The sequence below is a fragment of the Pedobacter sp. AC212 genome (genome assembly GCF_979258625.1).
Map to the genome: position 1 here is coordinate 4,844,404 of NZ_OZ409870.1, position 57,671 is coordinate 4,902,074.

Below are 57,671 nucleotides of genomic sequence, written 5' to 3' on the forward strand. Positions count from 1 at the left end.
GAGTTTCAGTGTTACTACTTGGTTGCACCTGCGTTGAACTGTGTGAAGTGGTTTGTTGAGCGTTATCCATTTCTGACTTTGCATAATCCCTTATGATCATGCTCCAACGTCTAAAATACAAAATAAATTATAGCTACTCTTATGACTGCGTATTTTCATATATTTCAATAAAAATTTAGCGAAATCGCCACTTAAACTACTCTTTCAAATGCATTGAAAAATTATTATATGCGTATAATTTTAGAACCATTAAAATACTAAAATAAATAGCAAATATTGTTACCTTTGTAATCCTTTTCAAATTGCGTTACAAAACATTATCTCTAATAAATATGTTAGTAACTTATTTGAGATATTTACATATCAGGTTTTAAAGAACTTATCTTTAAATAATAAACTCGGCCATCATGAATAAAATTCCAGCGTTTGATTATGTAGTACACCAACTGCAAAATTGGTATCTTGAAAATGGTGGAAACATGGAAAATAATGATTTATCTAAGTTAAAGATAACGAAATTGCTTTTTTTTACATGTGCCGCATCAGCTTCTTCAGATCAAGCTGGGTTACTTTCTCATTTCGACAATTTCTATGCACTACCTTATGGGCATGTTGAAAGTGACATTCAGGACAAAATGGATATGTCAGTATTTTTCAACATTTCAAAAACTCAACTGACATATAAGACAGCAGGAAGGATGTACGAGGCCGAAAATCTAAGCTTAGAGATAAAAGAAATAATTGACCATGCAATCGAAAAGTTGAAAAATATAAATTACAATTTAATTAAGCTGACAGCTTTTGAATTGGTCGACCTAAGCCACATGTGGCAGTCATGGAAGAGTGTATTCTCGCTTGCTCAACAAAACGGAAGGTATTCCATGAAAATTCCAGTAGAAATGATAATGGCCGAGCCGAAAATTTTTAAGTTATAGTTTAAATGCATCATCTAAATAATGCCCTCTCAAAACTAAATTCTGTCTTTCATTCGACTTGGACAACTGCATTATCATCAGTTTTAAGCTCGGATAACATTAATGACGTTAACAACAAACTTGCTGCACAGGTTGCAATTCTTGGCATTATAAACAGAATTTCGAATGAATTTTATAAGGAGTTAAATCTTTCTATAGTATCTGGTGAATACGTTAATGATTTAACAATTTCAGATACCAAAATATCTGAAATTGAAAGTTTTATTTCTCTACAGGCAGTTTTTGACGTTCCTCGATTTCCAAATATGCTCCAATATTATCAAGATATATTTGCAGAGGGGTTTTTACAACCTATTAGGTTAAATTTATTACAATATAGAGCTTTACTAAAGGTTGTAGGAAGACATATAGCACATCAACCAGGTTCAAGCATGCTATTTCATGAAATAGCTGACCCACCACCAACAAGTAGAAGATTTACAACTACAGCAACTAAACTGTCTGAATTGTTCAATTTCAATGTTAAAGTAGCTGAAATTGACCACACACTAAGTTTTGAAAAAAATACTTTTAAACAACTTTTACTCCTCCAACACAAGTTAAAGAATTTTGCTATTGCTAGTGACGAACTTGAATTGATTTCGGACAAATGTGATTTTTTATTATATAAGTTATCCTTTAGACTAGAGCAATCAAATAAGAAATTTCACTACGTAATAGATTTCAACTACTCTACCTTAACTTTAAAAGAAGTTAATCGTTTTTCTAAATATACAGACATCATAAAAGGCCACTATGGAAAAAATGCAACTGTTATAGCATTTAATCAGCGATCGGCAAATGCTCAAGGTAAGTTAGATACAACTCCAACAACGCTTAACCTAGATGAATATCACTCTTTGATAAAAAAAATCAAGGATGTAGATAAGAATGTAGAATCATTAAATAAATTAAACACAAATTATAGTCTAGCCTACAACCAGCGCATTCTTGGAGCATTGAGCGATTTTGATCGTCGTGCATATGACATTGACATGTGCTATATTGAAAATAATCTATTCTCATTAGAACTAGAAAGAAAGCTGATAACTTTAGATAATTGGGAATCAAAGCTTCAAACGTACACAACGAGGGCTGAATCTTTAAATAACAGCAACTTCTTCCCTTTTTACAAAATTATTGCTGAATTTTTAGTTCCTGAAATTGAAAAACAATTTAAGATCAATAATGAGGAAAGCCTTAAAGTAATTAATAAATTGCTTGATAAGTATGATAAATACTTAACTTCTTTGATTATTAATGCAACAATTTGTGAAGAAACAGATTACATAGCATTCCAAACAGATTATGCAACATCCTTAACTCCAATTAGGCTTAGTAGTGGTTTTACTTACAATTGTTTTGTCTCCTCATCATTTGTTCTCCCAATAGAATACACAAAATTTAAGGATGAAATTGACATATATAAAACTAAATTAACAAAATTTAGAGCTATGTATGATATACAGGATCTGTTACAAACGGATCACAAAACGATTCAGGAAGTCAAGGAGGAAATTGAAAAGACAGATAAGCGACATATAGAGATATTATCTATCTTTTCGGCATTAGTATTGTTTGTATCTAATGAAGTTCAAATTTTCAGCAAGTTAACAAAATTAAGTGACGCAATAATTTACTCACTTTCCTTCGCTTATGGGCTTGGCTTATTTGTTTTGTTAATTTGGTTTATTACTCGATCAGAGGGCGTTAGAAAAACTCGAATTACTAATACTCACAAACTAATTTTTGGCGTTTTCGCGTTAGGTTTTATACTTCAGGTAACATTTTTAAGATATCCCCATTTATTCAAATCAGAAAGAGATAATAAAATTGATAACTTAAGCTTTAAAATTGATTCAGCAAAAAAGGAACTATCTCTCGACACAGCAATTCAAAAATTAGTTAAAAAGGATACTTTACGAACCAAAGTTGCTCAGAAAAAATAGTGATTGTTTAACGATCCATATTCCTTTTTTGGTGATCAAACATTCCATTGCAACCATAATTGACTGTCATTATCTTCAATACAAAAAAATAATATTTCTGCTGGAGATGTCGGAAAAAGTGTTTTTTATCCTTAGTAATTTCGGGAATATTGACGACAAGGGGATTTCAGCAAAAATGGCTACCCGTTCCGCTTTTAAGCTATCACCTCATTTCGCTTTAAAGTGACAACTTTATTTCAGGGCAAACTGGGCGTTCTAATCTTTCGATCAGCTTTTTTCGTGACTGGCTTTCGGGAACATTCTTATAATTTCTGCATTAATATATACTCCTAGGAGCATATCTTCGATTCGGGATGGACTAATATGGGCCTTTCGCTATTTTGGAGGATTATGGCGTTTTTTCTGCATTCTGGCACCTATGAATGGATCTTGATTTTTAGAACCGTCTGAATTTAGTATTTCCGGTGGTAGGATGGATTAAACAAAAAAGTCCTGAGGAAAACGGTTTGGATTAGAATTGTATATTTGTCCAGAGGGAATGGAACTTAGATGTACATCATCCGGTAATCAAATTGGCAGTCAGTTTAAAGCGAACCAGAAGCGTCACTACAGGTTCTTCCCCAGTCATATCAAAATTCCTAAAAAATAACGCTCATGAAATACGATATTCACTCAATAATGTCCTACGAGATTTTTCTGCTTGGACAATACCAAATTGTTACCAAAGGCCTTTTTTACGTGAATGGTAGTTATTTCATTTACTGCCCTGATATTACGGAGACCACCCTAGCCATTGATGGCTCCAAAATCCATGAATGGTTTAGGTTACACAAAATCATGGGCACTTTAATCTTTTTAGTCAGCGAAATACCTGAATCTTCCGTGCAAATCGATGATCAAATCAAACAACTTACATCTCCAGGAACGGGATATCTCCTTACAAGGGCAGATGTTGGGTATGAGCTCAAATTGCTAATACCAAAAATTTATCCGGACTATGAAATCTTGGACAGCATGCCAATCACAGTTTCTTTCCTTGAAGAAGTTTCGGAAGATGGATTTAGCAATCTTCGAAAAATCTTTCAAGCGGCAAAATTCCAAGTTGAAATAAACTTTGTTAATAGCAAAATGCCCCATGTGAGCAAGCCTGAAAAAGAATCGATCTTCAGAAACATCCAAACATATAGAGATTTAAAAAACAAACTTTCACCAGTTTTAAATAAAGCATGGGAGGAAGAAGAGGATACATGGTTAGATAAAAGGCAAAAAATAATTAATGCTAGTCCAAAAGAGTTCGGTCCGTATCGTCCTGTCTCACTTCAAAAGAGATTATTCAGGTGTTTGATCGACTGCAGTTCAGGTTTTTCCGAAAATATTAGAAATTACTTGACAATGTATGACCAGATTTGTCTTGTTGCACCACATTCAGAATACATGAATCAGACATTGGTTGCATTGGGTCTTTCAAAAAAGGAATTGCTCGAGTTGCATAAATTGGGAAAGTTACAGCTCCTTTTTCCAAAATCTATAGATTATTATGACCAAAATTTTGTCCTAGAGTTATTAGAAACCAAAAAGGAAAATGTTCATCTTTCCAGAACGGTAACAACAATGACAATAATGGAAATGAAAAAACGAAATCCATTATTATTCCCCCCCTTGTCTATACAAGAAAAGCAGGTGTTGCTTGGAGCAATCGATAAATCAGTTCCGGTCTTGACAAAGAACAAACGTTTTGCAGATGCCATCCGAAAAACAATATCGGAAACAGGAAACATGTGGATACGCCTTCCTAATGCGATGAACCAGCAGGATTCCATTGTATTAAGTAGTTATGGGACCATCAATCTTATGGGACCCATATTTGAGTTAAACGAAAATCGGGATTTGAAATTGGAATTCATGACGGCTATACCTGCCGTAGAAATGGCTGCAAGTACTGGATCAGTTCTAGTGCCGACGACAGTCCATGGATATGATACGACAAATGTAAGTTCTCTGATTGCAGACCTCTATTCTGGGACACCAAGGGCAGATTGGGTCTTGCATAATAAGAATTTCACAAATTTCACGGCAGAAAATATTTTGGCTGTCAGCGCCAATCTTCCAGTAATTGAACTTGCTACGACTTTCGATTCCGTAGAAATACAAAGATTCAGAGATCTGGTTTTAAATATATCTAAACACCAAAAAACCCATGAAGATGTTTCAGAAACAGTAGAAGCTTATAACCATTTCGTTAGACAGTATGAAAAGAATAAAAATAATCTTTCCGCATGGAACATTAAAGGTTTTGTCATTGGCCTGATAGGAAAGGCCATGCCGGGTGTCCCGATGGCATCGTGGTTAATCAATCACGCCCTCAAACATATTATCAAAATTAGCGGTAACGCCCCAGAGCTAATCAAAATTGTAGAAACGATAGAAGCAGAACTGCAAGGGGGAATACCAGATGCAGTATTACTGGATATTCCGCTCTATAGTTTACCACCATTCCGCTGGATATATTACCAGCTATTCCGCTGCATAGCTTACCGGCATTCGGAAGGAAATATTACCAGGTATTCCATTTCAAAACTTACCAGGTATTCCGGAGCAAAGTTTACCATTTGTAACGGTTCAAGGCTCTTAACCGCCTGACATTCCGACACAAAGGTTACCACTTATTCCACGGCAAAGTTTACCATTAAGAGTGATTTACTACCGTTTCTTATAGTTTTGATCAGGATCAAATTATATAGAGATGGCAAATAAACTACTCAGTATGCAAAAAGTAAGACAGATACTCCTGTTTCTTAAACGTGGTTACTCTGAGCGTGAGATCGCCAGGCAAACAGGGGTTTCCCGACCGACCATTCATCTCTATTCGAAATTGCTTAAGGCTACCGGCACCGATTACGATGTGCTCTTTAATATGGGAGACCATGATTTAAATACCCTTGTCCATTCCCAAAAGGAACAAAAGGATGAGCCCATCGATCTAAGAAAGTTTCATTTTCAGCAACAGGCTGGTTATTTCCTTCTTGAACTTAAGCGTGTTGGTGTTACCAGGTTCTTGTTATGGCAGGAGTACCTAAAGTTATATCCATCAGGGTTTCAGTATTCAAGGTTCTGCGAACTTCTGGATATTGAGCTTTCCTCAAGAAAGCCCAGTATGCGTATGGAGCACAAGCCAGGTCACCTTCTGGAGATTGATTTTGCAGGCTCAAGACTTGATTATGTTGATCGCGATAGCGGTGAGGTAATAGAATGTCCTGTTCTGGTTGGAGTACTCCCATTCAGTAGCTACTGCTTTGTTATGGCGCTTCCGGATGCATCCCTGGTTAATGTTATCGGTGGTCTCAACAAGATGTTGGATTATTTCCAGGGAGCTCCGCTGAACATTATCTCTGATAATATGAAACAATGGGTGATAAGGACATGTAAATATGAACCTACTTTTCCTGAGCTACTGGAGCAATGGGCATTGCATAATAAAGTAGGCCTCTTGGCCACCCGTCCGGGTCGGCCAAAGGATAAACCATCGGTTGAGAATCAGGTGCTCATTTCCTATAGAAGGGTCTTTGCGCTTTTACGCAATGAAAGCTTCTATAGTCTGGACGAACTAAACAGGGCTATTCTTAAAAAGGTAGACGAGCACCACCAGTTAAACTTCCAGAAAAAGAGCTATAGTCGGATAAATCTCTTTGAGACTGAGGAAAAGCCACTATTGCAGCCCCTGGCCGCTCATCCATTCGAGCTGTCCCACCACACAAAAGCAAAGGTTCAGAAGAACTATCATGTAGTGGTCGGTGAAGACTGGCATTTCTACAGCGTACCATTTGCTTATCTGGGCAAAAGCGTAACCATCATTTATGATTCAGACCATGTGGAAATCTATTATCAACTTGAACGAGTTGCGATACACAAGCGAAGCTTTAAAAAGCATGGCTATACCACAGATCTGGAGCATATGCCGGAAAATCACAGAAAGATTGCTGAAAGGCGTGGTTGGGATCCTGATTATTATTTACTGAAAGCCGAGCAAAACGGCCAGGCCACCCATCAGTTCTTCAGTAAGCTGATGGAAAGTAAGATCTCCATTCATCAGGCTTATGGGCCATGCCTTGGAATACTTAGGCTGATAAGTTCCTTTGGAGCGGTGCGGGTTGAGAATGCCTGCAAGAGAGCCTTAAAAGGATATAAATATAATTATGGGGTACTAAACAATATCCTATCCAACAATATGGATCTCCAGGAGGATACTGCTCCGGAAGGTTCACCAATCCCCGACCATGGCAATCACAGGGGAGCGGCAGCATATGAGACGCTAAACTAGAAATCAATTCCATATAAAATGAATAAACAATCAACACTGGATCAGCTTAATTCACTTAGGCTACCCGGCATGGCAAAACGTTATCAGGCCATGTTAAACCTACCTAGTCATCAACAGGAAGATGCATATTCACTGGTAGCAATGCTCTGTCAGGCTGAAATTGAACATCGCAACTTTCATCGAACCGAGAGGTTGTTGAAAAACAGCAGGCTTCGTTACAATGCGCTGCTTGAGGAAGTGATCTGCAAACCGGAACGTGGACTGACCAGAGAGATGCTTGGCCAGTTATCTGATGATAGTCTGGTCAATAGATCTCAGAATATCCTTATTCATGGGCTAACCGGTTGCGGGAAAAGTTACCTTGCCTGTGCTCTGGGAAGGAATGCCTGCTTGATGGGACACAAAGTACTATATCTTGCCATGAATAAATTCCTGGAGGCTATCGGGCAGGCAAAACTTGACGGAACCTACCTAAAGTGGATCAAAAATATAGCTGCACATGCAGTTGTTATTCTAGATGACTTTGGACTCAAGCCGCTTTCCCATGATGCAAAACTTGGACTGCTTGATATTCTTGAAGACAGGTATGGAAATGGTTCAATCATCATAACCTCCCAGCTTCCGCTGGATAAATATTATGAGTTCATTAACGAACCGAGCCTTGCAGATGCAATACTTGACAGACTGACAGCATCGGCACATAAAGTTGAACTCATGGGCGAATCTTTGAGAAAGAAAAAATAAACCTTATTATTGTTAAACAAAAAAGCAACTCTTATAATAAACCAGCTATCGCTGGTAACCTTTGTGTCGGAAAACCTGGTAAGGTTTCAACGCGGAAATACTGGTAAACTTTTCTCGGAATATCCAGTATTACTAAGCAAGATGAGGGATAAAGTCAAAAAAAAGATGTAATCCACATATATGAAAGTTTCTTTTCACTTTGACTATTTAATCGAAACTAACTAAATTTATAAAACAATATAGTTCTTATGAAACTTTGGTTCTTTCTCAGGCTTTGCATTAATATTGCCAAAGCATTTAGCACGATATCACCATAAATAACGAAATAGAGAGACTAAATACCATGTATTATTAATAACATCTTCACCACTTTTTCAAAATTTCCTACCGCTTCACAGTGCTCAAATAAGGTCGAGCTTCCGCAGATTGACTCTACCCAATAAGCATAAACCGGAAAATCCTTTAATAATAGAAATGAGAATTAATCAAAGGTGAGTTTTTGGCATCAAAGCAGAATTAACAAAACTCAAAAAACTAATTCACAACTAATTACACCACTAGGTTCAACACTCTTTCGCCTCAATCCAACACATCATTTAAAATTCCTCCTTTGCAACAGGGATAGTAGCGGATACCTGCCCAGCGCCTAAAGCCCGAAGGCGTATGAGCGGATAGCCCGGCTGTTGCCCAAACAACAAAGCACGCCGAACCCTATAGACGTAAAAAGCCACTTATTCATACCAGTGGCCTTATTTCCCAAAACAGTCTCTTGTTTATTTATCGTTATTTTTTTTCTCTGTAACTTCAGCCCTTATCTCTTGAGCCAAAACCTTAAGGTCCTGCATTGCCTTACGTACTCGCGTACCAGCCGCTGCATTTCCACCATCATAAAATTTCGTTACATCGGCTTCTACTGAAGCAATAACTTCCTGCACCTGTTTGAATTTGTCCATAACTGTTTTTTTTAAAGGGCCCGATGACCACGGTATTGTTTTTTATCTAGGAAACCGTATTCCAGCCCTAAAACTAAACATTTCAACCAAAATTCGAAAAGAACTTTAAAAATTCCGAATCCAGGCACCATTGCCTGCCCTTTTTACATCTGCTTACAAAGGATAAACCGTGGCATCCGCCAACAAAATACCCTATCCGGTGAAGTTCCTGATTTGAAAGCAATAGATGATTTACTGTTTCGGTTTATAATATCGCATTCCGTGCTTTTGTTAAAAAAGTAGTTCATTTTGGGAGCCGTGCATTATAATTCCGACACCGTTAAAATCAATCTAAAAATAAATTTAGATAAATCTAAATTTATTTTTAGTCTTTTCTATTTTTAATATTAGATTTACAAAAAATCAGATAACATGCAGAAAAGATTACCCATTGTCCTGCTTTCACTTATGAGCCTAGTTGCTATAATGGTGTCCTGTGAGAAGATAATCCCTTCTTCTCCAAAAGAGGATGAAATTCTTGATGGCCCGGTGGAAGGACTCAGCTATGACCAGCTCAGACGTTTCGCTTTGGGAGATGCGGCCTTTAACAATGAGATATTTACTCCTGCGAATGGCCTTGGTCCTGGCTTTGTTGCAACCAGCTGCGGAAGCTGCCATGCTGGAGACGGCAAAGGCCATCCCTTTACTACGCTGGTCCGTTTCGGGCAGACCGATGAGACAGGCAATAAATTTTTGGACCAGGGAGGCCCACAACTGCAGAACAGGGCTATTCCCGGGTACAAACCTGAGCAAATCCCAGCAGGCGCCAGCTTTTCAAAATTTACACCGCCTGCCAATACCGGCCTTGGCTTTCTCGAACTGGTAGCTGATGCAGATATACTAGCTATGGCTGACCCCCAGGATCTGGATAATGACGGCATTTCTGGTGTCCCAAATTACGCAGTGCTTCCGTCATATGTTCAGGCCTTTAACAACGCTATTGCACTGAAGGGAAAATATATCCATCGTTTTGGAAAAAAGGCGGCAGCATATAACCTGCTCCACCAGACTGTTAATGCCTACAACCAGGATATCGGGATAACTTCAAGCTTTGATCCTGTGGATGCCTATACGCGGATGGTGATTGATCCTGAAATTTCCACACTTACAGTGAATAACGTGGTGTTTTATCTACAGACGCTAAAAGCGCCCATACAGCGCGATGCCGGAAATGCCGAAGTTGAAACCGGCAGGAAACTGTTCGAAAAGATCAACTGTTCAGGCTGTCACAAGCCTACCCTAAAAACAGTTTTTTCCCCAGTGGTTGCTCTATCCAACAAAGAATTCCATCCCTATACCGACCTGCTGCTTCACGATATGGGACCTGGGCTGGACGATGGTTATACGGAAGGATCGGCTAAGACCTTCGAATGGAGGACCCCGCCCCTATGGGGACTGGGACTTTCGATGAATTCACAGGGTGGATCTTATCATCTGCTGCATGACGGAAGGGCAAAAAGCATCGAAGAGGCGGTAACCCTTCATGGAGGAGAGGCATCTGCAAGCCGCAACAGGTTCAACCAGCTGTCTGGGGCAGAAAGAAATGCCATGCTGAGATTTTTAGAATCACTATAGAAATGAAAAGAAAAGATTTTATAAAAGGCTGTGGAATGGCCTGCCTTGGAGGCCTTGGGATCACCACGTTGATCAGTGGATGCAGCAGCCTGGTGCCGGCGACGGGCGAGATTGCAGGGGATAACCTGGTCGTAGAAATGAAGGACTTTGAACTCAGACAGGGAAAAAATGTCCAGTTCAAAAGATACATTGTAGTCAGCAATGACCTGCTCCGATATCCCATCTGTATCTACCGGCATGATGAACTGAATTATTCTGCACTATGGATGCAGTGCACCCACCAGGGAACCGAGCTCCAGGCTTTCGGAGACAGGCTTCAATGTCCGGCCCATGGAAGTGAATTTGACAATAAGGGCAGAATGACAAATGGTCCGGCAGAAGCAAACTTAAGAACTTTCCCCATTACCATAGAAAAAACCAGGATCAAAATTTCACTGAAGGCAGTATGAAAAAACTCTTTACGCTTATCATATCTATTGGTATCGGTCAGATGGCTTTTGCCCAGATCGACCCGAAACTTTTAAGGGCCAAACCCAGTGATACAGCAAAAAACTCACTCAACATGGATGCAGTTTATGAACGGCCTTTTATTGCCGTGGGAAAACTTCCGGTATCAGTGGGCGGGTATATGGAAGCCAACTGGCAGTATCAGGGTACAGACGGGATCTCTGAAGGACAGCAGTTCCAGTTCAGAAGGATGACGCTATTTGTAGCCTCAACCATTTCCAAGCGCATCAAGTTCCTTTCCGAGATCGAATTTGAACCTGCTGAAAAAGAAATAGCGGTTGAATTTGCTGCGCTGGATCTGGAACTGCACCCCTTGCTTAATTTAAGGGGTGGAATGATATTAAATCCCATTGGTGCATTCAACCAGAACCATGACGGTCCTAAATGGGAATTCACCGACCGTCCGATCGCCATGACACAGATGCTGCCTGCAACCTGGAGCAGTGCAGGATTCGGGATTTATGGCAAGAACTATAGCGGTGACTGGATGCTGGGCTACGAGTTATATGCCACAAGCAGCTTTGACGATTCCATTATTGCAAACCCTGAAAACAGAACCTCTCTGGCTGCCTCAAAAAGGAATCCGGAAAGGTTTGAAGAAATTGCAAGCGGGCAGCCGCTTCTAACGGGAAAGGTTGCGGTACGCAGGAACAATATAGGCGAACTCGGCGTATCCTATATGGGAGGTGTTTACAATAAATGGCAGTCGGACGGAATTGTTATCGATGACAAACGCAGGTTAAATGTTTTCGCCATAGACTTTAACACTACACTTCCCAAACTTAAGACCTTCATCACCGCTGAGTGGGCATGGATCAGGGTAGATGTTCCCGACACCTATTCCCAGCAGTTCGGGAGCCGTCAGATGGGCGGATATATAGATATTGTTCAACCTGTGATCAAAAAAACGATTCTGGGCTGGCAGCATTCTGTTGTAAGTTTAGCCTGCAGGGTAGAGTATGTGGACTGGAATGTAGGGAAGTTCAGGGAGACCGGCGGGAATATTGGTGATGAGCTTTTCAGCGTAATGCCCGGCATCAGTTTCAGGCCAAGGCAACAAACCGTGCTGAGGTTTTCCTACCGAAAACAGTGGCAGAAGGATATCCTTGGAAACCCGCCTGCCAGAACCGGAGCGGTGCAGTTCGGGGTGTCAACCTATTTTTAATGATACCTGCCAGGATAAAAGCGACAAGAAGCCTAAGAGTATATCCCATTCATTGTCCAAATCCATTTAGGGTGTTTGGCCTGATTTATTTTTTATGCGTTCCCGCACCAAATGGATATTATTTTGCTTTCCCTGCGAGAGCATAGACTTGCAATAAGGCGTAAAAAAACGGTGGGCTGATAGAAATGCAAGTGTTTCTTTATCCCAATGGCTTAGGTCCACATCTGCCCTTTTCTGCATTTCGCGCGCAACCTTTGCATCGGTGATGAGAAATTCCTCATTGCCCAGGTTATAGGTATCCGCATCACAGATAATTTCTTCAAGGATATTGCTAGGGCTATGTGGAATGGAGGTGGAGAGTATGCAGCGGCCGATGGCGGAAATGATATCCGGTGCAATCCCTTTATCTGAAAGAAACTCTTCCATCAGCCGCACGCTTCGATGCTCATGGCCGGCAGGAGGCCCAGTTAGCTGCCCGGTGTCATGAAACCATGCGGCAGAGAAAAGTATGAATTCCTGAAGGTCATCCAGGCGAAAATTGGAAGCGATTTCCTGGGTCCTTTTGACCACAAGTCTGGTATGATCCAGATCGTGGTATGCCAGGTCAGCCTGCCAGTGCTCCTCAAAAAGATAGCTTACATAAGCTTGAACATCTCCAATAAGCATACTGAAGATGTTTCTGCGCCTGCGCTTAAAAAAGTATTTACCTGTTAGCAGGATCACAGACCCCGCTAGCACACAGATCAATAATAACTGATAATAATTCATAATATTCTTATTTTTTTAATCCCCCTGTCCTAAAGAGATAATAGGCACTCTGATAATAAGAAATGGCTTCCCTTCCAAGTGTTTCAGAAGATTTCGCCGAGGTCTGTGTATTGGTTTTGAAATCATAATGATAGCTCTGCGGAGGCTTCCTTGGACTGAGTACCACAAGGGTGTCGCTACGGAGATAACCGAGCTTTTGATAGGTTCCTAGCAAGATCCTTGGGCGGTACCCGGCTGATCTAACATCCATACCGAAGTTATTGCTCTCAAAGTCCCATTTCAACAGGCCGAACAAGGTTGGATAGAGATCTATCTGTGAGCAAAGGCTGGGAATTATTGAAGGGGGCTGTCCATTGAGGTTGTATATCATCGCCGGGATATGGTAACGGGAGATATCAATCTCGTTCTTTCCTGCGCTTTCCGCGCAGTGATCGGCAACGAATATAAACACGGTATTGCTGAACCATGGCTTTTTCCGGACCTGTCTTAAAAATTCCCCAATGGCATAATCGGTATATTTTACTGCGCCCTCTCTTCCCGTGCCTGGTGGGATATCTATCTTTCCTTTGGGATAGGTAAAGGGCCGATGGTTGGAAGTGGTCATGACAAAATCGTAGAAAGGTTTCTTTAACGAGTGCCTTTTATCCGCATCACGGATTACCGCAGCGAAAAGATCCCCGTCCGAAACGCCCCAGGCATTTTCAAAGCTCACTTCGCTATCGCTCAGGATGGTCCGCTTTCCCAGATAGGCATCACCCATTGTAAGCTTCCTCCCCCTATCTGTTATGTCATAGCCATTGCTTCCGAAGAACTGGTTCATATTGTCAAAGTAACCGTCCCCGCCATAAAAAAAGCCTGTGGAATACCCACGTTTGGAAAAAATACTGCCTATTGTGCTCAGGTTTGCATTATTGCTCCTCCTTACAATACTATTCCCCGGTGTTGGCGGAACGGCGAGGGAAAGCGCCTCCATCCCTCGCACGGTACGGGTGCCTGTTGCATACATGCGCTCAAATAGGATGCTCTCTTTGGCCAGCGAATCCAGAACAGGTGTCAGTTTTTGTGTATTGCCAAAAGTGCCCATATAATCAGCGCTGAAACTCTCCATGACCACCATGATGACATTGGGTTCCGTCTGGCCATTACCGGCCAGAACCGATCTACGTACCGAAGGACCTTTGAAAATAAACCTGCTAGAGGAAGAGGAGAGTTCTTTTCTTACCAAATTGAAGGCAAGCTGATTTGTGAGCATCGGATAAAACTGATCGTAGCTAAGTTCATTCGCCTTGAAGGCCGCTACGAAAGAATATATCCCTGCTTTGGAAATTTCTGCCGCATAACGGTTACCGCTTTTATCCCCCCAGGAGTTATCTATCTCGATCGTATAGAATATTGCTGTCAGAATGATCAGGGCTGTATTTACCGATCGACGGGCAAAAGGTGTAGCAGACTCGAAGCTCTTCCTGAACGCCCCCTTCATAAGATAGTTCCATAAAAAGGAGATTATGACAACAGCTGAAATCAAAAGCGGCAGCGGATAGGACTCGTTGATGTTGTGCACAACCTCATAAGTATAGACCAGATAATCTACTGCTATAAAGTTAAAACGGCTCTCAAATTCCCGCCAAAAAGTAAATTCTGCGAAAAAAGAAAATACCGAAATCAAGACCATCAGAAAAAGAAGGATATGGGTAAACACCTTGTTAAATCCAGTCCTGTTCCATTTTTGGGGAAGGATGAGCAGATAAAAGGCATAAATTACACTGAAATATGTGGCCACCCCAAGATCGAAGACGAATCCTTTAGCAAAGGCGGTGAGGATTTCTCCAAATCCCAGCCCCGCCTTTCCGAGCGAAATCGCAGTAAAACTGATCCTCAGCATGGTCGAGACACAGATGAAGAAAAAGATAAAGAAATATAGTACACTATATCGGCTTTTCATAAAAATCTGCTTCATGGTTTATTTTTTAGATCCGGGGGTGTTGATAACAGAATCGTTGTTTTTTTCGTTGGTATCCTTGTCCCAATGTGAATTATAGAAATGTTTGGCTTTAAAATAAATGGCGAGTGCCAGCAGCAGCGCCAGTATCCAATAAAATACCATCAGGAAAACCGATTTCTTTGGCCCCTTGGCCTTTTTCTTTTTTGGAGCTGTTCCCCCACCCCTGGCAGCAGCAGGCCTGGGCCTGTTGTTTCTTTTGATCTGCATTTTATTCAATGTTTTAAGATCGGTCAGGAGCCTTGTGGATACCTTTCCGCGGTTTGGATTATATTTTGTGTGATCAGGGGATAGTCTTTGCACTGCCATTATCCCTCCAGGCTGATAAACCATTGCTGGGCCCTGTTGATGGCGACCTCAACAATATTGAGCTCGCTTACCTCTTTGGTAATTCTAAGTTCGTTGGCGATCTCGATCGCTTTTTCCCTTACCCTTGGGTCAAGGTCCTTCATCTCAAGTGGAAAATTTTCTGGTGTCCAGTCCATAGGTTTTTAGTTTTAAATTAAATTATTTTTGGATCATGCCCGAGAGCACATTGATTGTCAGGGCAACTATTACTGTATTAAAGGCAAATGAAAGAACACCGTGCATCCATGCAAGCCTTCGGATCCGTTTGGAGGAGATTTCTACGTCAGATACTTGAAAAGTCATTCCAACCACGAAAGCGAAATAGACAAAATCCATATAATCGGGATCTTCTCCTCCCGGAAAGATCAGTCCTCCGGGTTTTTCTATTTTTCCTTTCTTCTCATGCTCGATGTCACAGTAATAGAAATGTGCATATCGCATGGTAAAGACCGTATGAACCAGCCACCATGAGCTAACCACGCAGAGCAACGGAATAACGATAGTCATAAAAAGGCCCTGATCGGTCTTTTCCGAATTTTCACGCAAAAGGATAATAATGGAAAAAAGACTGGCGAATGCAGCAGCTATGGCAAAAAGAAAAATGAGCGTCCTGCTTGAATCCTGCGCATGGGCATCGTGTTTTATCTGACTGGGATGCGAGGAGCTAATGGTTGTCCATGCAAGCGCTATGCTGGTTGTTGCATAGCTTAGCCATACAACCATCAACCTGACAGAGGCTTCCAGTTCCGTAGCATAGCAAATACCAAGGACGGCAAGAGCAACACCCAGGGAGAGGTAAAGTTTATGGTGCGCATCGAACTGACTGATTTTAGCGATAATATTCATCGGTTTAGATTAAATAATGAGCCCCAGAACCATAAACAGAAGAAATCCTAAGAAAAAAGCCGCGGTAAAAAATGGAGAATCCTTTTCTTCATGGGCTTCGACAAGAAGTTCCTCGGTAACTAAAAACAGTAAGGCTGCGCTACCAAATGAGAGCACAAGTTCCAGTACTTTTTCTCCTGTAAAATGCAGTATAAAAAAACCTCCCCCTGTTCCCAATAGAAGAACCAGGCCAAATAGCGAGAGCACCCTGATCAGCCTCCTTTTGGAATTTCCAAGCTTGGTCAGCCTGGTACCTACTGCAAGTCCCAGCGAAAGGCATTCCATCGCAAGTGCCAGTGCAAGCAGGGTTCCTTCTTTTGATCCCGCTGCAAATCCTATCCCTAAAAGAAGACCGTCCAAAAGGAGGTCAATGCCTACCGCGATAAGCATTCCCCAAGGCAACAGCTTGCTGTCGTTTGTTCCGCCCATTTTGAGCTCAAGCCTGGCGGTATACCATTTGATCAGAAGCATGGCCGAAATACCCAAGGTAAAACCTATAATTATCGAGGTTGTATCATGGATCCTAATCATATCTGGCAAAAGCTCGACTGCCACGACTGAAAAAACTACCCCTGCAGCAAAGTGGAGGATCGTACTCTGCACAGCAGCCGTCGGCTTTTTCCAGGTTACGATCATGCCACCGACTATAAGTAAGACGACCGGAAACGCTGCAAACAGCAGTATGTTTAATGAAATAAGTTGTTTAGCCTGCATAATTCTTTCTTAAATAAAATCTATAGGCACCAAAGGAAAGGCACCCCAGATTGAGGTCGAGGCATGTGCCGATAAGAATCTCCATGTGGGTCAGGAACAGATATTTCAGAACTGAGCCAAGTGTCGAGTAAGGCAGATAGATGATGAAGAATAGAAGTACTCCGGTAAAGAGCACACTAAAAACAATTGCATGAACGGCAGGAAATATGAGATGCTCCACAGCGTCCATATCAGCGATATCGGCACCAATGTTCAGGACGATTGCCAGCACGCTGAATATGATCAACAGGTACAATACCCATTTTGGATAGTGTTTCCTAAGCATTGTGGTCAGCCTGATACGGTCGCAATCCTGGACTGCAGCCTGCAAGGGGAACGTGATGATCAATGTCCAGAGTGCTGCCAGACCATATTTTGCACCGCCCTGTGAATAGGTGGAAATACCTGATGGGTCATCGTCACTCGCACCGGTAACGATGCCCGGCCCCAGGGCTTTCAGGAATTTTTTAACCTTTTTGAACATGCCTTATTTTTTCCTCTTTTTCGGTGCTTTTTTATTATGTCCGTTGTCGTAAGCAAGTAAGCGCAGCGCATTAAACACTACGACCAGCGTCGATCCCTCGTGGGCGATTACTGCCGGTCCGATCGAAGCGACACCCAGTATGGTCAGTGGAATAAGTGCGGCGACAACACCAAGGGAAATCCAGAGGTTCTGTTTAATGATGCCCCGGGCTTTACGGCTAAGCCCGATGGCAAAGGGAAGGCTTTCCAGCTTATCGCCCATCAGGGCAATATCTGCTGTTTCCAAAGCAACATCAGATCCCGCAGCGCCCATAGCGATACCTACGGTACTTTTGGCCATGGCCGGGGCATCATTCACGCCGTCTCCCACCATCGCAACCATTTTTTCTGATTTGGCGAGTTTCTGTACTGCCTTGACTTTGTCTTCCGGCATAAGGTTGCCCCATGCCTCGGTTACACCGATCTGTTTAGCTACCGCTTCTGCAACCTGTTGGTTGTCCCCGGTGAGCATAATCATTTTTTTGATCCCCAGCTCTTCGAGTTCTTTAAGCACATGTTTTGCCTCTTCACGGGGAACATCCATAAGGGAAAGAATGCCGATGAAATCTTTATCGACCCTGACAAGCATTGAAGTATGTCCGCCCTTTTCCAGCTCTTCAACCTGTTTGAGAATATCTTCGGGTATTCCATCCTTTTCAAAAAGGGCCTTGTTTCCAATGAATACTTTTTTACCGTTGACCTCAGCCTGAACACCTCTTCCGGTAATGCCTTTCACGTTATGTGCCTCAGGAACGGATTTTTTCTTCATCTTTTCGAGTGCGCCTTTTACAATTGCCTCGGCCAGCGGGTGGTCGCTGAGTTTTTCAACTGCAACAGCGATCCCCATTAGTTCTTCTTCCGATATGTCGTTCAGTGGAATCACGTTTGTGAGCTGGGGCTTGCCTTCGGTGAGTGTTCCGGTCTTATCGAACGCGATGGCGTTGAGTTCGCCCAGATCTTCCAGTGGCCGTCCTCCCTTTATAAGGACTCCGCCACGTGCAGCCCTTGCAATACCGCTAAGTACTGCGCTTGGGGTAGAAATCGCCAAAGCGCAAGGGCTGGCAGCAACCAGTACGGACATCGCGCGGTAAAAACTTTTGCTAAAAGGCTCATCAATAACCAGGAATGCAAAACATAGTGCGGTCACCAGAACCAATACTACCGGAACGAAATACTTTTCGAACCTGTCGGTAAATAGCTGCGTTGGGGATTTTTGTTTTTCCGCCTCATTTACCATTTTGATCAGGCGTGAGATGGTCGAATCCTTGGCTTCCCGGATTACCTTAACCTCCAGAACCGAGGCTCCGTTGATTGTTCCGGCAAATACACGAAACTCGGGCTTTATGGTTTTTTCGGCAGAATAGTCCTTTGATGCGTCCGGTATGGGTGATTTGTCCACTGGCACACTCTCACCCGTAATAGGGGCCTGGTTGACACTGCCCTCACCCTTTACAACCACTCCGTCTGCCGGAATTTTGCTGTTGGGCTTGATGATAATGACATCTCCAAGCTGAAGATCTTCAATGCGCACTTCAGATTCCTTGCCATCCCGGACAACCAGGGCTGTCGGGGGAGCCAGACTGGTAAGGGCAGCTATAGATTTTCTTGCCTTGCCCATCGCATAGTGTTCCATCGCATGTCCCAGACTGAACAGGAAGAGCAATAATGCGCCTTCGGCCCAGGAGCCCAGGATCGCTGCGCCGATTGCGGCGACCAGCATCAGAAAATCGATCTCAAAGCCACCTTTCAGTATAGTTTCAACTGCTTCCTTGGCCGTAAAGAAACCGCCAAAGAAATAGGCTGTTATGTAGAGTGCAAGGCTTGCCCATTCGGGAACACCGTCTATGAAAGAAATTCCAAATCCTATCCCCAGCGCCGCGCCACAGATAAAGGCGAAGATCATTTCCGTGTTCTTCCCGAAAATCCCGCCATGTTCATGATCATGGCCTTCCTCTTCAGCATGGTCAAGATGAGCCTCTTTCTCCTTTTCAGCTTCTTTTCCCTTCCTGGATGGTTTTTCAGAAATAGGCTGTGAAGAAGTTTTGGTTTCTTCCTTTTCCGGATTCGCTTTTGTTTCTTTGGAATCTGAGCCTTCCTTCCGGACTACGGGCTTTTTGTCAGATGATTTGCTTTCGGATTTTTTCTTCTTGTTTTCCATATCGGGGTAAATTGATTTTTGTTGAATATTCAGGGCAACCGCTTTATCTGTATTCTCTGCCCGTGTGGGTCCACTTTTTTTAAAAAGATGCCTCCCTAACGAGGCACCTTTTATTCAATGTGTGTACTAAAAATTCTTTGTGGGGACTTTACTCTTCTTCGCTGTTCTTCATTTTTGACAGCAGATCATAAGTGCCCTTAAGCACAACCTTGCCTGTAAAATCCCGTCCCGAAGGCATGGTTACCTCTATATAACCGCCATCGGATATACCCGTTGTAACCTCTACCATTTCAAAATGATGGCCGGCCTCAGTGGCGCCATCTTTGTTTCCGGACTCGTTTTTTGCCGGTTCCTTTGCCTTTTTGTCCGCCGAGTTCTGGACGAAAATGTATTTTTTGCCCTCAAAGTCTACAACCGCTGCAGAAGGCAAAGCCATTACCTGCACGGCACCTGTTTCGATGAAAGCCTTAAGGTAGGTACCAGGGATAAACCCGGCGCTTCCCTGGGCAATAGCATGAACGGTCACGGTCTTATCGGCATTGATCTCACCGCCTACCAGCTGTACGACAGCAGTCCGCTGGGTTGAATCATTGGTGAGTGAAAAAAGCACCTTCTGTCCTTTTTTTACCTTTTGTGCATCTTTCTCGAAAACGTTGAGCTCAACGTGGAGATTCGAACTGTTTACGATTTCGAACATTGCATCATTGGGGGCCACAAATTTGCCCGTATTTACGTTAACCTTGGTTACATAGCCATTGATCGGCGAGTAGATATTTATCTGGCTACGGATATTGCCGGCGTTTAGCGAGGACGGATTGATATTGATCAGTTGAAGACGTTGCTTTAATGCATTTTCCCTTGCAAGATTTCCCAGATAAGCTGCTTTGGCCTGTTGGAGTGTTTTTTGAGCATTAACGTTTTGCTGGGCAAGGGTCTGTTGTCTTTTGTATTCAGAATCCGAAAGTTCAAGCTGGCTTTTGCTCTCCAGGTAATCCTGTTGCATCTGCACATATTCCTGATTCTGGAGTATGGCAATAACCTGACCTTTGCTCACCTTTGTCCCCTGTAAAAGCGGAGTGGATTTTACAATACCGCCCATCTGAGTGGTAATGCTCACCAGGTTCTGTGGTGGCACGTCAATAAAGCCATTTACTTTCAGCATACCGCTGAGTGCACGGAGCTCGGGACTTCCCAGCTCTATCCCTACAGACTTGAACTGTGACTGGCTGAGCTCTACTGAGTTGCTTTCCTCCGTGGCCGTGCTGTCTGCAGGGGCTTCTGTTCCAGCGCCATCTTTTTCCTTGCTGCCGCAGGAAGAAAGCACTACTGCCAGTGCCCCTATGTAAGATAATCGGCTGAGGGCTTTTAATATTTTTTTCATTTTTATATTGTTATTGACCTTTTAGGTACTGTAATGTGTATACTGATTGATTGTATTGGTTGATGGCCTCCAGATAGCTGAAGCGGATATCAGAGTAGGTACGCAGGGCCTGCAGATACTCTACATAGCCGATCTCCCCTGCCTGAAATGCAATCTGGGACTGCTTTAGGATCAGGTTGGCATTCGGCAGGGCACTGTTCTTATAATAGGCGATACTTCTGGAATTTTTCTGAAGGTCCTGGAAGGCCTGCTCATACCTTCCACGAAGATCTGTCTGGGAAAGGATAAAATCGCTTTCGGCTACCTGCTTATCTATCTTTGCGGCTTTTATCCTTGAGGAGAAAGGCTTAAAGAAAAGCGGTATGGAGATCCCGGCGGAAACTCCCTGAAAACGTTTGCCTCCATTAAAATAAAGATCCTGACCGCCAACATTCTGTGCTCCGATAATGGACTGGTTGAAATAGCCGATACTGAAATCGGGGCCGGAGCGTGAGCGCTCGAGCCTTACCGTCTTGTCGGCAATATCTATCTGCTGGGCCTGCAGCGCAAGAATTGGATTTTCTGATGTAACGGTATCAGCCTGGCTAACATTCCAGACTACCTGGCCAAAGTCCGCGTTCATGATACTGATCTGTTCCCTGGTATTCAGCAAACGCTTAAGTTCGGCGATATAAGCAAGGATATCAGCTTCGTTCTTGCTCATCTGGTTGCGAACCTCATTATACTGAGTTTCGGCGGTAGTTTTTTCAAGCAGATTGGTCTCTCCTGCCTGGTACCTCAATGAGGCGGCCTTCAGAAAGTTACTGTAAACACTGTCCTGGCTTTTGTAAAGCTTTTGAAGGGCAATGAAATAGCCCAACTGGGCGTAAACGCTTTTCACCTGATAGGAAAGTTCTCTTTGTGTTACCTGAAGGCCGATTTCGGCTCCCCTGATCTGCGCATCATACAAGTTGCGCTGACTTTTGAACAGCCCCGGATAGGGTATGTTCTGAGAGGCCGAAAAGTTATTGTCGCGTTTGATGGTATTCATCTGTCCGTACTGCACCTCAAAGCTGGTCTTTCCAAGATCTGTTGAGGATCCCCTTAGCGCCTGTTGCCTGCCAATCTGCAGGGTTGAGGATTTCAAAGCCTGGTTATTACTCAATGCTGTGCTCAAAGCCTGCTCAAGGCTCATACCCTTGGTGGGAAGGGTCTGCGCCTGCGCCTGTCCCGATAAAATGAAAAGTCCAAAAAACACCGCTAGGGTAACTACAGTTGTTGGAAGGGCAGTTTTTTTGCTTTTCCAACCTTCAAAATAAGTATATAGCACTGGAAGTACGATTAAGGTTAATATGGTGGAAGTAATCAGTCCCCCGATTACTACGGTTGCTAACGGTTTCTGCACCTCAGCGCCTGCTGCACTGGATATTGCCATTGGAAGGAACCCAAGAGAGGCTACAGTTGCGGTCATCAGTACAGGTCTCAGACGGATAGCAGTTCCCTTGAGGACAATGTCCCTTATACTATATTTATCCATTTTTTTCAATCTGTTGAATTCGGTAATCAGTACGATTCCGTTGAGCACGGCTACCCCGAATAATGCAATAAATCCAACACCGGCGGAAATGCTGAAAGGCATTCCCCTCAGGATTAATGCAAATATTCCCCCGATTGCGGCCATCGGAATAGCAGAAAAAATCAGTATCGACTGTTTTACAGATCCAAATGAGAAATACAGTAATAGCAATATCAGTAAAAGTGCAACCGGAACGGCAATAGAAAGCCTTTGTGTCGCCTCTTTTAAGTTTTCGAACTGCCCTCCATAGGTAATGTAATATCCTGCGGGCATTTTGATCTGTTCGTTTATTTTCTGCTCAATCTCTGTTACCACACTCTGGATATCACGGCCACGGACATTCAGCCCCACTATGATGCGCCGTTTGGTATCCTCACGTTGAATCTGGTTAGGGCCGATCTTAAACTCTATGTCAGCAAGTTGGTCAAGGGGAACCTGATTGCCGTTCGGGGCAGTCACATAGACATTTTTAACATCATCAATACCCTGGCGGTTCTGTTGGGAAAGGCGAACAATGATATCGTAACGCTGCTCTCCCTCGTATACCAGCCCCGCAGACTGTCCTGCAAAAGCAGTATTGAGTGCCTGGTTAACCGTTCCTATGCTCAATCCATATTGTGCAATCCTGTCACGGTTGATCTTTACCACTATCTGCGGCAGACCGGTTGCCTGTTCCAGATAGAGATCTTTTGCGCCCTCTACACCCGAAACAATTTTCCCGATCTTTTGGGATATACTGGTGAGGGATTCGAGGTCATCTCCGAAAACTTTGATCCCAATATCCTGTCTAACTCCCGAGATAAGTTCATTTGAGCGTAATTGGATTGGTTGTGAAAAACCGAAGCTCACGCCGGGAACTTCTTCAAGTGCCTTACTCATCATCTCTGCCAGTTCTTCCCTGTCATGGGTAGTGGTCCAGTCTTTTTTATCTTTGAGTATTATGGTCAGATCACATGCTTCCATTGGCATGGGATCGGTAGGAATCTCGGCAGCACCAACCTTACCAATTACTTCTTTCACCTCTGGAAATTTTTCTACAAGGATTTTTGAAGCCTGATTTACTTTATCAATAGTCTGGGTAAGGGAACTGCCGGTAAGTAGCCTGGTTTCTACCGCAAAATCACCTTCCTCCAACGTGGGAATGAATTCTCCCCCCATCCGGGTAAAGATAAAAATACTGATGGCCAGAAGAACAACCGATGATGCCACAACAATTATTCTTTTATTGAGTGCAGCCTTGATCATTGGAGTGTAATGGCGCTGGAAAAAATCCATCATCCGATCTGAAAAATTCTTTTTGTGGGCAACTTTTTTGCTTAAGAACAGCGAGGAAACCATAGGAACATAGGTAAGGGACAAAATAAAGGCTCCCAATATGGCAAAGGAAACGGTTTGTGCCATAGGACCGAACATCTTGCCTTCAATACCTACAAGGGCAAGGATGGGAAGATAAACGATCAGAATAATGATCTGTCCAAATGCCGCAGCGCTCATCATCCGCACGGCAGATTTTTCAACCTGCTCATCCATTTCGGCCTGTGTATAAGCGCGGCCAAGCTTATTCCCAGAGAGGATGTGCATTGTGGCTTCCACAATAATTACGGCCCCATCGACGATAAGTCCGAAATCTATCGCGCCAAGACTCATCAGGTTTCCCGATACGCCAAAAAGGTTCATCAGGGAAATCGCAAAAAGCATAGCTAGCGGAATCACTGAGGCAACAACCAGCCCGGCCCTAAAATTCCCAAGAAAGAGAACCAGGACAAAAATAACAATCAGGGCGCCCTCGATCAGGTTCTTGGCAACTGTACCCATGGCACGATCAACAAGCGCACTTCTATCTAAGAACGGCTCAATGGTTACCCCCTTCGGTAGAGTTTTACTGATTCTGTCTATCTTGGCCTTTACCTGTTTTACCACGTTATTGGCATTTGCGCCTTTTAGCATCATCACGATACCACCAACGGCTTCACCTTCTCCATCCTTTGTGGCACGGGTAAGTGCACCATAACGGATCGAACTGCCGATCTGTACGGTAGCTATATCGTGTATAAGCACCGGGATACCGTTTGCATTGTTTTTGACAACGATCTTATTGATGTCATCAAGATTGCCGACCAGGCCCTCGCTCCTGATAAAATAGGCATTGGGCTTTTTGTCTATATAGGCGCCGCCCGTGTTCTGGTTATTCTGTTCCAGGGCAGCGAAAACATCGCTGATACTCAGGTTCAGGCTCCGAAGCTTATCGGGATCAAGCGCAATTTCATACTGCTTTAAAAGGCCACCGAAACTGTTGACCTCCGCAATGCCCGGCGTTCCAAGGAGCTGTCTTCTTACGATCCAGTCCTGGATGCTGCGCAGCTCGCGTGCATTGAATTTGTTTTCGAATCCAGGCTTTGCATGGATCACATACTGGTATATCTCCCCAAGTCCTGTTGATATGGGGGATATTTCCGGATTACCTAGTCCTGATGGGATGTTATTCTTGGCCTCGGCAAGCTTTTCGTTTACCTGTTGCCGGGCCCAGTAGATGTCAACATCATCTTGGAAGACGATGGTTACAACCGATAGTCCGAACCTTGAAATGGAGCGTACCTGCTCTATTTCAGGTATGGTGGACATGGTCTGTTCTACGGGATAGGAAATAAGTCTTTCCACCTCCTGGGTAGCAAGGGATGGGCTAAGGGTTATGACCTGAACCTGATTATTGGTGATATCGGGAACGGCATCAATGGGAAGTTGTCTCAGGGAATATACGCCCCATGCGATCAGCCCCAAGGTGAACAGGGCTATTACAAGCTTGTTCGCTATTGAAAACTGAATAATTTTTTTCAGCATTATTTGTTTAATTAAGTAAAAAATAAAAAAGCCAGATCAATGCATAGCGTAGCCTCGTAAGGATTACACGGGCAAAAACGCAGCATCGAAATGAAGATCGATTTTTAACTTAATTTAGGCGGCTGCCAAACAGATAATGGTAGAGAGATAACCTCACCCCTGTAAGCTTCATTATATTCTGAGCTTATCGGTTTTGAGATTACCACAAGAGGTGTGGAAGAAATAACTTCAGAAGTAGTGTTACAGCACGAACAAACGCAGAAAGGTGAACAGAAATCATTGCGTTCTTTTTCTGTAGAATGTGTTGTTATGTTTTTTTCAGCGAATGGTCCACCCTGCAACTTACCCATAGCCAATACGTCAGCACATGGAATGCAGCTGAGTATTACGATAATGAAGCAGAGAAACAAACTGGATATTTTCACTTTCAAAATTTTACCAAATATATAAATTTATTTAAGAACAATTTTTTTTAGTCCTAGTTTGAAAAAATTTAATACTTTTTAATAAAAATAAACATAGCCTACCGGTTTCAACCCATCATTCAAAAGTTCCACCACTTGAACAACCAAACGGAAACCTTCTTTGCCCAAATCAAAAAACTTCATATAATCTGGGTAAAAAGGGAAGGAAGTTTTCATTTATTGATGAGATAAGTCCAGAGGTAAGCCTGAATCTTCCACTAACAGACCTTATCGGCCAGCATAGACTCTTCTGATGGGAAATGTCTTTTAACCGCACCGAAAGCTTCAATTATTCAGCCAGCCAGGGATTTTTTGGCCATCAAATCCCTGGCCCGGCTAAAATGTGAATCCACTACCCAGAAAAGTCGATTACTACAGGTTTAAAGTTTGAATTTTATCCCTCCGTTTACTACAAACCCATCTACAGGCGCATAGATGTCCCTGAAAACAGGGCTAGTAATGCTACCTGTATAGATCGAATCAAAGCTGGTCTGCCTAGTGTCCGTTAAATTCTCAAAATTCACAAAAATTGAAAACCGTTCCCAAAGCTTTTCTGCCATCAGACCAGCTGTCCAATAGCTTTTACCAGTGGCACCATCGTTTAACTTCTGTTTGCTGAAATAGTATGCTTCGGCACCGATCTTCCATTTATCTTCAAGCTCATACATCAATACATTATTTACCCTGTGCTTTGAAACCAGCGGATAATTTGTGCTGGTGCCTCCTGTATGCTGGTTCACATCCGCTAATGTATAACCGATGAAAAGTTTAAAATCACCGTAGGTTACTTTGGCATTTGTTTCCATTCCCCTGGTATCTAAATTACCTTTAGGCTGAACATAGGTCAGGTTGGCTCCATTAGCAGCAGTCAGCAATATCGGGTTATTGATACGGGTATAAAAAAACATCTGATTGATGCTGAATCCAACCGCTCCGTCAAACAATGAGGTGCGATAGTTAACATCATAGTTGGCGCCATAAGAGCGTTCCGCCTTTGTATTGGCCACATCTAAAGGCGCTACATTTCTGAACTGGATCCGCTCAGCATCTTCGGTAAATACAGTTGGTGCCTTATAACCCAGACCACCGCCTAATCGGGTAGAAAAATGTTCATTGATCTTCCACAATCCGGAAATTCTTGGTAAGAAGAAAAATCCGTATTCATTGTGGTAATCTCCCCTTACTCCTGATTCAAGACTAATTTTTTTAGATATGTTCCAGGTGTTCTGTGCAAATGCCCCAATGGTATTATAATTGTAACTTCTGAGTGCATTGTCACTGTTCTGGTCTTCCTTAAAATTGTCGGTCAAAAAGTTCACCCCCAACACCCAGTCTGCTTTTTCTCCGTTACGGCTATAATTGGCCTCACTGTAGGTTGACACTTGAACGCCTGAAAAAAGGTAATTTGGCAACCCAATACTCCGGTCGTAATAGCTCACCGAATTGCGGATAACAAGCTTTTCCTTTTCGCTCAGTCTATGATCCAACTCAACCTGAGAGCTGTAACGCCCGGTTTTATTCTCCTCAAAATAAGAATGGGCAGCACTGCCATTTCCCTTCACATATTCCAGGTCGCCGCCAATCCGTTTTTCAGTTGTGGCGTTGATTCCGGCCAAAAGCGTAGTCGCATCATTGAAATAAAAATATAGTTTGGGGTTCAGGGTGAAACGGTCAAACTTGGGGATAGCGGTTAAGCCAATATCAGAAGGATCATAGGCAGTCCCTTTGTTGTATGCACCATAAACCGTGATACCTATTTTATCAAATTTCTGTCCATAAAAACCACTGGCATCCAGTCCCAAAGCAGAAGTACCGTTTAAAAGGAAATTAAGCTGACGCGCTTCAGTCGGTTTTTTAGAAACCAGGTTCACCAGTCCAGCAATTGCTCCACCTCCGTAAAGGGTGGACGATGAACCTTTGATCACCTCTACCTGCTGCAAATCCAATGGGGCAATCTGAAGCAGGCCCAATCCACCCGAGAAACCAGAGTATAATGGAAAACCGTCCCTAATGATCTGGGTATATTTTCCGTCCAGTCCCTGTATGCGGATACTGGAATTTCCGCTGGTCGCAGAAGTCTGCTGGGTCTGGATGCCTGTGCTTTCTGCCAGCATCATGCGGATGTCGCCAGGTTTCATATTACCTTTTTCGTCCAGTTCTTCCCCGGCGATGACCTCAACCCGTGTAGGAATATTATCAATGGTACGGCTGCTCCTTGTAGCTGAGATCACTACATCCTCTAGTTCCTGGTCTTCTTCAGCTGCAGTAAGTAAAATAGTCAAAACGTTAGTTTCAGCAAGGGGAAAGGTCAGCGTATCAGTTTTGGTCTGATAGCCTACATAACTAAACTGAATGATCTGTTTACCTGAGGGTATACCATTAATACTTGCATTACCTGCACTATCTGATTTAGCACCAATGGTCGTTCCAAGAACTTTTAACGTAGCTCCTGGAAGTACTTGGTTTGTCTTTGCGTCTTTGATGACGGCTTTATATCTATTTTGGGCAAAGGCGGTAACTGTAAACAACAGTATAGCCAAAACCACAATCGTTCTTTTCATAATGATCTTTAAATAATGATTTCGATAAATATGTCCGGTTAGGACGAGGGAAAAATAAACTACGAAAGTTTGGGCGGCTGCCAGATAGAAATTGAAATGGCCTGTAGCTGAAGTGGGATGTAAGCCGTATTATGCTGTACAGGTAAAAGCTGGGCCGCAAAAACGATCGTTGTCCGTGTAGTGATGGTAAAGCCGATACAGGTACCACAGACATAAAACGGTGAACAGCCTTTGCAACAATTATCGTTATGTTCACTGCAAGCATGTTTTTCCGCTTTATCGGTTTTCAGTACATGGCTATCTTCTCGCGCTAAAGCGCAGCATGGTACCGCGGTTAGCGTATATACGATGAGAGATAAAACCAGGGCAATGAATTTCACGGTGTAAAAGTATAAAATTTACTAATACTCTGTGTTGTTGTTATGTGATATAATAGATTGCAAGATCTGTAAATGAAGAATAAGAGCCTGGCACCCTCAAATTTGACTGTCCAATTGATTGGGGTTATTTCGCAAGCTTCAAGGCATCAGCAAACTCACCGGACAGGGGGACTGTTTATGATAGCTGTGGGGGATGCTTCCACGTCGTGCTCGACACGCTTGAATTCAATTTCAATACTATTTGCATCGGTTGTAGAACAGCCTGCATTTAAGTGAACATAAGGTAACAACCCCTTGGGTCACCGTCGTTAGGCTTTCCGAGGGATCCCAGGTTGATCACATGTTTGAACTTTCAATATGGGGTTTCCAAATTCTGTGATACGGCTTGTGGAAGTGCACCACAAAAAGCAGATCTGCATCAGCTTCTTTAAGCATTTCCAAAACATAGTCTGCATCTGTGTCTATCAGTATGTATTCATCTATACTACTGGTACTGCCGTGCGCGAAAACAAGATTTAGTTTTTCACCGCTCAGTTTATATTCTAACCTGATATGCGCCGGAAGCGTTTTCAAATATCCCCTGTTATCCTCACGCAACGGCCATCGGTAACAGCATCTGCCTTTTTCCTCTACTAAAAAAATATCAGTCGATTTTGGCATTTCTCAATCTCAGGGAATTCAAAATAACGGAAACCGAGCTAAAACTCATCGCGAGTGCAGCTATCATGGGAGAAAGTAAAACTCCAAAAAACGGATATAAAATACCAGCCGCTATCGGAATCCCCAATACATTGTATCCCAGGGCAAAAAACAGGTTTCCTTTGATATTGCCCATTACTTTATGGCTCAACAACCTTGCTTTTGCGATCCCGTTTAAATCCCCCTTCACCAATGTAATCGAGGCACTCTGGATAGCAACGTCTGTTCCCGTGCCCATGGCAATCCCGATATCAGCCTGGGAAAGTGCAGGGGCATCATTGATGCCGTCACCTGCCATGGCTACCTTTTTGCCTTCGGCCTGTAGTTTTTTTATTTCATTCAGCTTATCTTCAGGCAACATCTGAGCTTTGAACCCATCCAGATTTAAAGTTGCGCTTACTGCCCTCGCTGTATCCTCATTGTCTCCGGTAAACATGATTACCTTGATGCCTTCCTGCTGGAGCTTTAGAATAGCAGCTGTGCTGGAATGCTTGATCTTATCCGAAATCACAACAAACCCCACTGCTTTATTTCCAACGGCCAAATAAGAAACCGTCTTGCCCTGCCTTTGAGCGGCACTAACCTGCTCGGACAGACTAGGATCAATCGCCGCTTTAACATGCTCCATCAGTTTTTGGTTCCCCAAAGCCAGTCTTTCCCCATTCAGACTGCCTGTTACGCCCTTCCCGGTAACGGCCTCAAAGTCGGATATAGCCTTAACGGATATTTCGTTTTCCTCCCCATAACGCAAAGTTGCCTGTGCCAATGGATGTTCGCTGCTGCTGTTCAAAGCCACAATTTTCTCCAGGATCTGTTTTTCGGTAAAGCCCTTATCTACGCTAACCACACTTTCAACCGAGGGCTTTCCCTCTGTAACCGTACCAGTTTTATCGATGACCACTACATCAATAGCATTCATTTTCTCAAGAGATTCCGCATTTTTGATCAGTATACCAGACTGAGCGCCCTTCCCTACTCCCACCATTACCGACATTGGGGTAGCCAGGCCTAGCGCACATGGGCATGCAATAATCAATACCGCGATTGCATTTACAAAAGCATAAACATAGGCCGGATCGGGGCCGTATACTGCCCATACCACGAACGTTACAATAGAAATCAATACCACAACAGGCACGAAATAACCTGAAATTTTATCGGCCATCTTTTGGATGGGCGCTTTTGAGCGGCTGGCGGAATTGACCATTTCGATGATCTGGGAAAGCAGTGTTTCTGAGCCTACCTTTTCGGCAAGCATGACAAAGGTCTTTTTACCATTGATGGTTCCTGAACTGATTTTATCCCCTATCTTTTTCTCAACAGGAAGGGGTTCTCCTGTGATCATGGATTCATCAATTACAGCTTCCCCGTTCTTAATACTACCATCCACCGGAATTTTTTCACCAGGCTTTACCCTCAGCAGATCTCCTTTCTGAATATCATCAATAGATACTGATATTTCCTTATCCCCGACCACTTTTGTTGCTGAATTAGGTGCCAGCTTCAACAGCTCCTTAATGGCGCTGTTGGTTTTGCCATGCGCCCGGGCTTCCAAAAGCTGACCGAGCAGTACCAGCGTAAGAATCACGGTTGCCGCCTCAAAATAAACGAAAACGGTGCCGTGATGTGTTTTAAACTGATCAGGAAAAACTCCGGGGAATAGAAGGGCGACAATACTGAAGCCCCAGGATACCCCGGCACCAATCCCAATCAGTGTAAACATGTTCAGTTTCCAGGTAATGATGGATTGCCATGCACGCTGAAAGAACATCCAGGTTGCATAAAAGACCACCGGAATAGAAAGAAAAAACTGAACCCAGTTCCAGTATTTAAGTTCCATTAGATCAAACAAAGGATTGCTGGGAATCATTTCCGTCATGGCAATAACAAAAATGGGTATGGTAAAACCTGCTGCAATCTTGAACTTTTTGAGCAGGGTTTCATAAGTTTTATCTTCTTCTTCAAGGTTTGTCCCTGTAGGTACCAGGTCCATTCCGCAGAGCGGACATGATCCTGGTTTGTCCCTGATAATCTCGGGATGCATGGGGCAGGTAAATTGAGATGCCTGTTTCTTGGCAGGCTGTTTTACCAGGTCCATCCCGCATACAGGGCAATGACTTGGCTTATCATAAGTCTTCTGACCTTGACAGTGCATAGGACAATAAAACAGGCCTCCCGCTTCATTTTTATCATCATTTTCAACCTTGGGACTTTGCTCATGGGTTGAATGATCATGATTAGGATGTTCTGAAGATTTTAGAACATGTTTTCCCTGAACTGCCATTTCAATACCGTAATGTCCGGCGGCAGAAAGAGCCTCCTGCAGCTTTTCCGTCGGGATATGTTCTTGCATAGTTATGACGGCTTCAGCAGGTTCAAGGGTCACCTGTGCAGAAACGCCATCAATCGCATTCAGCACATTTTCGACTTTGCTCCGGCAGCCCTGACAGCTCATTCCGGTTATTTTATAGGTGTGTTCCATGTTTTTGATTTGTTAATAGCTTAATGTCAATCCGGCGCCATAGCCCATATCACTGTCATAATGTGTTGAAAGCCCAAAATACTTAGTAACGATGTACCTGAATCCGGCCATATATTCCTTATCGGTATTGACCATAAACTGGAAGCGCAGTCTTTTGGAAACGGGGATATCTTCCCTCATCAGCTGAAACCTGACATTCCCCTTGTGATCGAGGGAAGCATCTGCAACGATCAGCAGTGGTAGGGTATATTGAACTCCCAAATGAAATACCTGCCTGAAATTTTTGGTATTTCCCTGCCCGAAAAGGTTGTTTCCCGGCGAAAGTGATTGCCCGAAAACATTCTTGTCCAAGGGATCAACCGTTCTTTTTCTAAAATCCCATCCGATATAGGGCAATAGCCATTGGTTTCTCCCGATATATCTTCCAAAATGACTTTCACTTTCATAGCCCATTTCCTTGTCAAACCCAATCCGCCATTCAGTGGTAAAGCGGTAACGGGTATTGGCGAGCATAATCTCTCCGTCGCTGCCATTGGTTTCGATTCCGATGCGTGCCATTGGATGAAATGCCCTGTCATCACTGAAAAGTTTTCGCTGTGCCAGCTTGGGGTCCGGGATTTCGGGATTAGGCGGAGAATTCTCATAACTGAATACCCTTCCCATACCGCTCATCATGTGATAGAGAATATGGCAGTGGAAGAACCAGTCGCCTCCTGGCTCTGTTGCTGCAAATTCAAGGGTATCCCGCTCCATGGGCATGATGTCGATAATGTTCTTCATCGGGGCATATTCTCCCTGCCGGTTAATTACCCTGAAGTCATGGCCATGAAGGTGCATAGGATGGCGCATCATACTGTTGTTGTAAAGGATTATCCTAACATTTTCGCCCTTTTTTATCAGTATCTTATCGCTTTCAGAAACGGTTTTGTTATCCAGCGTCCAGACGTAACGGTTCATATTTCCTGTAAGGTCAAACTTAAGTTCCTTCCATGGGCCTTTTGGCAGGGTTGTTTTCTTTGGATCTCGAAGCATATTATAGTTCAGAGTAACGATATCGGCGGTTTCTGCCTCCATATTCATCCCTGCCATGCTCTTGTCACCAGACATCTGCATACCAGGCATCCCCTTCATTTTTTTCTCTGTTTTTGAATTTTCTTCACCGGTTACCTCCGGGTACATCACCGTATTCATATCCATGATCTGGTTCTGCATCTTCATGCCTTCCATCTGTACCATATTGCCGCTCATATCCATCATATCGTTCATCATTTTCATTCCGGCAAAATACTTCAGTTTGGGCATTTTCTCTGCATGGACCTTTTCTCCCTTGCCCAGCCATAGTGATGCTGATCCCGTACGGTCTTCAGGAGTGACCAAAAATTCATAGCTCTTATTTTCCGGAATCGTGACCACTACATCATAGGTTTCGGAAACCGCTATAATCAGCCTGTCGACCTCTACAGGCTCCACATCATTTCCATCGGTAGCGACAACGGTAATCTTGCCCCCTGCATATTTAAGCCAGAAATAATCTGAGGCTCCACCGTTTGCAATACGCAGCCTTACCTTGTCCCCAGCCTTGAACTGCGGCTGTTCGTTCTGATTTTTCCCATTGATGAGAAAGGCTTCATAATAAACATCGCTCACATCCATGGCATTCATGCGCTTCCATTCATTGGCTACCTTTGTTTTAAAATGTCCGGTCCTGATCGCTTCTGCATAACTCTGGGTAGTCCCTTTTTTGATGGCAAACCAGTCGTTGGCATTTTTCAGGCTTCTATGAACCTCCTCGGGCTTCATATCTGTCCATTCGCTAATGACTACTGGAAGGGTTGGAATATCCCACTCCGTACGTTTGTTCATGATAAATGCCCCATACATACCTATCTGTTCCTGAAGGCCGCTGTGGCTGTGGTACCAGTGCGTTCCATGTTGGACGATGGGAAACTTATAGATGTAGGTAGTGTGCGGTTTGATCGGCATTTGGGTCAGAAAAGGAACACCATCCATCTTGTTCGGAAGAAAAAGTCCGTGCCAGTGCAGCGCGGTTTCCTCGTCGAGATTATTGTGCACGTAGATCAGGGCGGTATCGCCCTGCGTAAAGGTCAGTGTGGGCATGGGGATCTGACCGTTTACCGCAATTGCCCGCTTTGATTTTCTCCCATAATTTACCGTTGTATCGGCTATGTAAAGATCATAACGCACGGTACGTGGTGGAAATTTATTCGCAACGGTCTTAATCGGGCCCAAATTGGCCTTTGCAGTTTTGATATTTTCCATGTCAGAACTGTTATCATCCATTGCCATGCCCGCCATATCCCCCATATCCTCACTCTTTTTGGAACTTTCCTTTGTTCCCCCATTCTGTTCAGGCGCTGACCTGGGCTTTTCCCTGATTAGCTTCATCCCGCATTTGGGACAGTTGCCAGGTTTGGAGTCATGGATCTCAGGGTGCATTGGGCAGGTATAGGTTACTGATTCCTCTTTTGGCTTACTTTCCAATTTTTCTGCCAGCATTTTCATGCCTTCCATAGCTCCCTTTTTTGTACCTTGCTTCTTTTTGCCCGGATCAGCTGTCTTTGCCTTATCCACTTTACCTTTCTGCAGGATAAGCTTCATTCCGCACTTTGGACAGTTACCGGGTTTTTCCGATTGTATTTCCGGGTGCATCACACAGGTATAGATTACCCTGGACTGACCAGCACTGCCGTTCTTGTCCGTTTTCATTCCCTTCATATCCTGGGCGGAAACCACAGAATAAATTATCAATAAAAAGACTGTTAATATATTTTTCATTTCTTTGTTAATTTAAAGAGCAGTGAGATTCTTTCTGTTCAAACTATCCCTTGAATTCTGTACCCACTTTATGAGTATCGACTTTTCCCTTGGATCTAATATTGCATTTCTGTGGATCAGGCTATAAGAGGAAAGCGGCATTGTACCATCTTTTAAGCTATTTTCTATGGCCCGCAGTTTGTTCTGACGCCTCCGCAAGGTATAGCCGGCAAATTCATTAAAGTTCAGCTCCTCTTTTCCCGATCGTATGTGACTGTTAAGGTACCAGTGAAGCGGCTGAACATAGGCATACCATGGATATTCCGTGTTGTTGCTGTGACAGTCATAACATGATTTTTTAAGTATCCCCTGCACATCATCAGGCATAGGAACAAGTGTGGATATATCCTGAGGCATAGCCTGCGCGCTTTTATTGCGTGCAGGCTGTAAGATCTGCATAAGCATGAAGATAACTAATAGCCCAAGAAAGGTTTTTTTTATGCCCGTCATTTTTGTGCTATTTCAGTTCTTCTTTGACAGTGCCACAGGTGGGCATCGTTTTTCCAAGGTAAGGGTTTTTGATCTCCTTTATCTCACTCACCCAGATTGCACCCTTGTTATTGTTGTACATGGGACAACGGTCCACATACAGGGGCTTGTCAGTGCCAAGGAGCTTGATCATATCGTACATGTCTTTGCTCAGCATATCGAAATGCTCACGTTGATGGGCAATATTGCCTGCATTGGAACCGATATGCTCTGCGTGCTCTTTGGCATCATCCCGAATATCGCTATATGCCCTGGCCTGCTCCGAAGTCAATGATTTTTCATCAAAACTGGCGAACGCTGCGACCATTTCACTGCCTGCGGCGGCAGCTTGTTTATCATCGTCCGTGGTCAGGGCATTTTTCAGTTTCAGATAGCCGGATAAAAGCGCAGCCGTTTGGGATTTTTTTACATTATTGGTTTCCCTAGAAACATTTTTGGTCGTGGAATCCGCAACAGCGGAATCTTGCTTTTCATTTTTGCCATTTGTACAGGCGGCAAGGAAAAATAGTGGGCCCAGAAGGCTATATATTAATGTTTTCATTGTTTTTGATATATCTTGAATAAATTATTTCGAGCTGTATGTAGAATATATGCATACAGCTATATTGAACGGACCAAAACATCACAATGCTAAATGTCCGCTCAATAACAATATGAATTATTTGATAGTCTCCTTTACTGCACCACAGGTCAGCATCTGCTTACCGAAATAAGGGTTTTTGATACCAGCGTTATCAGAAAGCCAATAGCTCTTTTTCAATGGACAATAGGTATAATAAACAGGCGCTTTGGTGAGTTTAACGGCTTTTGCCAGTTTAAAAAGATTGGCAGAAAAAGTTGCGAAATATTCTCTCTGATGGGCAATATCCTTACTCTCCGATATGTGCTTGGCATCAAAGGCAAGCTTATCCTGTAAACCTATAAATATATTCATATCGGCTTCTGGCATTGACTTCATGTCCATGCTGCCCAGCGCTCTGGAAAACTCAGTGGCTTTTGAGGCGGCGACTGTCGCATCTGCATTTATCAATGCATTTTTGATATCGTAATAAGAAGTTAAAAGTGACTGTGTCTGGCTATTTTGCGCAAGGACGCGGCCAGTGAAAACGATTGCCAATAGGGCAACCAGAAAAAATATTTTTTTCATGATTTTAAGATTAAATGTTTACACTCTTTCCGCAGGAGTTTTGGCCGCGCGAAAGCCAGGCACCATGTCAATGTAACACGGGCTCTATTGGTAATTCTTGGTGAAATCTTATATCTGAAAGCTATTGATGGAAATCCGGATGTCCCTGTTGGGTGGCCGCTCCCGCTGTCCGGCGTAAACGCTCTTTTTGAGAGCCAGTTTGACAGAAGGAATTAAAAAGTTGTAATTATAATCTGGAAGCAATAGAACAGGTAGGATAACCTGGTTTTTAACGCTTTGGGGAACAAGCTTCCCCTGAACCACAAGGTCGTTGACCAGAGTCTTGCAACAGGGATCTTCTTTTGAAAGATTCGGTCCATTTGAAGCACTGTGTTTATGCACATGTGCACCTTTATGCTGATGATCATGTTTGTGATTATTCTTTTTAGAGGAAACATGTACATCACTTTCTCCATGATTATCTCTTTCCATTCCAACTGCACAGGCAAGGCCAACAACAGTGTTGAGCAGAAAAATCACTAAAAGAAAGATGGCTTTGGTTTTCATCAGACTACAAATCTATATAAAGATGCAAAATTAAATTTATATAATTTCCCATATCTTTTATATAATTATATTAGAAAATCACCTCAAATTTCTGACATTGAACTTGTTTCAATATTTTTCGGCCCCTCGAAAAGTAATTTCGTTTCGCAGACTCCGACCTGTCAAATGCTGGATTTGCTTTTCACCAAGGTCCAGACAGTATTAGCGCAATCAAGCTACATACTATGCCAAATTTTACTTACCATGGGTATTTATCCATAAGATATGACGCACCAAATCATAACCTTACCCTCCATTTTTGAATATCGATTCACTCTCCAAGAGGTAGGCTCTACTGGTGACCACTATTTCACCTAGTGAAATGCCAGACAATACCTGCACATAGCCCCCGTTCCCTGCTCCGGTATTGACCTTTCTTCCAGAAAAACTTCCATCACGATTTTTGATCCATACCTTATTGCCTTTACCTCCTGCTAGTATTGAAGATGTGGGCACAGCAACAGCATTCTGTTTTCCATTACCAATGGAAATGTATGCCAACATCCCCGGCCTGATCAGCCCCTGCGTATTTGGAACTGCGATCCGGATGAGCACAACCTTAGATTCATCTGATAGTTCAGGATTTACAAATTCCACCTTGCCTTTAACAACCTGTCCGTTCAGATCTGGAAAAGAGACATTCACCATGTCATTTTCCTTATAGTTTCCGCTTTCGCCGGCATATAACTGCGCCTCTATCCATAGATTGGCTAACCCTTGCGTTTTTAATATAGCCATCCCTTCAGTTACGTAATCACCCTCGTGGATGGCTATGTCGCTTACCGTTCCGTTAACCTTGCTGTATATGGTAACAGTGGCCGAAGTTTTGGACAAAGAAGAAAGATTTATGATCTGGGCGGAGTTCAGGCCCCATAACAATAACTTGTGCTCTACTGTCTTGATCATGGCCTCATAATCGACGTCAGGATTATTTAATACCTTCTGCTGCTGCCTGGCCAAAAGGTATTCTTTTTCGGCTGATAACAGGTCTTCGCTATAAATGGAATACACTGCCTGACCTATTGTTATTTTTTCTCCAACGGACCTAACAAATAAACGCTGTATGCGTCCGGCCACTCTTGCACTGATCTCTTCCGCCTTACTTTCGTCCGTGGCAACTGTTCCGGTCAGAAGTTTTTCGCCCCCTGTATTTTCTTCCCTTACCGTATCAACTGTTATGCCTGCCAACTGAATCTGGCTTGCTGTCAATGTTATTTTTTCCGTGGCAGAATTTCCTGATCCAGTAAGTTCGACCTTGATCAGTTTCATGCCACAGATCGGACAGTTGCCGGGATGGTCTTCATGTATCTGTGGATGCATGGAACAGGTATAGTAAAATTTGCTTTTTGCTTTTGCCGCCGGCTCTGCTTTTTGTTTGCAGCTGTTAAATATACTTACTGAAAGCACAATAATCAGTAAGGCACAGATCCTTTTCAGGTTAATTCTTTTTATGTTATTCATGACCCTTTGTTTTGATGAAACTCTCACTGTCTGTTAAATACCCTGCATCTACTGCCAGGGTATCGGTTGCGGAAAGGCCTCTTGTTATCTGTATTTCGTTCCCTTTGAAAGTCCCAATATTTACACTATGTGCATAGTATAAGCTGCCTTTTTTTAGCCAGATTATTTTTGTCTGCCCAAGATCCTGCAGAGCAGACCTCGGTATCCAAAGCCCTTTGGATTTTCCCGTCTCTATTGAGGCATTGATTAGACTGTTTACCTTCAGCTGATGTTCCATATTGTCCAGATAAACCCTTGCGCTAACCGTTTTGTCACCTTGCTGAAGGGTAGGTTCAATAAAATCTACTTTCCCATATAACGTTTTACCTGGCAGATCCGGCAGGGTAATCTTAACCGGTTGATTTAACTCTAAGCTGGCCAGTGAATTTCTGTCGATCTTGATAATGGCCTGGAACAGGGCAGCCCAGGTGATCAGCTCAGGCATAATCTGGTAAGGGTGCCTTAAAATATGAACCGGCCTATGGTCCGACAGAGAAAGCCTGCGTTTTTTAAGGTAGACGGTAAAAAGAAGAATTGCGCAAAGCAGCAACCCTCCCGGTAAGCTTCCCCTTGGAGAGAGGATGATTTGTCCGGGTTCAGCAGCAAAAGCAGCATAGTTCCCTGCAGCATAAACCAGTTTATACCCGATAAGAAAACCTAAAAATCCATTGGTTATCCATTCCCATAACAAAATCTCCTTCTTAGGCTGTATAATAATCTCAACAGGTGCTATATGTCCTGCAGCCTCCTTTCTTTTAAGCTCAGCAGAAAACAGCAGGTAACCAGAAATAAATGCCAGGGCCACAAAGAAACCGAAAGTCTGAACGGGAAGCGGAATATATATTCTAAATAGGTATTCAATAAGATGGGTCAGGGTTGGGAACATAGGCAGAAACTGAAAAACCGCAACGTAAAAAAATATATTAGCCGCCATCAGGAAATTGCCCCAAGTAGTCCATAAAGTGGGGACCCTTTAAAAAGCAGATCCCCACTGATCCTATTTGGATAACAATAAGTCTTAAGCCAGCAAGCGTTTGAGCCACTTTAATTCAATATATAAAATTAAATGCCCAAAGACTAGTAAGCCACGCCTCAGAAGCTAATTATGACCTCATTGTTACGATTCATAGTTATGGTGGTACCTTTAAAAAGTCGCACTGATCGGGCTATTTCTTTCCGGGTCGATCAAAAAACATAAAGATTAACAAGGGATAAAAAATAAAAAACAATATGTGATTTTTGTCAGCTTTATCCCTGGACGAAGTGTTAGGTTTACTTTGGAAAAAACGCGCTGCATGTTTTAATTAGGGAACCATAGAGAGTTTCTTTGTAAATTTATTATACCCTTTATTCTATATCCAAAAAATGTATTCCAATATTTTAAAGAATTTTGGCGCAGGCCTGCAGTATAGTTATCTTTAAAATCCAAAACAGCTAAAATGAAAGATATGACCATTGCGGAATACATCGAAAGACTTTTTCCCCAGTTTGAACCTGCCCTTAAGACCATCCTTATCGAGAATGCGACGCTTAGGGATTTTCAGGGAGGTGATATGCTCATGCAAACTGGGCAGAATATGCGCTCCACGGTGCTTATCGTAGAAGGCATGGTAAAGCTCTACAGGGAGGGAGAAGATGGACAGGAATTCTTTATGTATTATCTCCAGCCAGGAAATGCGTGTGCACTTTCCATGATATGCGCAACCAAACAGGAAACCAGTCAGGTAATGGCAAAGGCCATTGAACAGACCAAGGTACTCATGATTCCGATTGCCCTGATGGATAAGCTGATGCGGGATTACAGAACATGGTATTACTTTGTCATTGAAACATACCGTATGCGCTTTGAAGAACTCCTCTTTGTCATCGATAATATCGCCTTTAAGGCAATGGATGAGCGGCTGGCCTTTTACCTGAAAAAGCAAGCTGGAGATTTAAACACAAAAGAACTGCACCTTACCCACAGTGAAATTGCATCTGATTTGAACACCTCCCGGGAAGTAATTTCAAGGCTGCTTAAGAAAATGGAGCAGGCAGGAGAAATTAAGATGTACCGTAATTACATCGAATATTTAGCCTAAGCCCATAAAAAGAATAAAGTTATTTTTACTGCGAAAGGCATCACTTCTTGAAAATATAATGAGTGTGACAAAAGTCACCAACATTGGTAGATGATAACTCGATTTTTGTTAAAAAATAACAGAAATGGAAATCATTGCATACGTTGCATCTGCCTTAATTGGAATTTCGCTTGGATTGATCGGCGGTGGCGGTTCTATCCTCACCATGCCGGTACTGGTTTACCTATTTGGGGTTAATCCGCTATTGGCTACTTCTTATTCATTGTTCATCGTTGGCTCTACAAGTTTAGCAGGTACAGTCGGGAATTTTAAGCGTGGGCTGGTGAATATTAAAACAGCTTTGCTGTTTGGTAGTGCATCCATCTCAACTGTATTCTTAACCCGCAAATTCATTATCCCCCTTATACCCAAGATAATAATAAAAATCGGCGATTTTGAGTTAACAGAAAACATGCTCATGATGGTACTCTTTGCAGTTTTGATGGTAGCGGCTGCAACAGCGATGATTAAAGGTGCAAGAGCAGAAAGCAGCACCCGAATAGAAAAACCCCCACTTCACATCGGTAAACTGTTTTTATACGGCATTGCCATCGGCCTCGCTACTGGTTTTTTGGGTGCTGGTGGTGGCTTTCTACTTATTCCTACACTTGTTATTTTAGTGGGCTTACCCATGAAAGAGGCCGTAGGTACTTCACTTTTCATCATAGCGCTTAATTCGCTCATCGGTTTCACCGGCGATCTTGGACATTTCCATATCGACTGGATCTTTCTCGCCAAAATTACTACCGTTGCCATCGCCGGTATCGTGGTAGGTGGAATGATAAACAAAAAAATAGATGGAGGAAAACTGAAGAAAGGTTTCGGGTGGTTTGTACTGGTTATGGGTTGCTACATCATTCTAAAAGAGGTAATATTTAAGTAACCTTCAGAAACAAACTCCTTGTGTGACAAAAGTCACCAACGACCATATCGTTAAGGATTAATTTTGACATACTAATTTAATCATCATGATTATAGAACAAATTTACACCGGATGTCTGGCACAAGGTGCCTATTATATAGAAAGCAACGGAGAGGCGGCCATTATCGATCCGCTTCGAGAGGTTAGTCCGTATATGGAACGTGCACGGAAGAACAACGCAAAAATAAAATACGTGCTCGAAACACATTTCCATGCCGATTTTGTATCCGGACACATTGATCTGGCTAAAGAAAGCGGCGCAGAAATCGTTTACGGGCCGAATGCAAAACCCGACTTTGATTTTTACGGTGCGAAAGACGGAGAAGTGTTGCGACTTGGTGGGGCAAAGATTAAAGTGTTGCACACCCCAGGACATACCATGGAAAGCACCTGTTTCCTGGTTAGCGATGAGCAAGGAAAGGAAATAGCACTGTTCTCCGGCGATACGCTTTTTATAGGCGATGTGGGAAGACCCGATCTGGCACAGAAACCGGTCAGTGAGCTTACAAGTGAGATGCTAGCAGGTTATCTCTTTGATTCTTTACGCAATAAGATCATGCCTTTAAGCGATGATATTATGGTTTATCCTGCACATGGTGCGGGTAGCGCATGCGGAAAAAATATGAGCAAAGAGACCACCGATCTTTTGGGAAATCAAAAGAAGACCAATTATGCGCTAAGGGCAGGCATGTCCAAAGACGAATTCATTAAAGAGGTTACTGATGGTCTTTTACCGCCTCCTGCATATTTTCCTGAAAACGTCATGATGAACATCCATGGATATGATAGTTTTAACAAAGTGATAGAACGAGGCATGCAAGCCCTTAACCCCGATGCTTTTGAGCGGGTTGCAAATGAAACAGGAGCGGTAATTCTCGACACAAGAGCTCCAGAGGATTTTATAAAAGGCTTTCTCCCAAACTCGGTAAATATTGGCATCGATGGAAATTTCGCCCCCTGGGTAGGAACTTTAATCCCGGACATTAAACATCCTATTTTACTTATTACAGATGAGGGTAGAATTGAAGAAGTGCTCACCCGTTTATCAAGAGTAGGATTTGATGGTGCAGTAGGTTACCTAGATGGCGGCGTCGTTGCCTGGAAAAAAGCTGGTCAGGAAACCGACGAGATAAAATCGGTTTGTGTAGCCCGGCTGGCCGAAATCGGCAAAAAAGCGGAGGTAAATATTCTGGACGTCAGAAAAACAAAGGAATACTTAAGCGAGCATGTCGAGGGTGCTGTCAACCTTCCACTGGATTATATCAACGAAAACCTCGGCACCGTCGATAAAACCAAGACCTACTTTGTTCACTGTGCAGGTGGTTACCGTTCTGTTATTTTCAATTCCATCATGCGCTCACGCGGGTACCACAACCTCATCGATGTGGCTGGTGGTTTTAAGGCCATACAGGAAAACGGATGTATTCCGACTACAGCATTTGTATGTCCAAGTACCTTAATATAAAAGGGATATGAAAAATGAGAAAAAATCGCACTGGGAAAAGGTGTATTTAGAAAAAAGTCCTGACCAGGTCAGCTGGACGCAGGTCTACCCCACAGTTTCAATGGAGATGATAACGGGGTTCAATCTGGATAAATCTGCTCCGATAATCGATATTGGCGGGGGAGACAGTCTGCTTGTGGATTTTTTGCTTCAGGAAGGCTACAGCGATATTACCGTAGTGGATATATCTTCCCGGGCATTGGAAAAGGCAAAGGCAAGGCTTGGAGAACTGTCTGGCAGGATACACTGGATCGAGACAGACATCAGGGATTTTGTGCCGCAAAGAAGTTATGCAGTCTGGCATGACCGGGCCACTTTTCATTTCCTTCATTCATCAGAGGAAATCCATAGTTATGCAAACACGGCAGGTCAGTTTACCGGAGAATACTTGGTCATGGCGACTTTTTCGCTCACCGGACCAGAAAAATGCAGTGGCCTGCCCGTTTCAAGATACAGTGAAAGAACGCTGCGCGAGATATTTAGAGAAGGGTTTACCGAAATAGAGTGCAGGCCGCAAGAGCACACTACCCCAATGCAAAGCACGCAGGATTTTCTGTTCTGCAGCTTTAAAAAAAATACAGAGCAATAAGAAACGAATAAATACAATGAATAAACTACTTCAAATGATCAGCAGTTTTTTTTCAAAAGGTGCGTACAACCTCGATGGCTACCACTTCAAAAACGAATTTACAAAAAGCAGTGACGCAGTCCTCTTAGATGTAAGGACAAAGCCTGAATATGCCCCAGGCGCGCTTCCTTCAGCCATATATATCGATTTCCTGGGTTCTGCCTTTTCTTTAGAACTTGCAAAGCTGGATAAGGCCAAGCGGTATTTCCTCTATTGCAGAAGTGGAAAGCGTTCCTCCTCAGCGGTATCGGAGATGAGAAAACTTGGGGTGGAAGCATTCAACCTGGTTGGAGGTATCGGTACCTGGCCAAAATGAAGAAATATATTCAAGAAATATTGATCTATTCAACGCTGCCGGCCGGATTTCTTCGGGATGGCAGTTTGCTAAAATGATTCAGCACTTACTTGCTCAAACCGCCACAGGCATTACCTTTTAACAACAACAAAAACACCCATATTAACATTTCATTTAAAAAAACATGATTGATTTTATTAAACAACCCTGGCCTTGGTATTTCTCGGGCAGCATGATCGTACTCATTATGCTCATCCTACTTTTTTTCGGAAAGTCCTTTGGCTTTTCATCAAACCTGCGAACGATGTGCAGCATAGCCGGAGCAGGCAGGAAAGTAAAATTTTTTGATTTTAAATGGAAAGACCAGACCTGGAACCTCATGTTCCTTATCGGCTCGGTAATAGGTGGATTTGTTGCTACAAATTACCTTAGCAGTCCATCTCCCGTAAAATTATCATCCGCCACAATCTCCGATTTAAATCAATTGGGCATTAAGTTCGATGGTGGGTTAAATCCAACCGGCCTGTTTTCACTGGAAGCAATGAAAGATTTAAAAACGCTGGCTATTTTACTCATCGGTGGTTTATTAGTCGGTTTTGGATCTCGTTATGCAGGCGGTTGTACTTCTGGTCACGCCATATCCGGGCTTTCGAATCTGCAAGTACCATCACTAGTAGCCGTAATCGGTTTCTTTGTTGGTGGCCTGATCATGACTTTCCTCATCATGCCTTTTATCTTTTAAATCTAAAAAAAATGAAATTCATAAAATATATTCTTGCAGGAACACTTTTCGGAATCATCATGACCAAGTCTGAGGCTGTTTCCTGGTACAGGATCCAGGAAATGTTCCGTTTCCAGTCTTTCCATATGTATGGAATTATTGGTACGGCCGTTGTACTTGGCGTAATTGCAGTATGGCTGATCAAAAAATTCAAAGCCAAGGATCTGGCCGGAAATCCGATTGTCTTCCACGATAAGGACAAGGCCTATATAAAATACCTACTAGGCGGCACCATTTTCGGCCTGGGCTGGGCACTCACCGGCGCCTGTCCCGGCCCCATGTTCGTCAACCTTGGGAGCGGATATGCCGGTATGGCGGTGGTCATCCTTGGTGCGCTCCTGGGCACCTATCTATACGGAGCGATGAAAAGCAAGCTCCCTCATTAATAAAATAGAATCTGATGAGCAAACTAAGGGCTATAATAGACCATAGATGTCCCAGGTGCCGAAAGGGAAAATTATATACCCATTCCATGTTCCATTGGAAATATGATCAGATGAATAAAAAATTTGCCTGCTGCAACCTGAACTATGAGATAGAGCCGGGCTTCTTTATCGGAGCGATGTATGTGAGCTATGTTTTCATTGTCGCAGAACTTGTCAATGCGGGCATTCCGGCATTCATGATCTTTGGCGAAGAAGAGCAGTGGGCAATCATCGCAACCACTATTTCGCCGGTCATCCTACTGTTCACCTTCAACTACCGCTATGCCAGAACCCTTTTGCTCCATGTCCTCTCTCCGATCAAATATGATGAAAGTGCAGGCAGAAACTGCTGAGAAGATTTTGGGGCGCTGTGACAAAAGTTACAGTGCGAAGAACCGCTAAAGGGTAAATTTGATGTAAACCTGGCAAAGGCAGGAATCATACCGTTAAACACATTAATCAAAAATAAAAACACATGAAAATAGAACAATTTGAAGACAAGCACCTCTCCCATTACAGCTATGCGGTACTGAGCGAATGCCGGAATGAAATCATATTGATCGATCCCTCCAGGGATCCGTCTGCATATTACCATTTTGCCGAAAAACACCAGGCCAAAATAGTTGGTGTTATCGAGACGCACCCGCATGCGGATTTTGTGAGTGCTCATCTTGAAATCCATCATAAGACCGGCGCAACAATATATTGCAGCAAACTCAATACGCCGTCCTACCTGTTTTCCCCATTTGATGAAGACCAGACGATAACCCTGGGAAAGATCACCTTAAGGGCAATCAACACCCCGGGGCACTCTCCGGATAGTATCAGTATTTTGCTCGAACACGATGGGAAACAAAAAGCGCTATTTTCCGGAGATACCCTTTTTATCGGTGACTGCGGAAGGCCGGATTTAAGGGAAAGCGGAGGTGATTCAATGGCGGAACGCAATTTCCTTGCCGCCCAAATGTACCATTCATTAAGGGACAAACTGATGAAACTCTCAGATGAAGTGATTCTGTATCCGGCACACGGGGCAGGTACGCTCTGCGGAAAAGCGTTGAGCGAGGCCAATAGCAGTACCATTGGTGCTGAAAAAAGAAGTAACTGGTCACTGCAGGAAATGACTGAGGCCGATTTTGTGAGCGCATTAAATGAAAACCAGCCATTCATTCCATTTTACTTCCCTTTTGATGTGGCCTTGAACAAGAAAGGCGCAGCACCGTTTGAAGATTCGGTAAGTGCGGTTCAGATCATGGAATCCGGTGAAAACTTAAAACCAAATGCCCTAATTATCGATACGCGAAGGGAAGATGTTTTTAAGAAGGGACATATAGAAGGCGCTGTAAATATCATGGATGGAAACAAATTTGAAACCTGGCTGGGCAGCATTGTGAAGCCTGAAGAGCCTTATTATCTTATGGCAGAAAATCTTGCTACATTGCATAGTCTTATCGCGAGGACCGCATCCATCGGGTATGAAACGCAGCTTGCCGGCGGTTTTATAAACGCAGTAGAAACTGTCCCGGATGAGATTATCGATATCCAAAATTTTAAAGAGAACCAAAATGGATATACCATTGTGGATGTGAGGAACAAGACAGAGCGTATGGAAAACAGTATTTTTGAGAACAGCATAAATATTCCACTGGGAAATTTAAGGGAAAGGGTAAACGAAATTCCGCTGGAGCAACCCGTAGCAGTACACTGCGCCGGTGGATACAGAAGTGCGGCTGCAAGCTCACTGATTGCATCCGTTATTGATGGCAAGCAAAAGGTGCTTGATATTGGTGAGGCCATTAAGGATTTTCAGAATTAATATTTTAAAAGTGTGAAAACAGAAAGAAACAACGAGGATAAACTGCAGGTATTTGCCCGGTTTGGAAAATATCTCGTATGGACGTCATTTCTATTCGTTGTGATCATGTTTTCTCTTGTTTTAGCACTCAGCGGATTTCATCTTCCAAAAAGTTTCTATGCGGATAAGCCTAATCCATCCATTCAAAAGAATCAAATAAAACCTTTAGAGCGCCGTGTTGCTAAACCCGAATATTGGAAGGCGCCTGATACGATGCAGCTTCAGGGCAAAGCTGATGCGGATCTGATCAGGTATGGCCGGGATTTGATTGTCCGTACGGCATACTATTTAGGGCCGCAGGGTATCGTAGGAAAGCTGACTAATGGTATGAATTGTCAGAACTGCCACTTGGATGCAGGAACCAGGCCCTTTGCGAATAATTTCTCCATCTTTTATGCAGGTTTTCCAAAAATGAGCGCAAGAAGCGGTAGAAAGGAAGAAGCCTTTGAACGGATTAATGAGTGCTTCGAGCGAAGCATGAACGGCAAAGCTCCGGGAAGAAATTCCAGGGAAATGGTCGCCATGTTGGCCTATTTAAAATGGGTTGGAAAAAAACAGGATGCCGCACATTCCATTGCGGATAATTCGGTAAAAAAAATCCCATATCTGGATGTGCCTGCAGATCCCCTGAAGGGGAAAATGGTATATGCCTCCAAATGCAGCAGCTGTCATGGAGAAACGGGCAAAGGCGTTGCCTCACCTGATGGAAAAGGATATATGTACCCTCCCCTTTGGGGCAGGGACAGCTATAACGATGGTGCAGGAATGTTCAGGCTTGGAAATTTTGCAGGATTTGTCAAAAACAACATGCCTTATGGCGCCACCTACAAAGATCCGAACTTAACGGATGCGGAAGCCTGGGACGTAGCTGCATTTGTGAATGCGCAGCCCAGACCGCACCTGGATTCCAAAAACGACTATAAAAACCTGTACACAAAGCCAATAGATTATCCCTTCGGGCCATATGCAGATCACTTTAGCGAAAAGCAGCATAAATATGGTCCCTTTATTGACATGGCTGAACAGCACGCACCTATAAAACAGAAAAAATAGAAACATGAAAAAATTACTGATCTTACTCCAGCTTGTCATCATGATGGTCATCACCACCAATGTATCTGCACAGGAGACAAAAAAACCGTTTACGGGTGCTGTTGCAAAAAAGAAATCATATAAAGCGCTATATGTACTTAACAGTGCCGAGGAAAAACATATTTCGGGAACACTCAGGAACATCAACAATGCTTTGGAGGATCCAAGATTGAAGGGAAAACTGGAGGTTGAGCTTATCGCCTTCGGGGATGGCGTGGCGGTTTATCGCAAGGATGGAAAGTTCCTTGAGCAGCTTAATTTGCTAAAGTCAAAGGGCGTAATTCTTGCGCAGTGCGAGAATACCGTTCGCGAGCGGAAAATCGATAAGTCAGATCTCTTCGATTTCATCAGCTATGTGCCAAGCGGCAACGGAGAGATCATCATCCGTTCGGCGGAAGGATGGGTAATCGTTCATCCCTAATGTAAAAACCAAAACGGCAGTGAATCTTTAAAAGGTGCAAATTGGTATTTCGATACGATGCAAAGATTAGGATCAGTTGTGCCGGATCCATTTCACCCGGGGCCGCAAACGCCGAAAATTATTGTCATGTTTAAATATCAATGGCTTATGCCGGCAACACTAAAATTCAAAAGGTTCGACAAAATTGTCTATCATCGTATGTGCTGTGCGGAGTAACGCATTTAAAAATGCTAGGGAATTTATCGAAAAGCTACATAATTAAAACAGTACTCGCCCAAACAGCATTGATAAAATTTTGTTAATCAGGCATGCGGTGATCCGTCAACCAATATTATCAATAATGGAAAAAGAAGAACAAGCCATTCCTAAATCAAACACTGGTGACCATCTGGCCAACGAACGGACTTTTCTTGCCTGGATAAGAACTAGCATAGGAATTATGGGCTTTGGTTTTGTGGTGGTAAAGTTTTCACTTTTTATCAAGCAGATCACTCTCGCTCTTGGGGCCAAAGCCGTCGTACACCAAACCGGCAACTCACAGAGGATAGGAATACTTCTTGTCGGGGTAGGCGCACTGACCATCATCCTGGCATTTATGCGCTATCAAAAAACTCATACACTTATTAATCAAGGCAGTTATTACCATTCCTCTACACTCATCAAAGTCCTTACCGTGGTTATTTTCATTTCAAGCATGCTTTTGTTGATATATCTTGTAAGAACGACTTAGCGGATCTCTGACATGGAAACACTGATTGTGAGCACGAATACCAAACTTGAGAGAACCCGTACTTTATCACCGGTCAAATATGTTTCGCTACCAAACGCAGCAGGTCGTGAATATCGAAAGGCTTTTTAATAAAATTCTCTGCAGCGCAGCCCCTTCTAATGTCATAACGGTCCGCATGAGCACTCATCATGATAATCGGAACATTCCGGGTTTTCTCTAAGGACTTCAGGTAACTGCAGACTTCAATGCCGTTTCCATCGGGGAGCATAACATCCAGCAGAAAAAGATCTGCAACATGATCACTTAGCCCTGCCATAAACGAGCTTACCGAAGAAAACGCGGAAACCCCGTACCCCTCACTGTTAAAAAGAAGCTGTAATACTTCGGTTATACCCTCATCATTTTCCAAAAGATATATCATCTTTTCCATTTGTCATGCATATTGTGGGTTGCCCCTGGTTATAATAAATCTGATTTGCCATTCCTACGAATGTTTTTTAAAGGTCTAAAAAGGCCCCTACTTCCTCAATTTTCGCTTCTCATTGAGATGGCCGGTTTCCAGGTTCAACCGCTCCAGCAGGTAACGCAATAAAACCTCTCTATCTTGGTTTGCGGGGTGATATGCGTTATCTCCACCCTTTGCTGAGGATTTATTATGGTCAAAAGTTTCAAATGGTTGTGAAATATTTTTCTCTGTCATAATTTAAATTTTAGGTTAAATATTTTGCCTATTATTTTTTAGTTCCTGAAATTGCCAGAGCCAAACGAAGTCCAAAAAAGGAAACCTGCCCTCCGCTGCTTTTCCAACCCTCATAACGAAGGCCGAGATCTGCACTATAATGCTTCGAAATTGGAATGCTGGCACCCAAAGTCGGTCCGTAGGCAAAAGAGGTATTCAGCCGGTCTCCAAGAGTATTTGCTGCACCAAGCTCAAGGGCAGCGTAATAGATACCTTCAAAGTAATATTTTGCTCCGACTTTAATTGGAACAACACCATTCATGCTTGTTGGCTCTCCTAAATAATCGAGACGTTTTTTTACCTCATCCCTGTAGCGGAAAGTCATATAGCCCGCAGATCCGGTTAGGTTGAGGTGCTCCGAAACCTTGAATTCCACCTTTGTTGATGCCCCATATCCGTTGACATAAGTTTTAGCCGTCTTACCGGTCGGAAAGCCCATGACAAAGCCTACCGATATCTTGGGGACGGCAGTTTGATCTTGCGCCTTTACCTTTACAGTCATTAATAACAGGAAACAGATCAGAAAAGGTTGAAATGTCCATCCGGCATAGGCACTCATAGGGAGGTCCTGTAAAAAATGTTTAACTCGGCCGCAATGCTTTCCAGGTAAGGGGCAAGCTTAAAATCTCTTGATACAAAGGATATTACCCCTTGTTTTTTACATTCCCAAACCGTCCCAACCAGCTCTCCCTCGATGTAGACCTGGTTGCATCTTTTCTTTGGGACATCTATGCAAATGTGTTTTCCCCCGATTTCAAACTCATGGTTAAATTCTAAATCTTTCATATTTTCCTTTTTTCTTATCTGACTAATAAAAAGATTTGCCGGGCGGCTAATATCCGCCCGGCAATGTTTTATAGCGTCTGACCGCTTTTGATCTCATCGTTCGCGGGCGAAATAATCTCTGTCCCGGCTTTGATGGAACCAAAAATCTCGGTCATCTCTGTTCCCTTCATCCCTTCCTTAATGTCAACGAGCTTGGCTTTACCATTTGCAATTTCCACTACGTACTTCCGTTCTGTAGAACGCACGATAGCAGAATTAGGCACAAGAAGCGAAGTCGCACCTGATTTAAGCGGGATTTCAACCTCGGCATACATGCCGGCCTTCAACCTGTTATCTTTATTGGCCACGTCAACCTCGACGATTTCCTGGCGCATGTTGCCCAGTGAATTTGCAGACCGGCTGATCTTGGCCTGGCGCTGTTCCCCCGGCAGCGCATTGAAGCGGAACTTGACCATCTGGCTTAGGTCCACTTTGTCTACATAATCCTCAGGTATAGAAACTTCAAGCCTCATGTGGGTCAGGTCCTGCAATACCAGCATGGGTAGGTCCGAAGATTTGCCCGCCGACACCAGTGCTCCCGGTGATACATTCCTGTCAACGATCACCCCGTCAAAAGGCGCATATACTTTCAAGTAGTCCTGCATGGTACGTACGGAGGATACATTTGACCGCTCAGCCTCAGCTATGGCCTTATCTCCTTTCATCCTGGAAAGCGCATTATCAAGTTCTAGCGGAGATACCGAACCTTCCTCTTTTGCTGCTTCTTTCAGACGTCTGTATTTCTCACTGCTCGCCGATGCGGTCTCCCGTGCCTGCAGGTAACGGGAATTTGCCGATTGCAATTGTGATTCGAGTTCCGGTGCTTCCAGGGTCATCAGCAGCTGGCCTTTGGTCACCTTAGAACCCAAATCGACCAGTATTGCTTTCACAAAACCATTGGCCTTGGGAAAAATGTTCACCTGGTTGAAAGGCTTGAGCACCCCGGGAATGCGGGTAAAACTGGAAAGGGCCTCTTCTTCGACCTTTGTGGTTTCATATTTGGCTTCCTTGCCGTTTTTTTCGGGACTGATGTTCACGGGCTTCTGGTTTCCGCCACACGCGGCCAGAGTACTTATAATTATTATGATGGGAATGAATCTGGTTTTCATGTTGTTTATCTTTTAAATTCTTGTTTTTCTAGGCATTAGGTTTGGTTCTTTTAAGCTGCTTTTTTTCTGTACCCAAGCGAAAACCTGCGGAAGGATGAAGAGCGCGGCAAGGGTTGAAAAGAATAGCCCACCAATAACAGCCCTGCCGAGCGGCGCGGTCTGTTCACCGGATTCGCCCAACCCAGAGGCCATCGGGATCATCCCGGCTATCATCGCAAAACTGGTCATCAGGATCGGCCTTAAACGAATCCCGGCACTCACCACTGCCGCCCGGGTAGAATCCTTGTAATCCAGCCTGAGTTTTTCGGCGTTGGTCACGATAAGTATCGCATTGGCCACTGACACCCCGGTGGACATGATCATCCCCATGTAGCTCTGCAGGTTAAGCGTAGAACCTGTAAGCAATAATGCGGTAAGCGACCCAAGGATTACAGCAGGAACGGTCGAAAGAACCGTCAGCGAAAGCTTGAAAGACTGGTAATTGGCCGCAAGCAGCAGGAAGATCACCAATATCGCAAAAGCAAGTCCGCCCTGAAGAGAAGATAGTGTTTCAGTCAACAGGCTCGACATACCTTTCACTTCAGCAGTTAGTCCCTTAGGAGGCGTGCCTACGGACTTTAGTGCCTTTTCTACATCAGCAGTTGCCGTTCCAAGATCCTTTTTATAAATGTTTGCGCTCACGGTCAGAAAGCGTCTTGGCCCGGAGCGGTCATATTCTCCTGGAAGGTAACTGGTATTGAAAGTAGCGATGTCGCCCAGTACCGGACTGCTCTGCCCTTTAACCAAAGGAATTTCTTTGAGCTCATCCATTGTATTCATGACATACTCTGGAACCTGTACCTGTACCTGGTAGGTATAGGCGGTTTTTTCATCGAGCCATTGGTTCTTCTCAGTAAATCGGCTGGATGAGGTACTTGCAGTAACTGACCTTGCGATATCAACCACGTTCAGCCCAAACTGCGCCGCCTTTAATCTATCAAGGGTAATAGAAACCACGGGAATGTGCAGGGGTTGAGCAATCTGGATATCACGGAGGTAATCTATTTTTTTAAGTTTAGAGAGCACCTTATTAGCGTAAGACTCGATCTGGTCCATATCTTTTCCTGCTACTCTGATCTCAATAGGAGTTGCAGCGCCTTGGCTCATAATCTTTTCGGTCATGTCAATCGGCTCAAAGGTGATACGTAGGTCAGGAAGTTTATAAGCGATGTTCTTTCTCAGCGCATCTTTCAGCTCATCCATATTTACCTTATAATCTTCATCAAGGTTCACCTGAAGCACAGCCTCATGGGTACCGGTATTGAAGATATATAAGTTACTTGTTCCGTAACTACTCGGAATAAGCCCAACGTATCCCGAACTAACTGCGATATGGTTATCTACTGTCTGATTGATAATGGAAAGTACCTGCTTAAATTTCTCCTCGGTGCGCTCTAATCTGGTACCGTCCGGCGCTTTGATGCGTATCTGGAACTGTCCGTTGTTGAGCTTTGGCATCATATCCTTTCCAATAAAAACAAATCCCAGTCCTGCAAGAGAAATGACCAGAACTAAATAAATCCCGACAATACCTTTTTTCATCGGCATCCACCGCTGGATGATTGCCATAAACCGCACCTTCACCCTTTCAAAGAAATCATTTTTTTCCGGTTCATCCTTTTCATTTTGCAGATGCTTTTCTACCTGCTCTCCTTGCCTCTCGTCCAGGGCCTCTCCTGCATGAGCATGGATCTTACCATGGTCATAGTGCTGGTAACGTTCTTCGTTTATCATCCAGTTGGATAGAATGGGAACTAAGGTCTGGGCCACGATGAAAGAGACAACCATGGTGAAGCCAATCGAAAGGGATAGTGGCAAAAACATCGCCTTTGGTATACCGTTCATCATAAAAGATGGTGCAAATACGGCCAGAATACACAGCAGGATGAGCAGCAGCGGGAATGCGATTTCTTCACAGGCATCGTAAATGGCTTCGCGTTTGGGCTTGCCCATTTCCAGGTGCTGATGGATATTTTCGATCGTCACCGTTGCCTGATCGACCAGGATCCCTATTGCAAGTGCCAGACCGCTCAAGGTCATGATATTTATGGTCTGACCGAACATGCCTAGTAAAAGCACCCCAATTAAAATCGATACCGGAATGGTGATCACCACGATAAGACTGCTTCGCAGATCACGCAGGAATAGCAACACCATTAGGCCCGTTAATAGTGCACCAAGACCACCTTCAGTGATCAGGCTTTTTACCGAGTTGATAACGGCAACAGACTGGTCAAATTCATAAGAGATGTGGACATCGTCCGGCAAGAGGCTCTGCATTTCGGGGATTTTGGCCTTTAAGGACTTTACCACTGACCAAGTCGAGGCGTCTGCTGTTTTGACCACAGGAATATACACAGACCGTTTCCCGTTGATCAATGCATAATCCACGGTAACATCCGCTGCATCGGCAACCCTTGCCACATCCCTTACCAATATTGAAACGCCGTTTTTTGTAGCTATTGGAATGTTGTTGAATTCATCGACCGTTTTAACCAGGGAGTTCATAGAGGTCACCATCATGGTATTGTCCAACCTTAGATTTCCCGAAGGAGACATGACATTGAACTTGGATAAAGCCCCTACCACCTCGTCCGGAGTCAGATTATAACTCCTTAATTTGCTCGGATCTACACTAATGGTAATCGAGCGGGAATTGGCACCGAATGGCGGTGGCGCTGAAAGCCCTGCGACAGAGGAAAACATGGGCCTGATACGCGTTGCCGCCATATCATAGATTTCTTTCAGACTGCGGGATTTGGCCGAGAGTACAAGCTGGCCTACTGGCAGTGAAGAGGCATCAAAGCGGACCACCTGCGGAGGCAAAGCGCCTGGAGGGAAGAACTTCATGGCCCGGTTAACCTGCAAGGCAACTTGGGCAGAAGCCTCTGCCATATTGGTGCTTTCATAAAAACTCAGCTTTAGCATCGTCAAACCCTGAATGTTTTTGGCGGTAATATTCTTAACGCCATTAACATAAAGAAACTGATCCTGTAGACGAGTGGAGAAGAAGCCCTCCATCTGTTGTGGAGACATACCTCCGTAGGATTCAATAACATATATTGTCGGCGAATTAAGCTGGGGGAAAATATCTATTGGGATCTTCAGCGCACTGAGAACTGCAAAGAGCAGTAAACTCGCGGTGATCACCACTGTTGTAATCGGCTTTTTCAGGGCCGAGGTAACCATTGACATATCTTTATTATTTTAATGTGTTTAACAGTGAATCTACTTGGTTGGTGGCGATAGCCTTTTGAAAAAGCGCCCGGATGTACAGATATTTTGCGTTGACAAAATCGGTTTCTGCACGGTAAAGGATGGTCAGGGCTGCATTGAGCTCAATGATGTCGGTCAGCCCGTTCTTATAAAGCGAGAGCTTCTGGCGATACCCTGCGGCCGCTGCCTTTAGCTGGTTTGGTATTTCATCGAGTCTTTTATGCGCGGTACTGATCTCAAGTCCTGCTTGAAGGGCGGCATTTGATAACATTAACCTTTCCTGCTGTAGTTCCTTTAAGTAAAAATTGCTACTGGCCTTTTGGGTCCTAAGCTTCAACTGACGCCTGCGCAGATCAAATAAGTTATAACTGATCCCTACGCCCACGAGGTAATTTTCCCGTTGCCATTCCAAGCCATTCGAGAGACTGTTGAAATTATCATTGGCATCAATGCTTGATCCCCTTGACCAGGCAGCAGCTTGCAGGCTTACCTTTGGATTATAGGCTTTTTTGACCAGGTTTTCCTTCTCAACGCTGCTTAGATAATTGCTTTTGTAGAAATCAAGCAGCGGATGGCTTGAACTGTCGGTCAACTTTACCGATAGGTTTACCTCAAGCGATTTTAGCCGATCCAGGATCGTACTGTCAGCGACAATACTTTCCGGATTTAGCCCGCTGATTGCTGCAATGTCGAGCTGAACCTGTCTGTAGGTATTGTCCATTTCAATATAGTTCAATCTTGATTTGGAGAGTTCGGCCCCTGCGATACTGGTATCCACACCCGGACGCACACCGCTTCTGGCAAGGGATAAAATCGAACGGTTGATCTGCTCATTGCGACTGATATTGCTTGCTTGAATGGATAGCATGTCCTGAAGCTTTAGTAGACTCAGGTAATCATCAATAGCGATGGCCCTTGTCTGGTATCGGCGCTGGGCAAACTTGGATCGTTCAACGACAAGTTCTGATTTGGCGACTGCATTCTGAGCTTTATAGGCACCAAAATTATAGACCTCCCAATCAAGGGAGACAATACCAAGATTAGTAAGTGTAGCCTTGGTAGTGCTTTCAGTCCTAACACCTCTGGAATTGGAGGGAACTATACCAAAGGCCATATAAGGTCCTGCCACGTTATTGTTTGAGCCCAGATCTGCCTGATAATTAAGCTTCAGATTTGGAAGGGCATTCGCCGCGGTCTCTCTTAACTGGGCGGCACGTATATCAACTGTTGCTGAATCAGCGGCCAGTGAAGGTGAAAAAGCGGTCACGTGATCGATCAGATCAACGATCCCGATGGGCTTTGGGGAGGTTTGGGCATGGCTTTCCAGCCCCATATATAAAAGTGGGAACAAACAGAAAATCTGTTTAATACGGATCATGTCTTTAAATTAAAATTTAAGGAAAAAGATTTGACGGACGTCTTGGACAGGAAACACGGTGATTAACCGGCCGTCGTCACTTCATCATTTGAAGGACCTGTCAATAAAAGAAAATTGAGATAAATCTCAGATCCGAAAGACCTGGTTGGAAATATAAATTGGGACTGATCCGGCAATCCTGTATCTGATCTCAAGAAAATACCTGTTTAGGTTAGAGGCTAAAAGCGAAAGCCCCAAAAATAAGATGACGCCGATAAGAAAAGCTTCCAAAACAGGAAGCACGGTTTTCTTGCGTTCATCAAGGATACACTTAAATTGTCTGGTAATTTTTGAATCCTTTCCAAGCGGAGAAAAGCTACCTTTGTACTGCGCAGCTGATTTTATTCCCCGGGCGGACTCTAAAAGGGAGAGGTTGGATAAAAAAAAGATATTGCCCAAAGAGATAATCAGGTACAGCAAGACGACTCCAATTATAGAGCAATTTGGTACCTGCTTAACTTTCAAACCCTTCAAATTTAACAACCTAAATATATAGGCGCTAAAATCTGCATTAATCTAAAAAGATGAGAGGATAAACCGCAACAAAACCGTTACAAAATATCAACAAATATTAGGTTACGATATTTCTCACCCTACTTTCGATTGTCATCGAATAATTTCTTTTTCCTATACTGTCCCTCCATCTTGTTGTTCAAAACTTTATCAAAATTAACCACAGCTTCACAATGCTCAAAAAGGGTCGAACTTCCGCGGGTTGACCCTACTAAGTGGCAATATGAGGCATCTAAAAAGTATGCCTCTTATTTTTTAAACATTAAGAACTTGAAAATAAGTCACTTACAATAGATTAAATTGAATTTTTCGGTTCGAACTTTTTAGAATTTTCCCTAAAATTAAGATATACCGCAACTATTTATAAAACACCAATTGTCTAGACATCAGTGTTGAACTCCATAAACTGCTATCTAATTAGCCAAATAAGCATGTGGATTAGTTTCAATTGCGAACATCGATCAGCT

General features: G+C 43.5%; 51 protein-coding genes (1 of these 51 running past the window's edge). 20 read left to right on the top strand and 31 right to left on the bottom strand.

Annotated features, from left to right (window positions below):
* Window positions 1–100 carry the 5' end (the start) of a YobI family P-loop NTPase gene (locus ACZZZC_RS20775; RefSeq protein WP_090985857.1) on the bottom strand. Its footprint begins 3,755 nt before the window's first position, so only the first 100 of its 3,855 coding nucleotides appear in the window; the start codon lies at window positions 98–100; the stop codon falls past the left edge of the window.
* 307 nt (window positions 101–407) lie between these two features.
* On the opposite strand from ACZZZC_RS20775, the gene ACZZZC_RS20780 reads away from it, so the two are divergent.
* From ACZZZC_RS20780 to istB, 5 genes are all read left to right on the top strand, one after another.
* Window positions 408–935, top strand: a complete 528-nt coding sequence (locus ACZZZC_RS20780; RefSeq protein WP_090985859.1) for a type II toxin-antitoxin system antitoxin SocA domain-containing protein — start codon at window positions 408–410, stop codon at window positions 933–935.
* A gap of 5 nt (window positions 936–940) precedes the next feature.
* A complete protein-coding gene (locus tag ACZZZC_RS20785; RefSeq protein WP_090985861.1) occupies window positions 941–2,923 on the top strand; it encodes a hypothetical protein in 1,983 nt (660 codons plus the stop codon).
* A gap of 654 nt (window positions 2,924–3,577) precedes the next feature.
* Window positions 3,578–5,563, top strand: coding sequence for a hypothetical protein (locus ACZZZC_RS20790; RefSeq protein WP_463488080.1), 1,986 nt, complete (start codon window positions 3,578–3,580; stop codon window positions 5,561–5,563).
* A 103-nt stretch (window positions 5,564–5,666) separates the two neighbouring features.
* Window positions 5,667–7,241 (top strand): IS21 family transposase, encoded by a 1,575-nt coding sequence (istA, locus tag ACZZZC_RS20795; RefSeq protein WP_463487539.1) that lies wholly within the window; start codon window positions 5,667–5,669, stop codon window positions 7,239–7,241.
* 18 nt (window positions 7,242–7,259) lie between these two features.
* Window positions 7,260–7,985: an IS21-like element helper ATPase IstB gene (gene istB, locus ACZZZC_RS20800; RefSeq protein WP_463487538.1), complete on the top strand. Its 726-nt coding sequence runs from the start codon at window positions 7,260–7,262 to the stop codon at window positions 7,983–7,985.
* Window positions 7,986–8,758: 773 nt separating this feature from the next.
* On the opposite strand, the gene ACZZZC_RS20805 is transcribed toward istB, so the two are convergent.
* Window positions 8,759–8,938, bottom strand: a complete 180-nt coding sequence (locus tag ACZZZC_RS20805) for a histone H1 (RefSeq protein ID WP_090985867.1) — start codon at window positions 8,936–8,938, stop codon at window positions 8,759–8,761.
* 411 nt (window positions 8,939–9,349) lie between these two features.
* On the opposite strand from ACZZZC_RS20805, the gene ACZZZC_RS20810 reads away from it, so the two are divergent.
* From ACZZZC_RS20810 to ACZZZC_RS20820, 3 genes are read left to right on the top strand one after another with little or no spacing between them, the layout of a single operon-like run.
* On the top strand, window positions 9,350–10,552 hold the full coding sequence (locus tag ACZZZC_RS20810) for a di-heme oxidoredictase family protein (protein WP_090985869.1): 1,203 nt from the start codon (window positions 9,350–9,352) through the stop codon (window positions 10,550–10,552).
* A gap of 2 nt (window positions 10,553–10,554) precedes the next feature.
* Window positions 10,555–11,001 (top strand): QcrA and Rieske domain-containing protein, encoded by a 447-nt coding sequence (locus ACZZZC_RS20815; protein ID WP_090985871.1) that lies wholly within the window; start codon window positions 10,555–10,557, stop codon window positions 10,999–11,001.
* Window positions 10,998–12,224 carry a hypothetical protein gene (locus tag ACZZZC_RS20820; protein ID WP_056095202.1) on the top strand — a complete coding sequence of 409 codons (1,227 nt, stop codon included), beginning with the start codon at window positions 10,998–11,000 and terminating at the stop codon, window positions 12,222–12,224. The genes ACZZZC_RS20815 and ACZZZC_RS20820 overlap by 4 nt, the downstream gene beginning before the upstream one ends.
* A 66-nt stretch (window positions 12,225–12,290) precedes the next feature.
* Here the strand turns inward: ACZZZC_RS20820 and ACZZZC_RS20825 are convergent, their stop codons facing one another.
* The 22 genes from ACZZZC_RS20825 to ACZZZC_RS20930 form a co-directional block, all read right to left on the bottom strand.
* The gene (locus tag ACZZZC_RS20825; protein ID WP_146202961.1) at window positions 12,291–12,992 is read right to left on the bottom strand and encodes an HD domain-containing protein; all 702 of its coding nucleotides are present in this window, start codon (window positions 12,990–12,992) and stop codon (window positions 12,291–12,293) included.
* A gap of 7 nt (window positions 12,993–12,999) precedes the next feature.
* Window positions 13,000–14,949 (bottom strand): LTA synthase family protein, encoded by a 1,950-nt coding sequence (locus ACZZZC_RS20830; RefSeq protein ID WP_056095210.1) that lies wholly within the window; start codon window positions 14,947–14,949, stop codon window positions 13,000–13,002.
* Between the two features lie 3 nt (window positions 14,950–14,952).
* Entirely contained in the window at window positions 14,953–15,201 is a 249-nt protein-coding gene (locus ACZZZC_RS20835; protein ID WP_147273669.1) for a hypothetical protein, read from the bottom strand.
* 98 nt (window positions 15,202–15,299) lie between these two features.
* A complete protein-coding gene (locus tag ACZZZC_RS20840; RefSeq protein WP_167398035.1) occupies window positions 15,300–15,476 on the bottom strand; it encodes a DUF2188 domain-containing protein in 177 nt (58 codons plus the stop codon).
* Window positions 15,477–15,498: 22 nt separating this feature from the next.
* Window positions 15,499–16,185 (bottom strand): DUF1345 domain-containing protein, encoded by a 687-nt coding sequence (locus ACZZZC_RS20845; RefSeq protein WP_056095215.1) that lies wholly within the window; start codon window positions 16,183–16,185, stop codon window positions 15,499–15,501.
* Between the two features lie 9 nt (window positions 16,186–16,194).
* Window positions 16,195–16,938: a ZIP family metal transporter gene (locus ACZZZC_RS20850; RefSeq protein WP_316845000.1), complete on the bottom strand. Its 744-nt coding sequence runs from the start codon at window positions 16,936–16,938 to the stop codon at window positions 16,195–16,197.
* Entirely contained in the window at window positions 16,928–17,461 is a 534-nt protein-coding gene (locus tag ACZZZC_RS20855) for a divalent metal cation transporter (RefSeq protein WP_316844999.1), read from the bottom strand. Before ACZZZC_RS20855 ends, ACZZZC_RS20850 begins: the two co-directional genes overlap by 11 nt.
* A gap of 3 nt (window positions 17,462–17,464) precedes the next feature.
* Window positions 17,465–19,657: a heavy metal translocating P-type ATPase gene (locus tag ACZZZC_RS20860; protein WP_316844998.1), complete on the bottom strand. Its 2,193-nt coding sequence runs from the start codon at window positions 19,655–19,657 to the stop codon at window positions 17,465–17,467.
* A gap of 148 nt (window positions 19,658–19,805) precedes the next feature.
* Window positions 19,806–21,038, bottom strand: coding sequence for an efflux RND transporter periplasmic adaptor subunit (locus ACZZZC_RS20865; RefSeq protein ID WP_316844997.1), 1,233 nt, complete (start codon window positions 21,036–21,038; stop codon window positions 19,806–19,808).
* Window positions 21,039–21,048: 10 nt separating this feature from the next.
* Window positions 21,049–25,431 carry a CusA/CzcA family heavy metal efflux RND transporter gene (locus ACZZZC_RS20870; RefSeq protein ID WP_316844996.1) on the bottom strand — a complete coding sequence of 1,461 codons (4,383 nt, stop codon included), beginning with the start codon at window positions 25,429–25,431 and terminating at the stop codon, window positions 21,049–21,051.
* A 104-nt stretch (window positions 25,432–25,535) separates the two neighbouring features.
* Entirely contained in the window at window positions 25,536–25,856 is a 321-nt protein-coding gene (locus tag ACZZZC_RS20875; protein WP_410479073.1) for a DUF6660 family protein, read from the bottom strand.
* 78 nt (window positions 25,857–25,934) lie between these two features.
* Window positions 25,935–26,072 carry a hypothetical protein gene (locus ACZZZC_RS20880; RefSeq protein WP_463488081.1) on the bottom strand — a complete coding sequence of 46 codons (138 nt, stop codon included), beginning with the start codon at window positions 26,070–26,072 and terminating at the stop codon, window positions 25,935–25,937.
* 203 nt (window positions 26,073–26,275) lie between these two features.
* Window positions 26,276–28,456, bottom strand: a complete 2,181-nt coding sequence (locus tag ACZZZC_RS20885; RefSeq protein WP_056095233.1) for a TonB-dependent receptor — start codon at window positions 28,454–28,456, stop codon at window positions 26,276–26,278.
* 716 nt (window positions 28,457–29,172) lie between these two features.
* The gene (locus ACZZZC_RS20890; RefSeq protein WP_056095240.1) at window positions 29,173–29,496 is read right to left on the bottom strand and encodes a hypothetical protein; all 324 of its coding nucleotides are present in this window, start codon (window positions 29,494–29,496) and stop codon (window positions 29,173–29,175) included.
* Entirely contained in the window at window positions 29,480–32,017 is a 2,538-nt protein-coding gene (locus ACZZZC_RS20895) for a heavy metal translocating P-type ATPase (protein ID WP_090985884.1), read from the bottom strand. Before ACZZZC_RS20895 ends, ACZZZC_RS20890 begins: the two co-directional genes overlap by 17 nt.
* Before the next feature lie 12 nt (window positions 32,018–32,029).
* Window positions 32,030–34,813, bottom strand: a complete 2,784-nt coding sequence (locus tag ACZZZC_RS20900) for a multicopper oxidase domain-containing protein (protein WP_082489585.1) — start codon at window positions 34,811–34,813, stop codon at window positions 32,030–32,032.
* Between the two features lie 12 nt (window positions 34,814–34,825).
* The gene (locus ACZZZC_RS20905) at window positions 34,826–35,302 is read right to left on the bottom strand and encodes a heme-binding domain-containing protein (protein ID WP_056095245.1); all 477 of its coding nucleotides are present in this window, start codon (window positions 35,300–35,302) and stop codon (window positions 34,826–34,828) included.
* A gap of 7 nt (window positions 35,303–35,309) precedes the next feature.
* Window positions 35,310–35,882 carry a DUF3347 domain-containing protein gene (locus ACZZZC_RS20910; protein WP_056095249.1) on the bottom strand — a complete coding sequence of 191 codons (573 nt, stop codon included), beginning with the start codon at window positions 35,880–35,882 and terminating at the stop codon, window positions 35,310–35,312.
* A 117-nt stretch (window positions 35,883–35,999) separates the two neighbouring features.
* Complete coding sequence (locus tag ACZZZC_RS20915; protein WP_056095252.1) at window positions 36,000–36,488, bottom strand: DUF3347 domain-containing protein; 489 nt, start codon at window positions 36,486–36,488, stop codon at window positions 36,000–36,002.
* Between the two features lie 108 nt (window positions 36,489–36,596).
* Window positions 36,597–37,034 (bottom strand): hypothetical protein, encoded by a 438-nt coding sequence (locus tag ACZZZC_RS20920; RefSeq protein WP_056095255.1) that lies wholly within the window; start codon window positions 37,032–37,034, stop codon window positions 36,597–36,599.
* Between the two features lie 285 nt (window positions 37,035–37,319).
* Complete coding sequence (locus ACZZZC_RS20925; protein WP_056095258.1) at window positions 37,320–38,534, bottom strand: efflux RND transporter periplasmic adaptor subunit; 1,215 nt, start codon at window positions 38,532–38,534, stop codon at window positions 37,320–37,322.
* Entirely contained in the window at window positions 38,527–39,507 is a 981-nt protein-coding gene (locus ACZZZC_RS20930) for an efflux RND transporter periplasmic adaptor subunit (RefSeq protein WP_265856928.1), read from the bottom strand. The genes ACZZZC_RS20925 and ACZZZC_RS20930 overlap by 8 nt, the downstream gene beginning before the upstream one ends.
* Window positions 39,508–40,012: 505 nt before the next feature.
* On the opposite strand from ACZZZC_RS20930, the gene ACZZZC_RS20935 reads away from it, so the two are divergent.
* The 12 genes from ACZZZC_RS20935 (at window position 40,013) to ACZZZC_RS20990 (ending at window position 49,346) form a co-directional block, all read left to right on the top strand.
* Window positions 40,013–40,654 (top strand): Crp/Fnr family transcriptional regulator, encoded by a 642-nt coding sequence (locus ACZZZC_RS20935; protein WP_090985886.1) that lies wholly within the window; start codon window positions 40,013–40,015, stop codon window positions 40,652–40,654.
* 124 nt (window positions 40,655–40,778) lie between these two features.
* Window positions 40,779–41,576: a sulfite exporter TauE/SafE family protein gene (locus ACZZZC_RS20940; protein ID WP_056095265.1), complete on the top strand. Its 798-nt coding sequence runs from the start codon at window positions 40,779–40,781 to the stop codon at window positions 41,574–41,576.
* 85 nt (window positions 41,577–41,661) lie between these two features.
* Window positions 41,662–43,080 (top strand): MBL fold metallo-hydrolase, encoded by a 1,419-nt coding sequence (locus tag ACZZZC_RS20945; RefSeq protein ID WP_056095268.1) that lies wholly within the window; start codon window positions 41,662–41,664, stop codon window positions 43,078–43,080.
* Between the two features lie 7 nt (window positions 43,081–43,087).
* Window positions 43,088–43,708, top strand: coding sequence for a class I SAM-dependent methyltransferase (locus ACZZZC_RS20950; RefSeq protein WP_056095270.1), 621 nt, complete (start codon window positions 43,088–43,090; stop codon window positions 43,706–43,708).
* Window positions 43,709–43,724: 16 nt separating this feature from the next.
* Entirely contained in the window at window positions 43,725–44,063 is a 339-nt protein-coding gene (locus ACZZZC_RS20955; RefSeq protein WP_197413310.1) for a rhodanese-like domain-containing protein, read from the top strand.
* 163 nt (window positions 44,064–44,226) lie between these two features.
* A complete protein-coding gene (locus ACZZZC_RS20960; protein WP_056095272.1) occupies window positions 44,227–44,784 on the top strand; it encodes a YeeE/YedE family protein in 558 nt (185 codons plus the stop codon).
* An 11-nt stretch (window positions 44,785–44,795) separates the two neighbouring features.
* Entirely contained in the window at window positions 44,796–45,209 is a 414-nt protein-coding gene (locus ACZZZC_RS20965) for a DUF6691 family protein (protein WP_056095276.1), read from the top strand.
* Window positions 45,210–45,319: 110 nt separating this feature from the next.
* Window positions 45,320–45,601 carry a hypothetical protein gene (locus tag ACZZZC_RS20970; RefSeq protein ID WP_146202964.1) on the top strand — a complete coding sequence of 94 codons (282 nt, stop codon included), beginning with the start codon at window positions 45,320–45,322 and terminating at the stop codon, window positions 45,599–45,601.
* 122 nt (window positions 45,602–45,723) lie between these two features.
* Window positions 45,724–47,064, top strand: a complete 1,341-nt coding sequence (locus tag ACZZZC_RS20975; RefSeq protein WP_056095282.1) for an MBL fold metallo-hydrolase — start codon at window positions 45,724–45,726, stop codon at window positions 47,062–47,064.
* Between the two features lie 12 nt (window positions 47,065–47,076).
* Window positions 47,077–48,156, top strand: coding sequence for a c-type cytochrome (locus ACZZZC_RS20980; protein ID WP_199562757.1), 1,080 nt, complete (start codon window positions 47,077–47,079; stop codon window positions 48,154–48,156).
* Window positions 48,157–48,160: 4 nt separating this feature from the next.
* Window positions 48,161–48,616 carry a DsrE family protein gene (locus tag ACZZZC_RS20985; RefSeq protein WP_056095285.1) on the top strand — a complete coding sequence of 152 codons (456 nt, stop codon included), beginning with the start codon at window positions 48,161–48,163 and terminating at the stop codon, window positions 48,614–48,616.
* 340 nt (window positions 48,617–48,956) lie between these two features.
* Window positions 48,957–49,346, top strand: a complete 390-nt coding sequence (locus tag ACZZZC_RS20990; protein ID WP_056095288.1) for a YidH family protein — start codon at window positions 48,957–48,959, stop codon at window positions 49,344–49,346.
* A 73-nt stretch (window positions 49,347–49,419) separates the two neighbouring features.
* Here the strand turns inward: ACZZZC_RS20990 and ACZZZC_RS20995 are convergent, their stop codons facing one another.
* From ACZZZC_RS20995 to ACZZZC_RS21025, 7 genes are all read right to left on the bottom strand, one after another.
* The gene (locus ACZZZC_RS20995; protein WP_056095291.1) at window positions 49,420–49,776 is read right to left on the bottom strand and encodes a response regulator; all 357 of its coding nucleotides are present in this window, start codon (window positions 49,774–49,776) and stop codon (window positions 49,420–49,422) included.
* 87 nt (window positions 49,777–49,863) lie between these two features.
* A complete protein-coding gene (locus ACZZZC_RS21000; RefSeq protein ID WP_056095295.1) occupies window positions 49,864–50,046 on the bottom strand; it encodes a hypothetical protein in 183 nt (60 codons plus the stop codon).
* 31 nt (window positions 50,047–50,077) lie between these two features.
* On the bottom strand, window positions 50,078–50,644 hold the full coding sequence (locus ACZZZC_RS21005; protein ID WP_056095298.1) for a hypothetical protein: 567 nt from the start codon (window positions 50,642–50,644) through the stop codon (window positions 50,078–50,080).
* The gene (locus tag ACZZZC_RS21010; protein ID WP_056095301.1) at window positions 50,641–50,871 is read right to left on the bottom strand and encodes a hypothetical protein; all 231 of its coding nucleotides are present in this window, start codon (window positions 50,869–50,871) and stop codon (window positions 50,641–50,643) included. Before ACZZZC_RS21010 ends, ACZZZC_RS21005 begins: the two co-directional genes overlap by 4 nt.
* A 68-nt stretch (window positions 50,872–50,939) precedes the next feature.
* Window positions 50,940–52,019: an efflux RND transporter periplasmic adaptor subunit gene (locus tag ACZZZC_RS21015; RefSeq protein WP_056095304.1), complete on the bottom strand. Its 1,080-nt coding sequence runs from the start codon at window positions 52,017–52,019 to the stop codon at window positions 50,940–50,942.
* Between the two features lie 12 nt (window positions 52,020–52,031).
* Complete coding sequence (locus tag ACZZZC_RS21020) at window positions 52,032–55,253, bottom strand: efflux RND transporter permease subunit (protein ID WP_056095306.1); 3,222 nt, start codon at window positions 55,251–55,253, stop codon at window positions 52,032–52,034.
* A gap of 7 nt (window positions 55,254–55,260) precedes the next feature.
* Window positions 55,261–56,652 carry a TolC family protein gene (locus tag ACZZZC_RS21025; RefSeq protein WP_056095310.1) on the bottom strand — a complete coding sequence of 464 codons (1,392 nt, stop codon included), beginning with the start codon at window positions 56,650–56,652 and terminating at the stop codon, window positions 55,261–55,263.
* Window positions 56,653–57,671 lie beyond the last annotated feature (1,019 nt).

Bases quoted from the DNA above. Each gene is read 5' to 3' on its own strand.
- ACZZZC_RS20780 (WP_090985859.1), top strand. From the start codon at position 408: ATGAATAAAATTCCAGCGTTTGATTATGTAGTACACCAACTGCAAAAT.
- ACZZZC_RS20785 (WP_090985861.1), top strand. From the start codon at position 941: ATGCATCATCTAAATAATGCCCTCTCAAAACTAAATTCTGTCTTTCAT.
- ACZZZC_RS20790 (WP_463488080.1), top strand. From the start codon at position 3,578: ATGAAATACGATATTCACTCAATAATGTCCTACGAGATTTTTCTGCTT.
- istA (WP_463487539.1), top strand. From the start codon at position 5,667: ATGGCAAATAAACTACTCAGTATGCAAAAAGTAAGACAGATACTCCTG.
- istB (WP_463487538.1), top strand. From the start codon at position 7,260: ATGAATAAACAATCAACACTGGATCAGCTTAATTCACTTAGGCTACCC.
- ACZZZC_RS20805 (WP_090985867.1), bottom strand. From the start codon at position 8,938: ATGGACAAATTCAAACAGGTGCAGGAAGTTATTGCTTCAGTAGAAGCC.
- ACZZZC_RS20810 (WP_090985869.1), top strand. From the start codon at position 9,350: ATGCAGAAAAGATTACCCATTGTCCTGCTTTCACTTATGAGCCTAGTT.
- ACZZZC_RS20815 (WP_090985871.1), top strand. From the start codon at position 10,555: ATGAAAAGAAAAGATTTTATAAAAGGCTGTGGAATGGCCTGCCTTGGA.
- ACZZZC_RS20820 (WP_056095202.1), top strand. From the start codon at position 10,998: ATGAAAAAACTCTTTACGCTTATCATATCTATTGGTATCGGTCAGATG.
- ACZZZC_RS20825 (WP_146202961.1), bottom strand. From the start codon at position 12,992: ATGAATTATTATCAGTTATTATTGATCTGTGTGCTAGCGGGGTCTGTG.
- ACZZZC_RS20830 (WP_056095210.1), bottom strand. From the start codon at position 14,949: ATGAAGCAGATTTTTATGAAAAGCCGATATAGTGTACTATATTTCTTT.
- ACZZZC_RS20835 (WP_147273669.1), bottom strand. From the start codon at position 15,201: ATGCAGATCAAAAGAAACAACAGGCCCAGGCCTGCTGCTGCCAGGGGT.
- ACZZZC_RS20840 (WP_167398035.1), bottom strand. From the start codon at position 15,476: ATGGACTGGACACCAGAAAATTTTCCACTTGAGATGAAGGACCTTGAC.
- ACZZZC_RS20845 (WP_056095215.1), bottom strand. From the start codon at position 16,185: ATGAATATTATCGCTAAAATCAGTCAGTTCGATGCGCACCATAAACTT.
- ACZZZC_RS20850 (WP_316845000.1), bottom strand. From the start codon at position 16,938: ATGCAGGCTAAACAACTTATTTCATTAAACATACTGCTGTTTGCAGCG.
- ACZZZC_RS20855 (WP_316844999.1), bottom strand. From the start codon at position 17,461: ATGTTCAAAAAGGTTAAAAAATTCCTGAAAGCCCTGGGGCCGGGCATC.
- ACZZZC_RS20860 (WP_316844998.1), bottom strand. From the start codon at position 19,657: ATGGAAAACAAGAAGAAAAAATCCGAAAGCAAATCATCTGACAAAAAG.
- ACZZZC_RS20865 (WP_316844997.1), bottom strand. From the start codon at position 21,038: ATGAAAAAAATATTAAAAGCCCTCAGCCGATTATCTTACATAGGGGCA.
- ACZZZC_RS20870 (WP_316844996.1), bottom strand. From the start codon at position 25,431: ATGCTGAAAAAAATTATTCAGTTTTCAATAGCGAACAAGCTTGTAATA.
- ACZZZC_RS20880 (WP_463488081.1), bottom strand. From the start codon at position 26,072: ATGAAAACTTCCTTCCCTTTTTACCCAGATTATATGAAGTTTTTTGAT.
- ACZZZC_RS20885 (WP_056095233.1), bottom strand. From the start codon at position 28,456: ATGAAAAGAACGATTGTGGTTTTGGCTATACTGTTGTTTACAGTTACC.
- ACZZZC_RS20890 (WP_056095240.1), bottom strand. From the start codon at position 29,496: ATGCCAAAATCGACTGATATTTTTTTAGTAGAGGAAAAAGGCAGATGC.
- ACZZZC_RS20895 (WP_090985884.1), bottom strand. From the start codon at position 32,017: ATGGAACACACCTATAAAATAACCGGAATGAGCTGTCAGGGCTGCCGG.
- ACZZZC_RS20900 (WP_082489585.1), bottom strand. From the start codon at position 34,813: ATGAAAAATATATTAACAGTCTTTTTATTGATAATTTATTCTGTGGTT.
- ACZZZC_RS20905 (WP_056095245.1), bottom strand. From the start codon at position 35,302: ATGACGGGCATAAAAAAAACCTTTCTTGGGCTATTAGTTATCTTCATG.
- ACZZZC_RS20910 (WP_056095249.1), bottom strand. From the start codon at position 35,882: ATGAAAACATTAATATATAGCCTTCTGGGCCCACTATTTTTCCTTGCC.
- ACZZZC_RS20915 (WP_056095252.1), bottom strand. From the start codon at position 36,488: ATGAAAAAAATATTTTTTCTGGTTGCCCTATTGGCAATCGTTTTCACT.
- ACZZZC_RS20920 (WP_056095255.1), bottom strand. From the start codon at position 37,034: ATGAAAACCAAAGCCATCTTTCTTTTAGTGATTTTTCTGCTCAACACT.
- ACZZZC_RS20925 (WP_056095258.1), bottom strand. From the start codon at position 38,534: ATGAATAACATAAAAAGAATTAACCTGAAAAGGATCTGTGCCTTACTG.
- ACZZZC_RS20930 (WP_265856928.1), bottom strand. From the start codon at position 39,507: ATGGCGGCTAATATATTTTTTTACGTTGCGGTTTTTCAGTTTCTGCCT.
- ACZZZC_RS20935 (WP_090985886.1), top strand. From the start codon at position 40,013: ATGAAAGATATGACCATTGCGGAATACATCGAAAGACTTTTTCCCCAG.
- ACZZZC_RS20940 (WP_056095265.1), top strand. From the start codon at position 40,779: ATGGAAATCATTGCATACGTTGCATCTGCCTTAATTGGAATTTCGCTT.
- ACZZZC_RS20945 (WP_056095268.1), top strand. From the start codon at position 41,662: ATGATTATAGAACAAATTTACACCGGATGTCTGGCACAAGGTGCCTAT.
- ACZZZC_RS20950 (WP_056095270.1), top strand. From the start codon at position 43,088: ATGAAAAATGAGAAAAAATCGCACTGGGAAAAGGTGTATTTAGAAAAA.
- ACZZZC_RS20955 (WP_197413310.1), top strand. From the start codon at position 43,725: ATGAATAAACTACTTCAAATGATCAGCAGTTTTTTTTCAAAAGGTGCG.
- ACZZZC_RS20960 (WP_056095272.1), top strand. From the start codon at position 44,227: ATGATTGATTTTATTAAACAACCCTGGCCTTGGTATTTCTCGGGCAGC.
- ACZZZC_RS20965 (WP_056095276.1), top strand. From the start codon at position 44,796: ATGAAATTCATAAAATATATTCTTGCAGGAACACTTTTCGGAATCATC.
- ACZZZC_RS20970 (WP_146202964.1), top strand. From the start codon at position 45,320: ATGAATAAAAAATTTGCCTGCTGCAACCTGAACTATGAGATAGAGCCG.
- ACZZZC_RS20975 (WP_056095282.1), top strand. From the start codon at position 45,724: ATGAAAATAGAACAATTTGAAGACAAGCACCTCTCCCATTACAGCTAT.
- ACZZZC_RS20985 (WP_056095285.1), top strand. From the start codon at position 48,161: ATGAAAAAATTACTGATCTTACTCCAGCTTGTCATCATGATGGTCATC.
- ACZZZC_RS20990 (WP_056095288.1), top strand. From the start codon at position 48,957: ATGGAAAAAGAAGAACAAGCCATTCCTAAATCAAACACTGGTGACCAT.
- ACZZZC_RS20995 (WP_056095291.1), bottom strand. From the start codon at position 49,776: ATGGAAAAGATGATATATCTTTTGGAAAATGATGAGGGTATAACCGAA.
- ACZZZC_RS21000 (WP_056095295.1), bottom strand. From the start codon at position 50,046: ATGACAGAGAAAAATATTTCACAACCATTTGAAACTTTTGACCATAAT.
- ACZZZC_RS21005 (WP_056095298.1), bottom strand. From the start codon at position 50,644: ATGAGTGCCTATGCCGGATGGACATTTCAACCTTTTCTGATCTGTTTC.
- ACZZZC_RS21010 (WP_056095301.1), bottom strand. From the start codon at position 50,871: ATGAAAGATTTAGAATTTAACCATGAGTTTGAAATCGGGGGAAAACAC.
- ACZZZC_RS21015 (WP_056095304.1), bottom strand. From the start codon at position 52,019: ATGAAAACCAGATTCATTCCCATCATAATAATTATAAGTACTCTGGCC.
- ACZZZC_RS21020 (WP_056095306.1), bottom strand. From the start codon at position 55,253: ATGTCAATGGTTACCTCGGCCCTGAAAAAGCCGATTACAACAGTGGTG.
- ACZZZC_RS21025 (WP_056095310.1), bottom strand. From the start codon at position 56,652: ATGATCCGTATTAAACAGATTTTCTGTTTGTTCCCACTTTTATATATG.